Here is a 57,671-nt window from a genome sequence, read left to right on the forward strand (position 1 = left end):
TCCGGCCGGATCAACGGCTCGAACCCGTGCTCCGAGTACATGCACCTGGACAACACCTCGTGCAACCTCGCCTCGCTGAACCTGATGAAGTTCCTCAAGGACGACGGCAAGGGCAACCAGTCCTTCGAGTCCGAGCGCTTCGCCAAGGTCGTCGAGCTGGTCATCACCGCGATGGACATCTCCATCTGCTTCGCGGACTTCCCGACCCAGAAGATCGGCGAGAACACCCGCGCCTTCCGCCAGCTCGGCATCGGCTACGCCAACCTCGGCGCCCTGCTGATGGCGACCGGCCACGCCTACGACAGCGACGGCGGCCGCGCCCTCGCCGGTGCCATCACCTCGCTGATGACCGGCACCTCGTACAAGCGCTCCGCCGAGCTCGCCGCGGTCGTCGGCGCGTACGACGGCTACGCCCGCAACGCCGAGCCGCACCAGCGCGTCATGAAGCAGCACGCCGACGCCAACGCAGCGGCCGTCCACATGGACGACCTGGACAACCCGATCTGGGCCGCCGCGACGGAGGCCTGGCAGGACGTGATCCGGCTCGGCGCGAAGAACGGTTTCCGCAACGCGCAGGCCTCGGTCATCGCGCCCACCGGCACCATCGGTCTCGCGATGTCCTGCGACACCACCGGCCTTGAGCCCGACCTCGCCCTGGTCAAGTTCAAGAAGCTGGTCGGCGGCGGCTCGATGCAGATCGTCAACGGCACCGTCCCGCAGGCCCTGCGCCGCCTGGGCTACCAGGAGGAGCAGATCGAGGCGATCGTCGCCCACATCGCCGAGCACGGCAATGTGATCGACGCCCCCGGTCTGAAGACCGAGCACTACGAGGTCTTCGACTGCGCCATGGGCGAGCGTTCCATCTCCGCGATGGGCCACGTGCGCATGATGGCCGCGATCCAGCCGTGGATCTCCGGCGCGCTCTCCAAGACGGTGAACCTGCCGGAGACGGCCACCGTCGAGGACGTCGAAGAGGTCTACTTCGAGGCGTGGAAGATGGGCGTCAAGGCGCTCGCCATCTACCGCGACAACTGCAAGGTCGGCCAGCCCCTCTCCGCGAAGACCAAGGAGAAGGAGAAGGCGGAGGTCACCGCCAAGGCCGAGGAGACCATCCGTACCGCGGTCGAGAAGGTCGTCGAGTACCGCCCGGTCCGCAAGCGTCTGCCCAAGGGCCGTCCCGGCATCACCACCTCCTTCACGGTGGGCGGCGCCGAGGGCTACATGACCGCCAACTCCTACCCGGACGACGGTCTCGGCGAGGTCTTCCTGAAGATGTCCAAGCAGGGCTCCACCCTCGCGGGCATGATGGACGCCTTCTCCATCGCCGTCTCGGTCGGCCTGCAGTACGGCGTCCCGCTGGAGACGTACGTCTCGAAGTTCACCAACATGCGCTTCGAGCCGGCCGGCATGACGGACGACCCGGACGTGCGGATGGCACAGTCGATCGTCGACTACATCTTCCGCCGCCTCGCGCTGGACTTCCTGCCCTTCGAGACCCGCTCGGCGCTCGGCATCCACTCGGCCGAGGAGCGTCAGCGCCACCTCGACACGGGTTCGTACGAGCCCTCCCTGGAGGACGAGGAACTGGACGTCGAGACCCTGGCCCAGTCCGCCCCGGTGCGGACGGAGCCGCTGAAGGCGGTGGCCGCGGTGCAGGAGGCGGAGAAGCCCGCGCCGAAGACCGCGCACACCTCGGCGGAGCTCGTCGAGATGCAGTTGGGCATCAGCGCGGACGCGCCGCTCTGCTTCTCCTGCGGTACGAAGATGCAGCGCGCCGGTTCCTGCTACATCTGCGAGGGCTGCGGCTCGACCAGCGGTTGCAGCTGACCGCCCGCGCGATCACGCCGGACGCACCGTTCCACCTGATGTGTCCGGGTGGCTGAGCCACGGCCCGAGGAGGGCGTCGACTTCCGGTCGGCGCCCTTCCGGCGTGCTGCGCGAGGGACCGCGCAGGGTGCCGTCCGGTCCGTGTGCGGCGGCTCCCGCGGTGTGGCACGATCTCGCAGATGACCAGCAGACCCGATGAGGCGCAGCGCCTGCGCGACCTTGCGCGGTTGCGTCGTGTCCGTGACCGGATGGACCGGGAGTTCGACCAGCCGCTGGACGTCGAGGCGCTCGCCCGTGGCGTGCACATGTCGGCGGGACACCTGAGCCGAGCGTTCCGGCAGGCGTACGGCGAGCCTCCGTACGGCTACCTGATGACGCGCCGCATCGAGCGGGCGATGGCGCTGCTGCGGCGCGGTGATCTCAGCGTCACCGAGGTCTGTTTCACGGTCGGCTGCTCGTCGCTGGGCACCTTCAGCACGCGCTTCACCGAGCTGGTCGGCATGGCTCCCAGCGCCTACCGCCGCGAGGCCGAGCGGGCCACCGCGGGCCTGCCGTCGTGCGTCGCGAAGCAGGTGACCAGACCGATCAGGAATCGAGAAGCGCGGCCACCGGGCCACGATTAGCGTGACGTTCATGGACCTCACGATTCACACGAGCTTCCTTCCGCACGACGACCCGGACGCCTCGCTGGCCTTCTACCGCGACATCCTGGGCTTCGAGATCCGCAACGACGTCGGATTCGGCGGGATGCGCTGGATCACGGTCGGCCCCACCGGCCGGCCCGACACGTCGATCGTCCTGCACCCACCGGCCGCCGACCCCGGTGTCACCGAGGACGAGCGGCGTACCATCACCGAGATGATGGCCAAGGGCACCTACGCCATCATCACCCTGGCCACCCCCGACCTCGACTCCACCTTCGACCGGCTGCAGGCCGGCGGCGCCGAGGTCGTCCAAGAGCCGACCGAGCAGCCGTACGGGATCCGCGACTGCGCCTTCCGTGATCCCGCGGGCAACCTCATCCGCATCAACGAGGTGCGCTGAACCCTCCGGCGATCGCAGCCGGAACCGCACACGAGCCGCTGCGCGACGGGGCGTCGGCCGGTCCGACGCCCCCTTCTCATGCCGCACCAGGCCGGTGGGATCCGGTTGCATCCGGTGACGAAACCACTGACGACTACCGGGCGACGCAGACGGAGACCGCGACCGCGGCTCCGCCCGACAGATGGAGACACGATGAGCATGGCCAAGAGGACGGACCCGCAGTCGCCTGCGCCGCACGCCGCCGACAGCCACGACCTGATCCGCGTGCACGGCGCGCGCGTGAACAACCTCAAGGACGTCAGCATCGAGATCCCGAAGCGCCGGCTGACGGTGTTCACCGGGGTCTCCGGTTCGGGCAAGAGCTCACTGGTGTTCGGCACCATCGCCGCGGAGTCGCAGCGGCTGATCAACGAGACGTACAGCGCCTTCGTGCAGGGCTTCATGCCGACCCTGGCCCGGCCCGAGGTCGATGTGCTCGACGGCCTGACCACCGTGATCACCGTCGACCAGCAGCGCCTCGGCGCCGACCCCCGCTCCACGGTCGGCACCGCCACCGACGCCAACGCGATGCTGCGCATCCTCTTCAGCCGACTGGGCAAGCCGCACATCGGCTCGCCCCAGGCGTTCTCCTTCAACGTCGCCTCGGTCCAGGCGAGCGGTGCGTTCAAGGTCGACCGCGGTGCCGACCGGACCAAGACCGTCAAGCGGACCTTCACCCGTACCGGCGGCATGTGCACCCGCTGCGAAGGCCGGGGCACGGTCTCGGACATCGACCTCACCCAGCTCTACGACGACTCCAAGTCGCTCTCCGAAGGCGCGTTCACCATCCCCGGCTGGAAGTCGGACAGCTTCTGGACCGTGCGGGTCTACGCCGAGTCCGGGCTTCTCGACCCGGACAAGCCGATCCGCAGGTTCACCAAGAAGGAGATGCAGGACTTCCTCTACCGGGAGCCGACCAAGGTGAAGGTCGAGGGCGTCAACCTCACCTACGAGGGGCTGATCCCCAAGATCCAGAAGTCGTTCCTCTCCAAGGACAAGGAGGCGTTGCAGCCGCACATCCGGGAGTTCGTGGAGCGGGCGGTCACCTTCACCACCTGCCCCGATTGCGACGGCAGCCGGCTCAGCGCCGAAGCCCGCTCTTCGAAGATCGCGAAGCTGAGCATCGCCGACGCCTGCGCGATGCAGATCAGCGACCTGGCCGAGTGGGTGCGCGGCCTCGACGACCCCTCCGTGGCACCGCTGCTCGCCGCGCTGCAGCGCACCCTCGACTCGTTCGTGGAGATCGGTCTCGGCTACCTCTCGCTCGACCGGCCGTCGGGCACGCTGTCGGGCGGCGAGGCGCAGCGCGTCAAGATGATCCGCCACCTCGGCTCCTCGCTGACCGATGTCACCTATGTCTTCGACGAGCCCACCATCGGCCTGCATCCCCATGACATCCAGCGGATGAACGACCTGCTGCTGCGGCTGCGGGACAAGGGCAACACGGTGCTGGTCGTGGAACACAAGCCGCAGACGATCGCGATCGCCGACCACGTCGTCGACCTCGGCCCCGGCGCGGGCACGGCGGGCGGCACCGTCTGCTTCGAGGGCACCGTGGAGGGGCTGCGCGCCGGCGACACCATCACCGGCCGCCACCTCGACGACCGGGCGGCCGTCAAGGAGACGGTGCGCAAGCCCACCGGGGCGCTGGAGGTCCGGGGCGCGAGCGCACACAACCTCCAGGGCGTCGACGTCGACATCCCGCTCGGGGTGCTGACCGTCATCACCGGGGTCGCGGGCTCCGGCAAGAGCTCACTGGTGCACGGGTCGATCCCCGCGGGCGCGGAGGTGGTCTCGGTCGACCAGGGCGCCATCCGTGGTTCGCGGCGGAGCAACCCGGCGACGTACACCGGGCTGCTCGACCCGATCCGAAAGGCGTTCGCGAAGGCCAACGGTGTGAAGCCTGCGCTGTTCAGCCCCAACTCCGAGGGCGCCTGCCCGACCTGCAACGGCGCCGGTGTCATCTACACCGATCTGGCGATGATGGCGGGTGTCGCCACCACCTGCGAGGAGTGCGAGGGGAAGCGGTTCCAGGCGTCGGTGCTCGACTACCGCTTCGGGGGCCGCGATATCAGCGAGGTGCTCGCGATGTCGGTGACCGAGGCCGAGGAGTTCTTCGGCGCCGGCGAGGCGCGCACACCGGCCGCGCACCGGATCCTGGAGCGGCTCGCCGATGTCGGCCTCGGCTACCTCAGCCTCGGCCAGCCGCTGACCACACTGTCCGGCGGTGAGCGCCAGCGGCTGAAGCTGGCGACCCACATGGCCGACAAGGGCGGTGTGTACGTCCTGGACGAGCCGACCACCGGCCTCCACCTCGCCGACGTCGAGCAACTGCTCGGTCTGCTCGACCGGCTCGTCGACTCCGGGAAGTCGGTCATCGTCGTCGAGCACCATCAGGCGGTCATGGCGCACGCCGACTGGATCATCGACCTGGGCCCCGGCGCCGGTCACGACGGCGGCCGGATCGTCTTCGAGGGCACTCCCGCCGACCTCGTGGCCACCCGCTCCACCCTCACCGGCGAGCACCTCGCGGCGTACGTCGGTTCCTGACCAGGGGCCTCGCGGCGGGGGCCTTGCGGCGGGGGCCTCGCGGCCCGCGCCGGTTCCTGCCGGGGCCTCGCGCGGACGTGTGGCACGACCGCGCGAGGCCCGAAGTGGTCGTGCTCCCGCAGCATTCGGACGGGACCGCGCGCTGTGACGTGTCACATGCTGCGAGGGCCGCGCCCTGCGACATGTCACGCACTGCGAGGGCCACGCACCGAGACACGCCATGCACTGCGACGTGTCACGTACTGCGAGGTGTCACATGCCGGGTGTTCGGCTTCCCATCGTCGCGGCGAACGAATCGGGGTCGCCGTCGAAGCCCTGGACGGTGCCGTGGAACTCCCAGGCCCCGGAGGTGCCCCGGACGAACTCGGCCACGGTCGCCGCGGTGGCTCCGCCGACCGCGGCGAAGTCGTCCTCGGACAGGTTCGTGTAGCCCTCCCGGACCTGGACCGCGGTGCTCTCTATCCCGGCGAAGGTCTTGTGGCCGTCGCGCTGCTGGATGGCGACCCCGACGACGACCCGTGTGTACGCGGTCGACAGCCGGTTCAGTTCCAGCGTCATCACCTCGTCGAAGCCGAAGCCCTGACCGGTCCTGCTGTCGCGGTTGAGCGTGATGGTGCCGTCCGGTGAACGGCTGTCGAAGTGCACAAGGTACGCAGGGCTGCCGTACGGCGCTTCGGCGAGGTAGGTCGCCGCGATTATGTCGAGGTCATGGGGCGGAGCACCATGAGGACTGGGATCCCATTTGAGTCTGACTTCGACCTTCTCGATGTCCTTGTTGGGCGTGCTCATCGGACTTGCCTCCCTGGCTTTCCGCTGGGCCGTCGGGCCGTTCGCATCACCCGATCATGTCCGTAACCGGGCGTGGATCCAACCGGCTTGGATTTCGGCGATGGATTCGGGCCATCGGGGCGCCGGGCTGATGGTCTGTCGGTCTGCCGGGCCGTTGTGCCGTCGGGCCGGTTCAGTGCGGGATGCGGCGCGGTGGCCGCTGCCGGACCTCGTCCCGGAAGTTCTCGATGGCGCTGCTGACCTGACGGATCAGATGGGTGTCCTCGATCCGGTCGAGATAGCGGCAGTTGCGGGCCACTCCGTCCAGCTCGAACGCGAAGCAGAGGGTCATCAGAGGGTTGATGAAGAGCTCGCTGCCCCGGGTGCGCGACGTGAAGTGGGCGTCTCCGAAAGCCCCTTGGACGGCGGCGGCTATCGAGCCGTTCACGATGCTGGGGTGGTCGGCCGTGTGGTGCTGGGCGTGTGCCACGGCATCGACGAAGAGCGCGCCTTCACGTGTCGTACGGGACACGGAGAAGGCGCCGAGGAAGGAACCGTCGCGTTCGAGTGCGGCGATGTTCTCCAGTACCAGACCGTGGCTCACCCCGTGATAGGCGTCGACGCCGAAGCCGATGGACACGACGAGGCGTTCCGGTATGTCGAGCGCGGCGAGCGCGGCGACGCTGGTCAGATCCTCCTCCGGGGTGCCGAGTCCGGATTCGTCCCCGCGCATCAGGATGTCCGTGCCGCCGTCGACCAGGACGACCGCGTCGATGTCGTACTTCTCGATCAACGCCCGGTAGGCCGCGCGCAGCGGCTGTACGCCGACCCGGGAGAAGGCGTGGACCGTGTTCGGGTAGCCATGCAGGCCGAGCCACTGGGCGAGCGTCCGCTCCGGGAAGTACGCCTGGTGGAGGGCTGTTTCGGGGGTGATGACGGCGACGTCCGGAGCGAGCCAGGATTCGAGCGGCAGCCCTTCGAGGGCGCTGAACGACAGATTGGCCAGCTGTACGTGCTTGCCCTGGTGGAACAGGGAGAGCGCGATGGGGAGTCCGGCGTAGATGTCGAAGCCGCCGCCGGCCCCCGTGACGAGGACGCGTTCCGCGGATTCGAGCCGGGCGAACAGGGGATTGGTGTGCAGCGAGACCATGGGGATCATTCTGCGATCAACGGCGTTCGCTCCGGGCGCACTTCACCGGGCTCCGCCGGAGCGGAGCCCGCGCCGTGCCCGGCACCGTACGATGGCGCGGTGCTGGTCAAGTGGATTCGTTGCACCGTGGTGGACCGTCGAGGCTTTGAACGGGGGCAGCGGAAGTGGGCGGAGCTGCCGGGTGAGCCCGGGTTCAAGGGGCAGGGCGGCGGGTGGAGCCGCGAGCATCCGGACGTGGCGCACATCTTCGCCTTCTGGGAGAACCGGGTCTTCTACGACTCGTTCATGGCCCGTTCCCACGACGGCCTGGCTGCCGCGCAGTCCGGTACGTACAGCGGAATCCAGGTCAAGCTGTTCGAGTACCGCTTCGACGTGAAGACGGGCTTCGAACCGCGCTTCACCGATGCGGATGTCGTCCGGGTGGCGCACAGCAAGGTGCGCGAGGACCGGGTGGAACACTTCGCGCTGATGCAGGAGCGGGTGTGGAATCCGGCGATGGCCGGATCGCCCGGCATGCTGCGCGGGGTGTTCGGGGAATCGCCTGGCCATGAGTTCCTGGTGTTGTCCATGTGGCAGTCGAGCGCCGAGCGTGGCAAGTACCGGGCGGGGAGCATCGAGCGGTTGTCGCAACGCACGCAGATCGAGGACGACGTGGCGGAACTGGCCGGGGACATCGTGCAGTTGGAGCCGTCGTGGACGGTGTGACCGGTCCGGCCGGACGGGCGGGCGCAGCCGGAAGGCTGAGCCGGGAGCCCTGAGCCGGAAGCCCCGCGCCGGGAGCCCGGAGCCCTGAGCCGGAAGCCCCGCGCCGGGAGCCGGGAGCCCTGAGCCGGAAGCCCCGCGCCGGGAGCCGGGAGCCCTGAGCCGGAAGCCCCGCGCCGGGAGCCGGGAGCCGGGAGCCGGGAGCCCTGAGCCGGGAGCCGGAAGCCCCGCGCCGGGCGTGCTCGGGGCGGTCGATCAGGCGGGCTCCGCCGGGGTGTTGAAGACTCCGGCGCGCGCGGCGGCCAGTGCCGCGTCGGCGGCTCGGTCGGCCACCGTCTCCTCCATGGGCTCGCGGGTGATGAACAGTCTGAAGAACAGGGGCGAGACCACGGCCCTGATGAGCGCTCCGGCGTCCGCACGTCGGTCCAGCTCGTGCCGGGAGACGGCGCGCGCGACCATGACCTCGCAGCGGGCGAACCGCTCTGCGTAGAAGGCGTTCAGCGCCTGGGCGGCGCGTTCGGAATGGAAGGCCGCGGCTATGAACGCGGTCGGTGCGGCCGCCGCGGCGGGATCCTCGAAGGACGCGGCCGTCGTATGCGCCAGAGCCCGCAGATCTCCTTGCAGGCTTCCGGTGTCGGGCGGTGTCCAGCTGTCCTCCCCGGCCAGGTCCAGGGCGTCCGCGAGGAGCCCTTCGAGGTTGCCCCAGCGGCGGTAGAGGGTGGTCTTGTGGACGCCGGAGTGCTCCGCGACGTAGTCGATGGTGAGGCCCGGGTAACCGTGCTCCATCAGGCCGGTGAGGACGGCGTCACGGACCGCCGCCCGGGTGCGCGCGGTCCTGCCGCCCGGACGGCGCGTGCCGGGGGCGAGCGCGGGCGCCGGCGGGTCGGCCTCCGGTGCGACTCTCTGTCCAGTCAATTGCTACTCCTGTTGCATTAGTGAGCTTCAGTGTGCCACACTCGCCTTAATGCGACAACGGGTGCGTTAAGTCGCTTTCGATTGACCTGATTCGGAGACGCCCTTGCCCACACAGATCTCCCTGCGCGGCGTGACCATGTCCCGCGGTGACCGGTTGCTGCTCGACGATGTCTCGCTGACCGTGCGTCCGGGCGAGCGGATCGGCATCGTGGGGGAGAACGGCGCGGGGAAGACAACCCTGCTCCGACTCCTCGCGGGACTCGAACAGCCCGACTCCGGCAGCGCGTTCACGGCTGCCGACCGCGGCACCGGCCTGCTGTCCCAGACCCCACGGCTGCCGCCCGAAAGCACGGTCCAGGACACGATCGACGACGCGCTGGCGGACCTGCGCGCGATGGAAAGGAAGTTGCGGGAGGCCGAGGCGGACCTCGGCGCGGCCGACGAAGCCGCGCTCGCCGCCTACGGAGACCTGCTCACCGAGTTCGAGCTGCGCGGCGGCTACGAAGCGGACGCCCACGTCGACAAGGCGATGCACGTTCTCGGCCTCGCCCGTACAGGACCGGCCAGGAAGCTCGGCAGCCTCTCCGGCGGCGAGCAGGCGAGACTGGGCCTCGCCTGCCTGATCGCGGCGTCCCCCGAGGTGATGCTGCTCGACGAACCCACCAACCACCTGGACGGAGCCGCGCTCGACTGGCTGGAGAGCGCCCTCCGGTCCCACCCCGGCACCGTGATCGCCGTGTCCCACGACCGGATCTTCCTGGAACATGTCGCCACCGCGGTGCTGGAGGTCGACACCGACCGGCGCACGGTCGTGCGCTACGGGGGTGGCTACGCGGGATTCCGGGCCGAGCAGAGCGCCGCACGGCAGCGCTGGGAGCAGTCCTACGCCCAGTGGTGCGAGGAGACCGCGCAGCTGGAGGAGTACACGGCGACCACCGCTCATGGCGTCGCCGCCGGCCGCGCCATCAAGGACAACAACAAAATGGCGTACGACCGGGCTGCGGGCCGGGTCCAGGCCTCCGTCTCCGGCCGGGTCCGCAACGCTCGCAAGCGACTGGAGCGGCTGCGGGCGGAGCCCGTCCCCAGGCCGCCGGACCCGCTGCGTTTCGCCGCCCTGCCCAGGGCCGGCACTGCCGGGGGAGAGCTGGTGTCCCTGAATGGCATACGGGTCGGTGACCGCCTCTCGATCGACCGGCTCTCCGTCGCCGCAGCCGACAGACTGCTGATCCACGGCGGCAACGGGGCGGGGAAGTCCACCCTGCTCCGGGTCATGGCGGGCGTGCTCGAACCGGACGAGGGGCGCGTCGTCCGGCGCGGCGGGATCGGCTACCTCGCCCAGGAGGTGCCGGTGCACCGCCCGGCGGAGAACGTGCTCACGGCATTCGGCCGAGGACTGCCGCTCGCCGAGGACGAGCAGGAGGAACTGCTGGTCTCGTACGGGCTGTTCCGCTCCCGGGACCTCCGGGTGCCGGTCGGATCCCTTTCGGCGGGACAGCGCAGACGGCTCGCCCTCGCCCGGCTCCTCGCCCGGCCCGCGGATCTGCTGCTGCTCGACGAACCGGCGAATCACCTGGCACTCGGACTCGTCCAGGAACTGGAGGAAGCGCTGGCCCACTGGCAGGGCGCCCTGGTCGTGGTCTCGCACGACCGGCTGCTGCGCAGCCGCTTCACCGGCGACATCCGTCGGCTGGAGGCAGGACGACTGCTCGAATGAGCCGCAGCCGATCTAGGGTCTGTACATGGCACGACCGCAACGCATTGTCCTCGTCCGGCACGGCGAATCCGAGGGCAACGCCGACGACACGGTGTACGAGCGTGAGCCGGACCATGCGCTGAGGCTCACCGCGACAGGGCTGAGGCAGGCCAGGGAGACGGGCGTGCGGCTGCGAGAGCTGTTCGACGGCGAGCGGGTCAGCGTGTACGTCTCGCCCTACCGCCGCACCCACGAGACATTCAGGTCCCTCGGCCTGGACACTGGAGAAGGTACGGGTGCGCGAGGAACCGCGGCTGCGCGAGCAGGACTGGGGAAACTGGCAGGACCGCGACGACGTGCGCCTGCAGAAGGCGTACCGGGACGCGTACGGACACTTCTTCTACCGCTTCGCACAGGGGGAGTCCGGAGCCGACGTGTACGACAGGGTCGGGGCGTTTCTGGAGAGCTTGTACCGGAGTTTCGAGGATCCCGACCACCCGCAGAACGTCCTGCTGGTCACGCACGGACTGACCATGCGTTTGTTCTGCATGCGCTGGTTCCACTGGTCGGTCGCCGAGTTCGAGTCACTGTCCAATCCGGGCAACGGGGAGACCCGCACGCTCATACTCGGAGCGAACGGCCGCTACACCCTGGACCGGCCGTTCGAGCGCTGGCGTACCCCTGAGCCGTACGGCATCACCGGATAGAGTGGAAGGGCGATGACAACCGCTGACTCTGCTTCCGGCCAACGGGCCCTGCGCGCCCTGGCCAGCCTGCGCGGGCTCTCCGTGGGAGACGCACTGGGCTCCCAGTTCTTTGTGCCTGTCAACTATCCGCTGCTGAAGCGGCGTGAACTTCCACCCGGCTCCTGGCAGTGGACGGACGACACCGAGATGGCGTGTTCGGTGCTGGCCGTGCTGGTGGAGCACGAGCGGATCGATCAGGACGCGCTCGCCCACTCCTTCGCCGGCCACCACGATTTCGACCGTGGCTACGGCCCCGCAGTGAACCGGCTGCTCAGACTGGTCCGGGAGGGCGGCGACTGGCGGGAGCTGGCGTCCGCGCTGTTCCAGGGCCAGGGGTCCTGGGGCAACGGCTCGGCGATGCGCATCGCGCCGCTCGGCGCCTGGTACGCGGACGATCCGGAGCAGGCGACCCACCAGGCCGAGATCTCCTCGTACACCACGCACCAGCACCGCGAGGCGGTCGTGGGTGCGATGGCCGTCGCGGCGGCGGCCTCACTGGCGGCGGCGACGACCGGGCCGCCCACCCCGGCGGAACTGCTCGACGGCGTCATCGCACTCGTACCCCGCAGCGCCGTCGGTGCCGGGCTGCGCCGGGCCCGCGACATGCTCGACTACGGAGACGCCGGGACGGTCGCGGCGGTCCTCGGCAACGGCCGGCGTACCAGCGCGCACGACACCGTTCCGTTCGCCCTCTGGTCGGCGGCGCGGAGCCTCGGCGACTTCGAGCAGGCATTCTGGGTGACCGCCCAGGCGGGCGGAGACGTCGACACGACGTGTGCGATCGTCGGCGGGGTCGTCGCGGCGGGCAAGGCCGGCGCGCCACCCGCCGAGTGGACGGCGCGGACGGAGGAGCTGCCGGACTGGCTCCCGCAGCGAGACGGCGGCAGCTGAGCCGTCGACGAGCGGAGCACGGGACCATACCGCCGCACTGTCACGGTACTGCCACAGCTTCTCCCCGCACGGCTCGGAACAGCCGGCGGAAGCTACCCTTTCGGCCACGCCGCCGTTGATGATCATCCAGACGGGCGTGCGCCGAAAATGAGACGCCGGGGTGCCTTGAGCCGCCGCCCTGCGGGTGGTGTGCGCGGGACCTCGGTGGGGGAGGGGTCCCATGTCCGATCACACGTCAGAAACGCCCCGGCCGGCAGACGAGCCCGAGCCGTCCGAGCCCTTTAACAAGCCCAAAACGTCCGAGCGGAACGCATTGCCGAAGGCCGCGCCGCCGGAACCCCGCGGCACCGCTGTCGAACCACCGGGAGTGCCCGGCTACGCGCAGCAGGGCGGGCAGTATCCGCCCGACCCCTGGCGGCAGGGCAGTTCCCAACAGGTCTCCGCACTGTCGACACTGCGCCCGGCGGCGCCCGCCGCCATCCGAGGCGCGACGCTCTGCTGCGTCATCGTCACGGCGATACTGAGCGCCCTGCTGCTGGGCGACGGCCTCGGCCTGAACGCGCTGATCGTCGCGGTCCCCGCAACGCTCGGGGCGTACTTCGCCGCACGGCCGGCCGGCCGCCGCCTCCGCCCGTGGACAGCGCTGTGGGCACTCGGCGGACTCGGACTCCTCGCAGTCCCGGCCCTCCGGGACGCCGGCTGGCCCGTCTTCCTGGCCGTCGTGTCGGCCATCGCGCTGGGCTCACTGGCCCTGCACGGCAACCGCAGCTGGCTCGGGGTGTTCCTGGGGTCGCTGGGCCTGCTCAGCGCCATCGCGGACGGTCTGGCCTGGGGCGGGCGGGGCGTGCGCGACCGGATGGCGGGCTCCCGCGGCCGACTGGGAGTCGTTCTCCGCAGCGTGGCGGTGGCGATCGTCCTGCTCATCGTGTTCGGAGCGCTGTTCGCGAGCGCCGACGCCGCCTTCGCCGACGTGCTCGGCGACCTGATGCCCGATGTATCGCTCACCGGCAGCCCGTGGCGGTTCCTCCTCTTCCTGGTCGGCCTGATCGGCGCGCTCGCCGCCGCGTACGCCGCAGCCGCCCCGATCCGCTGGGACGGCCTCACCGTCCGTCAGGGGAAGGCCCGCGGGCGGCTGGAGTGGGCTCTGCCGCTCATCGTGCTGAACCTCCTGTTCGCCGTCTTCATCGCCGTCCAGCTCACCGTGCTGCTCGGCGGGTACGACAAGGTGATGGCCGAGACCGATCTCAGCTACTCCGCATACGCCCGGCAGGGTTTCTGGCAGCTTCTCTGGGCCACGATCCTCACGCTGCTGGTGATCGCGCTCGCCCTGCGCTGGGCGCCCCGCGGACGGGACGGCGACCGCACTCTCGTCCGGAGCGTGCTCGGCGTGCTGTGCCTGCTCACCCTGATCGTCGTGGCCTCCGCGCTGAGGCGGATGGACCTCTACGTCGACGCGTACGGTCTGACACGGCTGCGGATATCCGTGGTCTCCGTGGAGCTCTGGCTGGGCGTGGTGCTCGTCCTGATCATGGCCGCCGGGGTGTTCGGCGCCCACCTGCTGCCGCGTGCCGTGGCCGCGAGCGCGGCCGTCGGCGTCCTCGCGTTCGGACTGATCTCGCCCGACGGGCTGATCGCGGAGCAGAACGTCCAGCGGTACCGCAACGATCACTCGATCGACATCGACTACCTCAAGGACCTCTCGGCCGACGCCGTACCGGCCCTGGACACACTGCCCGAACCACTGCGCTCCTGCGCCCTCATGGACATCGAGCGGTCACTGCGCTCCGACGGCACTCCCTGGTACGCCACCAGCTGGGGCGAGGCGCGGGCCCGCGACATCCTGAAGCGAGATCCGGCAGATCCGACGCTGTCCTGCACCGGATCGAGCCCGGGCATCGGAGGCAGCGACCGCGACGGTGACGAGAGCGATCCGTACGACCCGTACTGACCGGCCCGGGCCACATACGCACGGGCAACGCCGACCCCGAACACGCGCGTCGCACCACCACGCCCACCGGCCCCGGAGGCACCCCCTGCGGGGCGCCCCGCCATACGGAACGTCGGCCTCCACAGCCGCAGCGCGCCCCCTGCCGGGCCTTGTCGCGACTGCGTGGTGGCCGACGGGCGCCCCGGGGTGTTGCCGGCCGCGCCATCGGCGTACGCTGACAGGCGCCATGCCGTACGAACCACCCACGCACACCGTCGAGCGCTCACTGCGCGCCACCACCGGTGCCAAGACCGTCGCCGGTGTCGATGAGGTCGGACGCGGAGCGTGGGCGGGACCGGTCACAGTGTGCGCGGCCGTCACCGGCCTCCGCAGACCTCCCGCCGGACTCACCGACTCCAAGCTGATCAGCCCCAAACGCCGCGCGGAGCTCGCGCCGTTGCTGGAGCGCTGGGTCACCGCGTTCGGTCTCGGCGACGCCTCCCCGCAGGAGATCGACGAGCTCGGGATGACGGCCGCGCTGCGTCTCGCCGCCGTGCGCGCCCTCGAAGCCCTGCCGGTACGGCCGGACGCGGTGATACTCGATGGCAAGCACGACTACCTGGGACATCCCTGGCAGGTCCGCACAGTGATCAAGGGCGACCAGTCCTGTATCGCGGTCGCGGCCGCCTCGGTGATCGCGAAGGTCCACCGGGACACGATGATGGCCGAACTGGGCGCGGATTCCGGCGAGTACGCCGAATTCGCCTTCGAGGCCAACGCCGGATACCCCTCGCCCGTACACAGGGCCGCGCTGGAGGAGTGGGGACCGACACCCCACCACCGTCTGTCGTGGTCCTATCTCGACGCGCTGCCCAGGTGGCAGCACCTCAAGAAGGTCCGCATCTCCGCCGAGGCGGCTGCACTGGAAAGCGGGGGCCAGCTCGGCTTCGACTTCTGATCGCGCACATGTACCCACCCGCCGACGCCCCGAGCGCCGGCGTTTGATAGACAACCACCCATGCCTCTCATCCCCGAGGAGCCTCAGATTCACGAGAGCGCCCAGGGTCCCCGCGTCACTCCGGCCGCCGGCCGCACCGCGTCGACCCCCCGTCCCGTACCCGGCCCGCGTTCAGCGGCCACGCCGCGTCCCGGTCGTCCCGGGCCCGGCCCCGCGAGGCCCGCGCCCCCGGCGCAGCGCCCGCACCCCACTCCCGGCCACCCCCGGACGGACCGGCCGGAGAATCGTTCCGCACCGCAGATACAGCTGATCCCCGCCTCGGCGGCCGGCGCACTCGATGCCGCCGACGAAGCGGTGGACCTGCTGCTCGACTCCGGCCGCGCACCGGGCGACATCCTGGTGCTCACCACCGGCGAGCAGCACCCGTGGGCCGCCCACGAACTCTCCTTCGGCGAGGCCGCCTACTGGGCGCAGCACGAGGCCGGCGACGATGTCTTCTTCGCCGGTGCCGAAACGACGAACCGGGTGCGGACCCGTCCGGTGGTGATCGTCGCGGTCAACGGTGGTGACACCGTCGCCGACACGCTGACCGGGGCGCGGGAGCGCGCCGGAGCACTGCTGATCGTGTGCGGGGATCCGCAGCGGATCAACGCCGTGCTCGGTGCCGCGGTCTGATCCGTACGGCACACACGACCGTGGCCGTGGGCCCGGCTGTCCGACAGGGCGGCCGGGTCGTGGGTCAGCGGGCCGCGGTGCGCCGAAGCGTCTGCGAGGCGCCGCCGCCGGTGCGCAGCGGAGCCGGATCCTGGTCCAGTGACGCGTCGGCCAGAGCGGCCGGCCGTGACAAGGAGTTGGGACTGCGCCCACCACGGCCCTCGCCCAGCACCTGCCAACCACCGCGGGTCAGCGTGATGTACGCGCCGCACCGCAGCCCGTGCAGCGTGCAGGCGTCCCGCAGGCCCCACATCCACGCTCCGTCCTCCTCCGTCCAACGCTCCTCGCCCTCACGGCAGTAGAGAAGCACCGCCGTACGGACGGGGGTGCGGCGGCGGAGATCGTGCGGGATGACCCGGCGCAGATGCGCCAGCAGCGCGTTGCGGAACTCCCAGCCGTCCGCGGCGATGGAGCGACGGGCGAACGAAGCGCTGGCCGCGAGACGTTCCTCATGGTCGAGCACGGCGATCACCGCGGTCGCCGGGGTCGGCCGGTGCCGGGCGTGCAGGCCGCTGACGACCTCGCGGGGGCTGCGCAGCAGCGGTATCCCTGCTTCGGCCCACTCGGCGGGTTCGAGCATCCTGGCGAGACGGTTGGCCGAGTCGGCGGACGCCGACATCGAAGTGGCTGCGGACGGGGGGAATCCGAAGGTCACGATCCTCCCTTCGCATACGCGCCCACGGTGCGGGCAGGGACGAGTGAGGGCGCACCGCGGCACAGCCCTTCCGGGCCGCGAAAGGGACTGTGCGGGGAGCGAGTCCAATTCTTCCTGTCGTATCGGCAGGCGGCAACGAGCAATTGGCACAGGTGACGGGAATCAGCCGAAATGACACTGATATCCCTGCCCACACCGTGCCCGGACGACGCCTCCCATCACATCTGAACGGCGAGGACCAGCGGAAACACCCCTCATCGCCCTACGGCCACCCGCCGGAGCGCGGATGATCCCCGAGCGCTCCCCGTGCCCGGGAACACTTGGCCGACCGGTCCTCTGTGAGCTGTGTGTCACGTGGGGTGAAGTCGCCGATTGTCCGAGCCATCGGGTTGCATGGGGGCATGGACAACCTGGAGCTCCGCGCCGAAGCCGATGCCATCCTTGCCGAGCTCGTCGGTGACCCCGGAGGTTCGGCGCGGCTGCGGGAGGACCAGTGGCAGGCGGTGGCCGCTCTGGTGGAGGAGCGCCGACGCGCGCTGGTGGTGCAGCGCACGGGCTGGGGCAAGTCCGCGGTGTACTTCGTCGCCACCGCTCTGCTGCGCCGGCGTGGCGCCGGGCCCACAGTGATCGTCTCGCCGCTGCTGGCCCTGATGCGCAACCAGGTCGACTCGGCGGCGCGGGCCGGAATCCGGGCGCGCACCATCAACTCGGCCAATCCGGAGGAGTGGGACACCATCTACGAGGAGGTCGAGCGCGGCGACACCGACGTTCTCCTCGTGAGTCCGGAGCGCCTCAACTCGGTGGATTTCCGCGATCAGGTGCTGCCCAAGCTCGCGGCCACCACGGGTCTGCTGGTGGTGGACGAGGCGCACTGCATCTCCGACTGGGGCCATGACTTCCGCCCCGACTACCGCAGGCTGCGGGCGATGCTCGCCGAGCTCGCCCCCGGCGTGCCGGTGCTGGCCACCACAGCGACCGCGAACGCGCGGGTCACCGCTGACGTGGCCGATCAGCTGGGTACCGGAGCCGGCGAGGCCCTCGTGCTGCGCGGCCCGCTGGAGCGGGAGAGCCTTCGGCTGGGTGTGGTCCGGCTGCCGGACGCCGCGCACCGTCTGGCCTGGCTCGCCGAGCACCTGGACGAACTGCAGGGCTCGGGCATCATCTACACCCTCACGGTCGCGGCGGCCGAGGAGGCCACCGCCTTCCTGCGCCAGCGCGGCTTCCGCGTGGCCTCGTACACGGGGAAGACGGAGAACGCCGACCGGCTGCAGGCCGAGGTCGATCTGCAGGAGAACCGGGTCAAGGCGCTGGTCGCCACCTCGGCCCTGGGCATGGGCTTCGACAAGCCGGACCTGGGGTTCGTGGTGCATCTCGGCTCGCCGTCCTCGCCGATCGCCTACTACCAGCAGGTGGGGCGTGCCGGGCGTGGCGTCGCCCACGCCGATGTGCTGCTGCTTCCGGGCAAGGAGGACGAGGCGATCTGGCGCTACTTCGCCGATACCGCCTTCCCGCCCGAGGCCCAGGTCCGACAGACGCTCTCGGCCCTCGCCGGAGCGGGACGGCCACTGTCCGTGCCGGCCCTGGAAGCCGTGGTGGACCTTCGGCGCACCCGCTTGGAGTCGATGCTGAAGGTGCTGGACGTCGACGGCGCGGTCAAGCGTGTGAAGGGCGGCTGGACGGCCACGGGAGCCGAGTGGTTGTACGACGCCGAACGCTACGCGTGGGTGGCGCGGCAGCGGGCCGCCGAGCAGCAGGCCATGCGCGACTACGCGAGCACGAACCAGTGCCGGATGGAGTTCCTGCGCCAACAGCTGGACGACGAGGGGGCGGCACCGTGCGGCCGCTGTGACAACTGCGCGGGGCCCTGGGCCGATTCGGCCGTCTCGGCGGACAGCCTGATGGGCGCGACCAAGGAACTGGACCGGCCGGGCGTGGAGGTCGAGCCGCGCCGGATGTGGCCGACGGGGATGCCCGCACTGGGCATCGAGCTCAAGGGCCGTATCCCGGCCAAGGAACAGTGCTCCACCGGGCGTGCCCTGGGCCGGCTCTCGGACATCGGCTGGGGCAACCGGCTGCGCCCGCTACTGGCCGAGAACGCGCCCGACGGACCGGTCCCCGACGACGTCCTGCAGGCTGCGGTGGCGGTCCTCGCCGACTGGGCGCGCTCCTCGGGCGGCTGGGCGCCGAACGTCCCGGACGCCACTGCCCGGCCGGTGGGGGTCGTCGCCGTACCGTCCCTGACCCGCCCGCAACTGGTCGGCTCACTCGGCCAGGGCATCGCGACGATCGGCCGCCTGCCCTTCCTCGGTCCCCTGACGTACACCGGGCCGGGCGGCGCGCACACGGCACGCCGCAGCAACTCCGCCCAGCGCCTCCGGGCGCTCTCCGGCGCCTTCGCCGTCCCCGAGGAGCTGGCCGACGCCCTGGCACGCACCCCCGGTCCCGTCCTGCTCGTGGACGACTACACCGAATCCGGCTGGACCCTCGCGGTCGCTGCCCGGCTGCGGCGCCGGGGGGGCAGCGACCAAGTGCTTCCGCTGGTCCTCGCCGCGGCGGGCTGAGGTCCTCCCGAGGCCCGCCGACGAATCGGGCGCATGACGAATCGGGTACATACGAAGTCGGCGAGGCCCTGAGACCTGCGCGCGTTGCTCGGGTCATTCCCCCATGCAACCCGATGGGTCCGACAGACCGCCAACACCCCGTGCCCCCTGTGGACAAGTTATCCACAGGGGGTCGCGGAATCCGGCTGCTCGCGGGACGGTCATGCCATGAACCAGCACCACGAATCCACCGGTCCGGCCGACGAGCAGCAGATCACCCTGCGAGGGCCCGCCGAACTCGCCGATGCTCTTCCCTACCTCATGGGGTTTCACCCGAACGACAGCGTGATCATGGTCGCCCTGCACGGCGGCAGGGGCCGCTTCGGCGGCCGGCTCAGGCTCGGCATCCCACAATCGCCCCAGGAATGGGCGCCCGTCGCCGAGCAGCTCGCCGAGTGCCTGATCAAGGGGAGTGAGCGGCGTGGTGAACGCCCTGACGCGATCGTCATTTTCCTCTGCCAGGATCCCGCCGAGGGCGAGTCCGGCAGTCAGATCATGGAGCGGCTGCGGCCATTCGCCCAGCGCCTGCGTACGGCCTGCGGCGGGCTGGACGTACCGGTGCTCGAAGCGCTCTGTATCTCCGACGGCCGGTACTGGTCCTACTGCTGTCCGGACGGGCGCTGCTGCCCGACGGAGGGGAACCAACTGGCCATGCCCGGCACTTCGGTGATGGCGGCCGCCGCCGCGTACGCGGGCATTCAAGTACGGGGAACGCTGCGCGAGATGGAGGCGAGGCTCGCTCCTCTGACCACCTCGGCGGCTGCGGGCCAGCAACGCGCGCTCGACTCGGCGGGTGCCGAACTGGTGCCCAAACTCCTTGATGAAGCGGGACGCGAGGACGTGGCCCGAGAGACCCTGGGCCTGGCCCGGCAGCTCATGAAACGCCTCAGTGAGGCGCCGGCGGCGACGCCCTCGGCCTCGGACATCAGCGATGACGGCCTGATCAGTCATGACGAGGCAGCAGCAGTGATTCTCGGCCTGCAGGACCGGGAAACCCGCGACAGGGCGGCGGAATGGATGGAGGGCCCGGAGGCCGATTCGGCGCTGCGCCTCTGGCGCGCACTGTCCCGTCGCTGCGTGGCGCCGTACGAGGAGCATGCCGCGGCGCCACTGACACTCGCCGGATGGGTCTCGTGGTCGACGGGCGACGAGCCGGGCGCACGGGTCGCGCTGGGCCTCGCCCTACGGATGGATCCCACGTACACCTTTGCCCAATTGCTTCATGAGGCGTGCAACCAGGGCCTCGACCCGGAGACCCTGCGCCGATGCCTGCGCGGGGAGCGCAGTGTACGAACGGGGCGGCGCGGGCACCGGCCGGACCGGAGTGCGCGGCCGCGCACAGCCCGTCCGGCCACCACGCGCCGGAGGAAGACTCCGTCCGGCTCCGCCCGTCCCGAATCGGCGGCCACGAGGCGCCGCTCCGGGCAGGCCACACCCAGTCGGCGTGTATCCCGTGACGACGGATGACCCGCGTGTTCCGCCGTTCCGCGAGGCCTCGCAGCACTTCCGCGTACTGAGCTCCCCGACCGGGGCCTACGCACTGCCGGGTGACACCCGCGTCCTGGCGCCGTGCCAGGACGCGGTGTGGGCGTCCGCTGCCGGAAAAGCCGATGGATGAGGACCGCGAAGGGAGTGTTTATCGTCAGGAAGACGACTATGATCACCGCATGCCGCCCTACGACCCGTCGACCTTCCCGCCCTTCGCTGTCACCGTCGACCTGGTCGTGCTCACGGTGCGCCGCCACGCGCTCTGCGCGCTGGTGGTACGCCGTGGTGAGTCACCGTTCCAGGGACGATGGGCACTGCCCGGCGGGTTCGTCAAAGCCGATGAGGATCTCGGAGCCGCAGCAGCGCGCGAGCTGGTCGAGGAGACCGGCCTGTGCGCCCAGGATCCGGCAGCCCCGGCGGTCGGTAACGGCGCCCACCTCGAACAGCTCGCCACCTACGGTGACCCCGGTCGTGACCCGCGGATGCGAGTCGTCAGCGTCGCCCATCTCGCCCTGGCACCCGATCTCCCGGCCCCACGGGCCGGCGGCGATGCGAACAGTGCGCGATGGGCGTCCGTCGAAGATCTGCTCGGGACGGACGGGAGCTTCGGCCATGAGGGTGAGAACCAGGCCCCGCTGGCCTTCGACCACGCGCAGATCCTTGCCGACGGAGTCGAACGGGCCCGCTCCAAGATCGAATACTCCTCCCTGGCCACCGCTTTCTGCCCTCCGGAGTTCACGGTCGGCGAGCTCCGGAGGGTGTACGAGGCGGTGTGGGGAGTGGTTCTCGACCCGCGGAACTTCCATCGCAAGGTCACCGGAACCCCCGGCTTCCTGGTGCCCACCGGCGGTACGACCACCCGCCAGGGCGGTCGCCCGGCCCAGCTGTTCCGGGCCGGGGCGGCCACCGTGCTCAATCCCCCGATGCTGAGGCCGGAAGTCTGACCTCGCGGAACACCCGCCGGGCTGAGGCTGCACAAAAAGTCGGATATGTCGGGTTATCTTTCTGTGGTACCCGCACTGCCGTCGAGCGGTCTTACCTTCCGCGAGAGAAGCGATGCTCCAGGCCATCGGACTCACCAGCACCCCCCGCCGCGGCCTTCGGGCCGCCGTGGACGATCTCACCTTCGAAGCCCGGCCCGGACACGTCACCGCTCTTCTGGGCGCCTCCGGCTCGGGCAAGACCGCTGCCCTCCGCCTCATGCTGGAACTCGACTCGGGGCGGGGGATCACCTACTTCCGGGGCAGACCGATGCACCGGATCCCGCACCCCGCGCGTGAGGTGGGCGTGCTGCTCGGAGACGTACCTGGGCATCCTGTCCGGACCGCCCGTGGCCAGCTCCGGATGCTCTGCGCCGCCGCGGGCGTACCCGCGGCGCGGGCCGATGAGCTGCTTGAGATCGTGGGCCTCGCAGGGCTGGGTGACCAGCGCATCGGCACACTCTCGCTCGGCATGGACCGACGCCTCGCCCTCGCTTCGGCTCTGCTCGGTGATCCGCACACGCTCGTCCTCGACGATCCGACGGAGGGCCTCGCTCCGTGCGAGGGTTCTTGGCTGCACGGGCTCTTGCGGGCCCATGCGGCCCGGGGCGGGACCGTTCTGTACTCCACGGCGGACCCCAAGGAGGCCGCCCGGGCCGCCGACCGCGTGGTCACCATCGACGGCGGTCGCCTGGTCGCCGACCAGGATGGCGGCGACTTCTCCCGTACCCGCCTCCGCCCCAGGGTCGCGGTCCGGACCCCGCACGCGGCCCGCCTCGCGGCATTGGTCAGCCGCGAGGCCCGAGCGGCACGGCGCTCGGTCGAGGTGGTCACCGAAGCAGGCGGTCGTCTAGCCGTGTACGGCTCCACGTGCGCGGAGATCGGTGACGTGGCGTTCCGGCACGGGCTTCCGGTGCACCGGCTGGCCGACGAGGTCGGCGACACCGGCCCCACGCCGCCCGGAAGCTCATCCGGGTACTCAGCGGATTCAGTGGAATCCGGAAGCCACGAGCATCCCGCAGAGCCCGCAGACCCTGGATGTCTCACGGACCCCGACCCCGACCCCGCAGAACTCGTCGGACGAGACAGCGGCGGCGCGGGAGCAGGTGATCCGCGACCGGCTGCGCGGGCGTCGGCGCCGGAGTCGGCGCTTCCTATCCGGCGCCGCCCGGCCCGGGGGCCGCTTCAGCCGCTGCGGTACGAGTTGCGCCGCCTGTTCGGCGTCAGGACAACCACCTTGATCATGGCCGCTGTTCTGGTCGTCTCCGTCGGGCTCTCCGTGCTCCTCGCCCGCAACGCCCATGCGCCTCTGCCGAAGGTGCTGGCGGCCTGGCCGTCGCTGCTGCCGCTGCCGCCCGCGGCGGTCGGGGCAGGACTGCTCGGTGCCCTCTCGTTCGGTGACGAATTCCGCTACCCGGCGCTCGCCGTGAGCCGCGGTACCGTCCCCCGCCGTCTGGGGCTGCTTCTGGCCAAACTGGTGGTGTCCGCAGGTGTCGCCGTGGCCCTCGCCCTGGCTGTCGTACTGGTCTCGGCCGAAACCCTTCGCCTTGTGTACGGCCATGACTGGATCCATGTGCCGGCGAATTCCGTGTCGCTGGGCGCGAGTTGGGTGGCGCTGACCGTGGGCTGCGCCTGGGCGGGCCTCTTGGCCGCCGGAGTCTTCAGGGTGACGACGGCCGGTGTCGCCGCGGTACTTGCCGTTCCCGTCCTGGTTGTACCGCTGGTCCAGCTGGTGCTGACAGGGCCGGGAGTCCGTCCGGTCGCCGGGCTTCCGGCCAGGCTCCGTGGACTGATGTGGCCGGGTTGGCCGCACGAGACGGACCGCTGGATCGCCCTGGCCGTGGGCGTCGTGGCGCATCCGGTGGGGACCGCCCTGGCGCTCTCGCTGTCGGTTCTGGTCTGCGCCTATCTGTTCACCGGCCTTCACGGCAGGGCCCGTTGGCGGTCGCAGAGGGCCGCCGGATCGAGTCAAGCCTCGTAACCCTTCTGAAAATGCCCGGTTTATACCAGTAAAGCGTCAATTGGGGGGCTGGCGCCGATCACCCTTTCGTGTGCTTTTCACCAAAGACCTCAAGAGCCGAGCGAGCTGCGCCGACAAAGGATGCGTGAGTACCCTTGCGCACACCATGATGACCGCCGCCCGCTCCGCCGATTCCGGCCTCGCCGGCCCGGGTGAAATCGATCGCTACCCGTACGCGGAGGCGCCGGCCGGCGAGCGTGCCGCTCTTCGTGCCTGGGACGGCCCCGACGCCGACCTCGGTCGGGTGAGCCGGCGGGGCTCGGCCAGTCGGGGCCGCGGCCTCCACGGCCAACTCGTTCAGCAGCTGGGTCAGATGATCGTCTCCGGAGACCTTGGTGCCGACCGGCCCCTCGTGCCGGAGGAGATCGGCCAGCGTTTCGAGGTCTCCCGCACCGTCGTACGCGAATCGCTGCGTGTCCTGGAGGCCAAAGGCCTGGTCAGTGCCCGGCCCAACGTGGGTACCCGGGTCCGCCCCGTCAGTGACTGGAACCTGCTGGACCCCGACATCATCGAATGGCGCGCCTTCGGTCCTCAGCGCGAGGACCAGCGTCGCGAGCTCGGGGAGCTCCGGTGGACGATCGAGCCTCTCGCCGCTCGTCTCGCCGCGGGCCACGGCCGCGAGGACATCCAGCAGCGCCTCGGTGACATGGTCGAGATCATGGGGCACGCGGTCGGGCAGGGTGACGCGATCACCTGCTCCCGGGCCGACGCGGAGTTCCACTCCCTGCTCATTCAGGCGGCCGGCAACCGCATGCTGGAGCACCTCTCCGGCATCGTGTCCGCGGCGCTGCAGGTCTCGGGCGGCCCGGTCACGGGCTGTGACCGCCCCAGCGAGGCATCCCTCGGCCACCACGCCCGGATCGTCGACGCCCTCGCATCCGGCGACGCGGCGGGTGCCGAATCGGCCATGCGCCAACTGCTCGTCGTCCACCCCGAGGTGGAGCGTGTGGTGCCCGCGCCCCGCGAGCACTGAGCGCAACACGGCCGGGGTGTGTGAACCACGTGTCGCCGGGCCGCCACGGGTCCGGCGACTCAGTTGTGGGGAATTTGCACTCTTGGTCACGTTCATCGCAAATGAGGTGTGACTCGGGCCACGTGGATTGGGCGTAACACTCCTCGAAACAGTGCGATGACTTAAGAGGTGACCGCCGCGGAAGGAATACAGCAGCCATTCAGTGCGCTGTGCAGTTCTGAGGCCAAACCCGCGCCGCCGGTACATTCCCAGCCCGGCGGTCGTCGGCTCCAGTCCTCTCCAGGGCCGGGCCGGAAGCCGTTTCCATCGTTCCGAGAGGTTGTTCGTGTCGGCCAGCACATCCCGTACGCTCCCGCCGGAGATCGCCGAGTCCGAGTCTGTGATGGCGCTCATCGAGCGGGGAAAGGCTGATGGGCAGATCGCCGGCGATGACGTGCGTCGGGCCTTCGAGGCTGACCAGATTCCGCCAACCCAGTGGAAGAATGTTCTGCGCAGCCTCAACCAGATCCTCGAGGAAGAGGGTGTGACGCTGATGGTCAGTGCCGCGGAGCCGTCCAAACGTGCCCGCAAGAGCGTCGCAGCGAAGAGCCCGGTCAAGCGCACCGCCACCAAGACTGTCGCGGCCAAGACAACCGTGACCAGGACGGTCGCGGCCACTGCCGCCCCGTCGGCAGAGACCGTGGGCGTGGTGGCCGACGACGCTGCCACGGCCGGCCCTGCGAAGAAGGCAGCAGCCAAGAAGACGGCTGCCAAGAAGACCGCCGTGAAGAAGACGGCGGCCAAGAAGACGGCATCGAAGAAGTCCGGAAAGCAGGACGACGAGCTCCTCGACGGCGACGAGGCGGTCGAGGAAGTAAAGGCCGGTAAGGGCGAGGAAGAGGAGGGCGAGGGCGAGAACAAGGGCTTCGTCCTCTCCGACGACGACGAGGACGACGCACCTGCGCAGCAGGTCGCCGTCGCCGGCGCCACCGCCGACCCGGTCAAGGACTACCTGAAGCAGATCGGCAAGGTTCCCCTCCTCAACGCCGAGCAGGAGGTCGAGCTCGCCAAGCGCATCGAGGCCGGTCTGTTCGCCGAGGACAAGCTGGCGAACTCCGACAAGCTCGCTCCGAAGCTCAAGCGCGAGCTGGAGATCATCGCCGAGGACGGCCGCCGCGCCAAGAACCACCTGCTGGAGGCCAACCTCCGTCTCGTGGTGTCGCTGGCCAAGCGCTACACCGGCCGCGGCATGCTCTTCCTGGACCTCATCCAGGAAGGCAACCTGGGTCTGATCCGCGCGGTCGAGAAGTTCGACTACACCAAGGGCTACAAGTTCTCCACGTACGCCACCTGGTGGATCCGTCAGGCGATCACCCGCGCCATGGCCGACCAGGCCCGCACCATCCGTATCCCGGTGCACATGGTCGAGGTCATCAACAAGCTCGCCCGTGTGCAGCGTCAGATGCTCCAGGACCTGGGCCGTGAGCCCACGCCGGAGGAGCTGGCCAAGGAACTCGACATGACCCCCGAGAAGGTCATCGAGGTCCAGAAGTACGGTCGTGAGCCGATCTCCCTCCACACCCCGCTGGGTGAGGACGGAGACAGCGAGTTCGGTGACCTGATCGAGGACTCCGAGGCGGTCGTCCCGGCCGACGCGGTCAGTTTCACGCTCCTCCAGGAGCAGCTGCACTCGGTGCTCGACACGCTCTCCGAGCGTGAGGCCGGTGTGGTCTCGATGCGCTTCGGTCTCACCGACGGTCAGCCGAAGACCCTGGACGAGATCGGCAAGGTCTACGGCGTGACGCGTGAGCGCATCCGTCAGATCGAGTCGAAGACCATGTCGAAGCTGCGCCACCCGTCGCGTTCGCAGGTGCTGCGCGACTACCTCGACTAGGTCGCAGGAGTACACGGACCGAGGGCCCGGATCCCATTTGGGGAGCCGGGCCCTCGGCCTATCAACGCGTGCGGTCGGCGACCAGCGGGATGACTCTGGGTGGGAATGGTTCACCACAGAGTCAGGAGTCCGCATGTCCCGTCCCGTCTTCCGCACCCTGACCGGGGCGTTCGCCCTGGTCGCCGCCACGGCCCTGATACCGCTCGGATCTCCCGCCAGGGCGGCCGAGGACGGCATAGTCATCGGTGGTCAGCCGGCACACGTCAAGGACAACCCCTGGGTTGTGGCACTTTCCAGCCGTGACCGGTTCGGGGACGCGCGCGCCGGCCAGTTCTGCGGCGGTGTCGTGGTGGCGCCGAAGAAGGTGCTGACCGCTGCGCACTGCCTGAGCCACGAGGCGCTCGGCGTCGATGTCGGCAGCGTGCGCGATCTGCGGATCATCGCGGGCCGAGACGCCCTGCGCGGGACCGGGGGGCAGGAGATACCCGTGCGGGAGACCTGGACCAACCCGGGATTCAACCCCGCCACGAACGCGGGGGACCTGGCCGTGCTCACCCTCGCCGACGCGCTCCCCGAGAAGAGCGCGATCCCGATGGCCGAAACCGGCGATGAGGCGTACGCGCCGGGCACCGCGGCAGTCGTCTACGGATGGGGTGACACAACGGGCAACAGCGACTACGCGTCGTCGCTGCGATCCGCGAAAGTGAGCGTTCTGCCCGACACCGTGTGCGCGCAGGCCTACCCGGGCGGCAGGAACGGCACGTACGACGCCTCAGCGATGCTCTGTGCGGGCGAACTGCTCGGCGGGTACGACGCATGCCAGGGCGACAGCGGCGGGCCGCTGGTGGCCCGTGGGCGGCTCATCGGGTTGGTGTCCTGGGGGAACGGCTGCGCCAAGGCGGGCAGCCCCGGGGTGTACACGCGGATCTCCGCCGCGATCGGCTGGATGCCGGAAGGCAGCTGAACGACACCGCGCGCAGGTACGAGAACGGGCGGCCCCCCCATCGGGGGAGCCGCCCGTCGGCAGGTCCGGGACCTGGCCCTTGCTCGTCGTGGATGCGAGGTGTCAGTGTTGTTCCTCTTCGGCGGCTTGGGCCTGCACAGCCGTGAGCCGGTCCGTCTCATCCTGTATTTCCGCGGCGATCTTCTTGAGTTCCGGCTCGAACTTGCGACCGTGGTGGGCGCAGAAGAGCAGTTCACCGCCGCTGATCAGGACGACGCGCAGATATGCCTGGGCGCCGCAACGGTCACAGCGGTCTGCTGCGGTCAGCGGGCTCGCGGGGGTCAGAACAGTAGTCACGTCGCCTCTTCTCTAGCTCGACGAGCTGTCGTACCAGGGTCAACATCCAACCAGGCCGAAAACGTTCCCGCTCGTGGCTTTTCTTCGAAACTTCTTCTCGAGATGGCTGTCTGTTGCCGGTTGGCGGCGAATGTGCCGTATTGCGGAGCGCTACGGTTTCGCGTTGCTTGTCTTGGTGGGATCCTCCCGGCTGGCTTGCCGGTTTGTTCATGAGGACGTGCCCGGAGCCTAAATGGTTCATGCCTGGAAGGGAACGTGATGTTCGCGTCACTCCTACGAGGGATCGAACGTGTATGCGAGGCTGGACTAGTGTGAGGGTTGTCGAAGGGTGGCGTTACAACCGCTCTACCAGGCCTCGGTACCCTCTCAGCGGCGACCGAAGCCGAGCCCGTTACCCACTGGGCCCCAAATGAAATTCAGCGAGGAGCGAACCGCGTGACCGCCGATACGTCCGTGCCGTCCACTGCGCTGCTGACCGGAGCAGACCGAGACGGTTCCAACTACACCGCGCGGCATCTGCTCGTACTCGAGGGGCTCGAAGCGGTTCGCAAGCGCCCCGGGATGTACATCGGGTCCACCGACAGCCGCGGTCTCATGCACTGCCTCTGGGAGATCATCGACAACTCCGTCGACGAGGCCCTGGGCGGTTACTGCGACCACATCGAGGTCATTCTCCACGACGACAATTCCGTGGAGGTCCGGGACAACGGGCGGGGCATCCCCGTCGACGTCGAGCCCAAGACGGGCCTGTCCGGCGTCGAGGTCGTGATGACCAAGCTGCACGCCGGCGGAAAGTTCGGCGGCGGTTCGTACGCCGCGTCCGGCGGTCTGCACGGCGTCGGCGCCTCCGTCGTCAACGCACTTTCCGCCCGGCTGGACGTCGAGGTCGACCGCAGTAGCGCGACGCACTCGATCAGCTTCCGGCGCGGAGTCCCGGGGATCTTCACCGAGCAGGGGCCGGACAGCCCGTTCGACCCGGCCAACGGCCTGCTCAAGGGCAAGCGCGTACCGAAGACGCGCACCGGCACCAGGGTGCGCTACTGGGCGGACCGGCAGATCTTCCTCAAGGACGCCAAGCTCAACCTGGAGACGCTCCACCAGCGGGCACGGCAGACGGCCTTCCTCGTCCCCGGCCTCACGATCGTCGTCCGCGACGAACGCGGGCTCGACGGCGAGGGCAAGACCGAGGAGACCTTCCGCTTCGACGGCGGCATCAGCGAATTCTGCGAGTACCTCGCCCAGGACAAGGCGGTCTGCGACGTCCTGCGCCTGACCGGACAGGGCACCTTCAAGGAGACCGTGCCGGTCCTGGACGAGCGCGGTCACATGACGGCGACCGAAGTCACGCGTGAGCTCGCGGTCGACATCGCCCTGCGCTGGGGCACCGGGTACGACACCAACCTCAAGTCCTTCGTCAACATCATCGCCACCCCCAAGGGCGGCACCCATGTGACCGGATTCGAGCGCTCCGTGACCAAGACGGTCAACGAGGCGCTGCGCTCCGCCAAGCTGCTCCGCGTCGCCGAGGACGACATCGTCAAGGACGACGCGCTGGAGGGCCTCACCGCGGTGGTCACCGTGCGTCTGGCCGAGCCGCAGTTCGAGGGCCAGACCAAGGAGGTGCTCGGCACCTCGGCGGCCAACCGGATCGTCGCCAACGTCGTGGCCAAGGAGCTCAAGGCGTTCCTGACCTCGACGAAGCGCGATGCCAAGGCCCAGGCGAGGGCGGTCCTGGACAAGGCCGTCGCGGCTGCGCGGACCCGCATCGCGGCGCGCCAGCACAAGGACGCCCAGCGTCGCAAGACGGCACTGGAGTCCTCCTCGCTGCCGGCGAAGCTCGCCGACTGCCGCAGCGACGACGTGGACCGCAGTGAACTCTTCATCGTCGAGGGCGACTCCGCGCTCGGTACGGCGAAGCTCGCCCGCAACAGTGAGTTCCAGGCGCTGCTGCCGATCCGGGGCAAGATCCTCAACGTCCAGAAGGCCTCCGTCTCGGACATGCTGAAGAACGCCGAGTGCGGCGCGATCATCCAGGTCATAGGAGCCGGGTCCGGACGGACCTTCGACATCGATGCGGCCCGCTACGGAAAGATCGTCCTGCTGGTCGACGCCGATGTCGACGGCGCGCACATCCGCGTTCTGCTGCTGACGCTCTTCCAGCGGTACATGCGGCCGATGGTCGAGGCCGGACGGGTCTTCGCCGCGGTGCCGCCGCTGCACCGGATCGAGCTGGTCCAGCCGAAGAAGGGCCAGGACAAGTACATCTACACGTACTCGGACAACGAGCTGCGCCAGCGGCTGCTGGAGCTCCAGCGGAAGAACATCCGGTACAAGGACTCGATCCAGCGATACAAGGGTCTGGGCGAGATGGACGCCGACCAGTTGGCGGAGACCACGATGGATCCGCGCCACCGCACCCTGCGGAGGATCAACATCGGCGACCTGGAAGCGTCCGAGCAGGTCTTCGATCTGCTGATGGGCAATGAGGTGGCGCCGCGCAAGGAGTTCATCACCAGCTCCGCCGCCACGCTGGACCGCTCGCGCATCGACGTCTGAGCGACGCCGTCTCCACCCACGGGTGGAGACGGCACCTCCACCCGTGATCAACCCCTGAGCCGATGCTCCGGGCAGGCCGCTTCCGTAGCGTCGAAGGCGTTCACCTTCCCGCACATCGGAGGCAGCCATGTCAGGGCTCGTCAACGTTCTCGTGATCGGCGCAGTGATCGCTGTCGTCGTCTTCCGCCAGTGCTCGGCACGGCAGATCACGGACGACCGGCGCTGGTGGGTCCTGCCGGGCATACTCCTCGTCCTGTCGCTGCGCGAGCCCGGGCTGCTGGATCCACGTCACGCGGCGCTGTCCACGGCGGTCCTGGGCGCCGAGCTGGTGGTGGGGCTGGTGACGGGCGCCGGCTGGGCCTGGACCACCCGGTTGTGGCGCGAGGCGGACGGCTCGCTGTGGAGCAAGGGCACCAAGGCCACCGTCTTCGTCTGGACAGGGGGACTGGCGCTGCGGGCGGCCCTCTACGGGGCTGCCGCACTGATGGGCATACACCAGGGCACCGCGGCCCTGCTGGCGGCCCTCGCCGTGATGCTGGCGGCGCGCGGCGGTGCGCTGATGTGGCGGGCCGGTCAGATGCGTCCGGCGCACGGCATTTCCACCCACGGCATATCTACGCACGGCGAGTCCGCGTACGGCGGCTCCGGGCATGGCGAGTCCGCGTACGGCGGCTCCGGGCATGGCGAATCCGCGTACGGTGGCTCCGGCGCCAGGGCGATGTCGCGGCCGGCGTGGAAGGACCGCGTGTGATGACGCGTACGACCTGGACCAGTTGGCCGTCCTGGGAAGCCTTGTCGGGCACGAGCCGTACACGTCCGCGACAGCTGATCACCTGGTCCATCCGCGTGGGGCTGCTCACCGCCATGCTCTGGGGCACGTTCAGCGGCGGACAGTTCGGGCCCTGGGAGATCGTGCTCGGCCTGGTCGGCGTACTGGGCTGTGCGTTCGCTGTCTGGGCGTTCTTCCGGACCAGCCTGGAACACCGGCTGTGGCCCTCGCTCGGGCTGCTGGCGCTGTTGATGCTGGTGGCGTTCGGGGCGCAGCAGGCCGGTGCCGATGTGCCGGCGGTGATCCTCTGGTGCGGCTGCGCGGTCGCCGCGCTGGAGCGGTTGCCGCTCACCGCGGGCCTTCCGGCCACGGCCGTCGCACTCGGCGCGTACGCCGTGGTCAACACCGATGGCTGGCTCTCCACCGCCATGTCCACAGCGGGTCTCTCGCTCGCGGGTTACGTGCTCCGGCTGGATGCCGAGGCCCGGGGACATGCCCAGCGGCTCCTGGTGCAGGAGCGTGCGGCACGCAAGGCCGAGGCCGAGACGGCCGCGCTGGACGAGCGGGCCAGGATCGCCCGGGAGATCCATGACGTGCTCGCGCACAGCCTCTCCGCCCAGTTGGTGCATCTGGAGGCGGCACGGCTGCTGATCGAGCGGGAGCCCGCGGGGGAGTTCCGGGACCAGGTGCTGGAACGGGTCGTGGCGGCACGTTCCATGGCACGTGAGGGGCTCGCGGAGACCCGGCAGGCCCTCTCTGCGCTCCGGGGGGAGGTGTCTCCGGTGGAGGAGTTCCTGCAGCAGTTGGTGGCGACGGATCCGGCGCAGGTCAGTGTCGAGGGGGAGCAGCGGACGCTGACCGCCGAGGCGTCGCAGACGGTCCGGAGGGTGGCGCAGGAGGCCCTGACCAATGTGCGCAAGCACGCACCGGGGGCCAGGGTTTTCCTGCGGCTGGAGTATCTGCCGGACGAAGTCGCCCTGGAGGTCAGTGATTCGGGTGGACGAAGACCCGAGGGCGAGCTGTCCGGCAGTGGCTCCGGATACGGTCTGCTCGGGATGAGGGAACGGGCCGAGCTGATGGGCGGGACGCTGGAGGCCGGCCCCGGTGAGGAGGGTTTTGTGGTGAGTCTGCGGGTGCCGGCGTGAACGCACGGGTTGTGGTCGCCGACGACCAGTCGGTGGTGCGTGAGGGGATTGTGATGCTGTTGGGGCTGCTGCCCGGAATCGAGGTGGTCGGGTCGGCGAAGGACGGGGAGGAGGCCGTGGAGCTCGTGGCCGAACTGGCCCCTGATGTCGTTCTGATGGATCTGCGGATGCCCCGGTGCGACGGGGCAGAGGCGACACGGCGGATCCGCAGGGACCATCCGGGAACCCAGGTGGTGGTGCTCACGACCTTCGCGGACGACGACTCGCTCTTCCCCGCGCTGCAGGCCGGGGCCCGCGGCTATCTCACCAAGGACGCCGGGGGCGAGGAGATCGTGCGGGCCATCCAGGCCGTGCTGTCCGGTGAGGCGGGCCTCTCGCCGAGCGTGCAGCGTCGTCTGCTGGAGCGTGTGACCACGGGCCCGCCGCCGCTCGCGACAGCATCGGAGCCGCAGTTGCCCGACGGTCTGACGCCACGTGAGCTGGAAGTTCTGGTGCTGATTGCGGAGGGGCTGTCCAACGTGGAGATCGCCCGCAGCCTGCACATCTCGCAGGCCACGGTGAAGAGCCACATCAACAATCTCTTCGCCAAGGCCGGAGTGCGTGACCGGGCACAGGCCGTTCGCTATGCGTATGTTCGGGGCCTAGCACAGCCGCCCGGATGAGCCTTCACCTGAAGAGGTGAAGAGCGGCGAATGAAGTGCCTGGGATCTTCCCGATCTGCCCATTCTTGGGTACACGGCCGAAGTGGTCCGTGGACAAGGGGAGTTGTTCCGTGGAGAAGGAAGCAGGGCGTGAGGCCGCAGCGATGCGACTCGACGACCCGTGGTACGACGCGCTGGCCTCCGGATGGGGCGAGCTGGACGGTACGGGGAGCTTCGCTCCCGCCGGACCACCCGGGCCCGCGGACCCGCGGCGCGGCCACAGCGCGGCCGACATCTATCTGGAGGTGCAGCGCAGCGAGGCATTCCAGGAAGTGCGCCGGCGGTACCGGCGGTTCGTCGTCCCCGCCAGCCTCGCCTTCCTCGCCTGGTACCTCGTCTATGTGGTCGCCGCGATCACCGCGCCCGGACTGATGGCCCATCCGGTGGCGGGGGCGGTCAACGTGGCGATGGTTGCGGGGCTCGGGCAGTTCCTCACGACCTTCCTCCTCACCGGTGCGTACGCGCGTCACGCGCGGCTGCGCCGCGACCGGGCGGCGCTCGAACTGCGCTGGGAGACACAGGAGATGACGAGGGGAGCCGGACGTTGAACGGGAACCATCAGACGCTGGCACTCCTGCTGTTCAGCGCCTTCATCGCGGTGACGCTCGCCATCACCACCTGGGTGAGCCGTAACCGCCATGGCTCGGCGGAGGAGTTCTATGCGGGGGGCCGCCTGTTCTCCCCCATGGAGAACGGTTTCGCCATTGCGGGCGACTACATGTCGGCCGCCTCCTTCCTCGGTATCTCCGGCCTGATCGCCCTCTTCGGCTATGACGGCATGCTCTATTCGGTCGGCTTCCTCGTCGCCTGGCTCGTCGTCCTGCTGCTTGTCGCCGAACTGGTGCGCAACTGCGGCCGGTTCACGCTCGCCGACGTGGTGGCGGCGCGGATGGCGGAGCGCCCGGTCCGGATCGCGGCGGGCGCTTCGTCCGTCACCGTCTCCGTGCTCTATCTGGTGGCGCAGATGGTGGGTGCGGGAAGTCTGGTCGCGCTGCTTCTCGGCGGCACGAGCGGCGCCGCCCGCTCCTGGACCGTGATCGGCGTCGGGGCACTCATGGTCATCTATGTGTCGCTCGGCGGGATGCGGGCCACCACCTGGATCCAGATCGTCAAGGCCGTTCTGCTGATGGCGGGAGCGGTCGTGCTCACCGTTCTCGTCCTGCTCCGTTTCCATGGCGACTTCAACGCCCTGCTCAACTCCGCCGCCGAACGGAGCGGACACGGAAGCCGGTTTCTCGCCCCGGGTCTCCGGTACGGCGGATCGTGGACCGCGCGCATCGACTTCATCAGCCTGGGGCTGGCTCTGGTGCTCGGCACCGCCGGGCTGCCGCACATCCTGTCGCGGTTCTACACCGTGCCGACCGCCCGTGCGGCCCGCCGCTCGGTCGTCTGGTCGATCGGGCTCATCGGCAGCTTCTACCTGATGACGATCGCGCTCGGGTTCGGGGCGGCCGCCCTGGTCGGTTCCGCCGATGTGCGGGCGTCCAACGCCGCGGGCAACACCGCGATCCCGTTGCTGGCCATGGAGCTCGGCGGCGGCGAGGGGTCCACCGGAGGCGCGATCCTGTTCGCCGTGGTCGCCGCGGTCGCCTTCGCGACCATCCTCGCGGTCGTCGCGGGGATCACCCTCGCCTCGTCCGCCTCCGTGGCCCACGACCTCTACGCCTCGATCAGGCGCCCGGACTCCAAGCAGTACAGCGAGGTCGCCGTGGCCAGGGTGGCCGCGGCCGCGATCGGGGTGGCCGCCATCGGACTAGGGCTGATCGCCCAGAACCTGAACGTGGCGTTCCTGGTGGGACTCGCTTTCGCCGTCGCCGCCTCGGCCAACCTTCCGGTGCTCCTGTACTCCCTGTTCTGGCGGAACTTCACCACCCGGGGCGCGGTCTGGTCCGTCTACGGCGGGCTCATCCCGGCCGCGCTGCTCGTGCTGCTCTCCCCGGTCGTTTCCGGCAGTCCCGCCTCACTCTTCCCGGGCATCGACTTCCAGCTCTTCCCGCTTGAGAACCCCGGACTGGTCTCCATCCCCCTGGGCTTCCTGGCCGGCTGGGTCGGAACGGTCACCTCCACCGATCCGCCCGACGAGGCCAAGCACGCGGAAACCGAGGTCCGCGCGCTGACCGGCGCGGGCGCGGTGTAGCCCCGAGTCACCGAGGCGCCCGGCGCCGCGCGGCTCCGCCCCGCACCGCGCGGGCGGGGCAGGAAAGGACCGGCCGGGTCAGGTCTGTGTGCCGGTGGACCAGGTGTAGCGGTGTTCCGGGCGGCCCGTCTCGCCGTACCGCAGTGTCAGCCGCACCCTGCCTGTCCGTTCCAGCAGCTTCAGATAGCGCTGGGCGGTCTGCCTGCTCATTCCGGCGCTCTCCGCGATCTCCTGCGCGGAGAGCGGTCCCTCAGCGCTGCGGAGGGCCTGCCTGACCAGTTCCGCCGTGGTCGGCGAGTGCCCCTTGGGCAGATCGGGTTCGCCCGCTGCCCACAGGGCCCCGAAGAGCCGGTCCACCTCGCCCTGTTCGGCCTCACCGCCGCGTTCCAGTGTGCTGCGCAGCGCCGCGTACGCCTCCAGCTTGGTGCGCAGCCCCGAGTACGTGAAGGGCTTCACCAGGTACTGCAGCGCGCCGTGTCGCATGGCCTCCTGGACGGTGGCGACATCGCGCGCCGCCGTCACCATGATCACGTCGGTGTGGTGGCCGAGCCTGCGCAGCTCCCGCACCATGGCCAGGCCGTTGCGGTCGGGCATGTAGTGGTCCAGCAGCACCAGGTCCACGGGCCGGCTCTCGATCGTGGCGAGGGCTTCGGCGGCGGAGTGCGCCTGGGCGGTCACCCTGAATCCCGGCACCCTGGCGACATAGGCCGCGTTGACCTTCGCGACCCGGATGTCGTCGTCCACGACCAGGACCTCGATCACTGAGCTTCTCCTGTGATGCCGGTATTCGATTCGGTCGTTTCCACCGTGTCGGTGAGGGCCTCCGGCAGCACGACGGTGAACTCGGCGCCGCCGTCCACGGCCTCGTCGACGCTGACGCTGCCACCCTGCCGTTCCGCCAGCCGCCGCACCAGGGCGAGGCCCAGGCCGCGCTTGCCGTGCGCCGGGACCTCCTTCGTCGACCAGCCCTCCGTGAAGATGGATTCACGCTGACCGGGCGGCACCCCGGGGCCGCTGTCGCCGACCCGCAGCACCACCGTACGGCCCTCGGCACGCAGCCCCACCTCGACCAGCGCACCGTCCGCCCCGGCCGCCGCGTCCAGCGCGTTGTCCACCAGGTTGCCGACGACCGTGACCAGTCCGCGAGGATCGACCAGGCGGTCCGGGAGCAGCGTCCCCGGGGCCAGGCGCAGTGCGGCGCCGCGCTCCGCCGCCACGGTCGCCTTGCCGACCAGGAGCGCGGCCAGCAGCGGATCGTGCACTTTCTCGGTGACCTGCTCGGCGGTCGCCCGGTGGACGCCCACGATCTCGGTGACGTACTCCATGGCGTCCTCGTGCATGTCCAGTTCCAGCAGCCCCAGGAGGGTGTGCATCCGGTTGGCGTGCTCGTGGTCCTGGGCCCGCAGTGCGTCGATCAGGCCGCGCGTCGAGTCGAGTTCGCGGCCCAGGTGTTCGAGTTCGGTGCGGTCGCGGAGGGTGGCGACGGCGCCACCGTCGTCGGTCGGCATCCGGTTGGCGAGCAGCACCCGGGCACCCTGCACTGTCAGCAGATCGTCGCCGAGCACCCGGCCCGCCAGCACATCGCCCGTCCGGCCAGCGCCGAGCACGTCGTCCAGCGGGCGGCCCGCCGCGTCGGGGCCGAGCCCGAGCAGCCGCTGCGCCTCGTCGTTGAGCAGCCGTATCCGGCCCGTCCGGTCGAGTGCGACGACCCCTTCCCTGATGCCGTGCAGCATCGCCTCGCGCTCCGTCAGCAGTGCGGAGATGTCGGAGAACGCGAGGTCATGGGTCTGCCGCTGGAGACGCCGGGAGATCAGATAGGCGGCCAGTGCCCCGACGGCCAGCGCACCGCCCGCGTAGGCGAACAGCCCGGGGATCGCGGCGAGGAGCCGGGCGCGGACGCTGTCGTACGCGATCCCGACGGAGACGGCGCCCACGACGCGTTGCGACTCGTCGCGCAGTGGCACCTTCCCGCGGGCGGAGCGGCCGAGCGTCCCACTGTCGATCTCCATGACGTCGCGGCCCGCCAGTGCGTCGCTCGGGTCGGTGGAGACGACCTTGCCGATCTCGTCGGTGTCGGTGTGCGACCAGCGCACCCCGCGCCGGTCCATGACGACGACGTACTCGGCGCCGGTGGCGCGCCTGACCCGCTCGGCCGCGGACTGCACGGGGCCGGTGGGGGACGGATCCGTGGCGAGCAGCGCCCCGGTGAGCTGCGGCTCGGCCGCCGTGCTCTGCGCGATGGCCAGGGCACGGCGCATCGCCTGGTCGTCGAGCTGAGCGCTGAGCGGTGCCAGGAAGAGGCCGGTGGCGAGCACGGTGACGCCGGTGGCGATGGCCAGTTGCATCAGCAGGACCTGGGAGAAGACCCGCCGTGGCCAGACGGACCGGCGCGCTCTCCTGGCGGTGGGCGGTGGGGCGCTCATCGTATGAACGGTAAGGGGCATTCCGGCGCTTTCCGAGATTTCCCTCGCGCGAATTCCCTCACACGAATTTCCCTCTCGCTCCTCCCGCGGACCGACTACCGCAGAGGTTCCCCCATGGCGGCGGGCAGCGGCTGAGGCGGTCTGGGCCCCGCGTACTGGCCGCTGGGGCGCATCCGCAGGGGCCGTTCGCCGTACTCCTCCAGGGCATGGGCGATCCAGCCGGCCGTGCGGGACACCGCGAACACGGTTTCGCCGGCCTCCGCGGACATCCCGCAGGAGACCGAGAGCACGGCGAGCGCCAGGTCGACGTTGGCGTGCAGGGAAGCGTGCCGGGCCGTCGTGGCGACCACGTCGCGTGCCGCGGCGAGCGCCGCTGCCGCCTGCGGCACCTGTGCGAGCAGGGCGAACAGCGCCCGTGCCCGCGGGTCCTCGGCGGTGTAGAGCCGGTGGCCGAGTCCGGGCACCCGGCGTCCGGTACGCAGATGGTCCGCGACCACCGGTACGGCGCTGCCCCGCTCCAGGACCTCGGTCAGCATCCGGTGCGCCAGCCCGCTCGCCGCCCCGTGCAGCTGGCCCTCCAGGACTCCGAGGCCGGCGGAGACCACCGCGTACGGATGGGCGCGGGCGGACGCGGCGACCCTGGCGGCCAGCGTCGAGGCCGCGAGATCGTGGTCGATCAGCAGGGCGAGGGCGGTGTCCAGTGCGGTGATCGACGGTTTGTCGGCCGGTCGGGGTGTGAGTTTCGGCCACAGCCGCCGGGCCAGTCCGGCATCATCCGCCCCCGCCCGCTCCTCGGCTCTCCCGGCCGCCGACGGCGCGCCAGTGGCCGGCGGGAGCGCGCCGACCAGAGTCGGGACGAGGCTCCGCGCGGCGGCGAGCACCGCCTCGCGCGAGAGGTCGAAACGGAGCGGATCGGCTGTCGCCGAGGCGACCACCGCCACCCGCAACCGGTCCGTCGAGCCGCTGTGCACGGGCAGCGCGCCGACCGCCCGCCGTGCCGCGGCCAGCGTCTCGTCCGGTGCCGTGAACCGGACGCCGGGCCGCAGCTCACCGGTCCAGAGCCACTCGGCGACCTCCTCGTAGGCGTACCGGCGGGCCAGCTCGACCGCGTCGACACCGCGGAAGTAGTAGGCGTCGTCCTCGATCAGCGTGATGCCGGTACGGAAGGCCAGGTCACCGGCAGCGGTGGGGGAAGGGGCCCTGCGGCCCGTGCGGCGGGCCAGCGCATCGACCTCGGTGGCGTCGAAGGTGCTGCCGCGTCCGCCCGGGGCGCGGCTGCTGCTCAGCTGGCCCCGGCTGACGTACGCGTACACCGTCTCGGGCTTCACCCCGAGTCGTTCGGCCGTCTCCCGGGTGCTGAGCCGCTGCGGAGCCGTCGCCCCCGGACCGTCGCCGGGCGCTGCTTGATCCTTCATGTCACAACCGTATCCATATTGATTCAATCAACATTGACAGGATTACAGTCAAGCATGGAAAGTCTGAATCAATGTCAATGAATCCACCGGAACGTTCACGGAGGAAGAGATGCCGACCATGACCAGCGGAACCCCGCTCGACGTACCCCGAGGTCTCGCAGGTGTCGTCGTCACCGACACGGCCCTCGGCGACGTCCGGGGGCGCGAGGGCTTCTACCACTATTGGCAGTACTCGGCGATCGAACTGGCCCGGACCCGCAGCTTCGAGGACGTCTGGTACCTGATGTTCGAGGGCACGCTGCCCGACGCCGCGGCCCGTACCGAATTCGCCGCCCGCACCGCCGCGCTGCGCCGGCTGCCCGCCGAGGTCCGCGACGTGCTGCCCGCCATCGCACGCGCCGGCTCCGGCCCCTTGGCCGGTCTGCGCACCGCCCTCTCGCTCCTCGGCGCCTCGGCAGGCTTCAAGCCGGTGTACGACATCGACGCAGGCGACCGCCGCGCCGACGCACTGGCCGCCTGCGCCGCCGTCCCCACCGTGCTCACCGCACTGCACCGCCTCGGCCGGGGCCTCGAACCGGTCGAACCGCGCGAGGACCTGCCCCACGCCGCCAACTACCTCTACATGCTCACCGGCTCCGTACCGGACCCCGCCCGCGCCAGGGCCGTGGAGCAGTACCTGATCTCCACCGTCGACCACGGCTTCAACGCCTCGACGTTCACCGCCCGCGTCGTCGCCTCCACCGGCGCCGACATGGCGGCCTGCCTGGTGGCGGCCATCGGCGCGCTCTCCGGGCCGCTGCACGGCGGGGCGCCGAGCCGGGCGCTCGACACCCTGGACGCCATCGGCACCCCCGACCGCATCGACGGCTGGATCCGCGAACGGGTGCTCGCCGGCGAGCGGATCATGGGCTTCGGCCATCCCGTCTACCGCACCGAGGACCCCCGCTCACGGATGCTGCGGGGCATCGCCCAGGGGTTCGGCGGCCCGCTCGTCGACTTCGCCGTCGAGGTCGAGCGCCAGGTCGAGGCGATACTCGCCGAGCTCAAGCCTGGCCGGGAGCTGCACACCAACGTGGAGTTCTACGCCGGAGTCGTCATGGAGCTGTGCGGGCTGCCGCGCGAGATGTTCACGCCGACGTTCTGCGCGGCGCGGGCGGTCGGCTGGAGCGCCAATATCCTGGAGCAGGCGGAGGACTCGAAGATCATCCGCCCGGCGGCCCGCTACGTCGGTACGCCCCCGCCCCAGCCGGTCCCCATGCCCTGAGGTCCCCGAGAGAGGTCTCCGTTGAACGCGTCGTCCCCGCCCCGCAAGCAGCAGATCCCGGTCATCGTCCTCACGGGGTTCCTGGGGTCGGGCAAGACGACGCTGCTCAACCACCTCCTGCGCAACCGCGCGGGAAACCGGATCGGCGTGATCGTCAACGACTTCGGCGCCATCGAGATCGACGCCATGACGGTCTCCGGGCAGGTCGGCTCCACGGTCTCACTGGGCAACGGCTGCCTGTGCTGCGCGGTCGACGCGAGCGAACTCGACACCTTCCTGGAGACGCTGACCGGGCCCGCCGCCCGTCTCGACGTGATCGTGATCGAGGCCAGCGGACTGGCCGAGCCGCAGGAACTCGTACGCATGATCCTCGCCAGCGAGAATCCGCACATCGTGTACGGGGGACTGGTCGAGGTCGTCGACGCCGCCGAGTTCGACGCCACCCGGGACCGCCATCCCGAGATCGACCGCCACCTCGCCGTCGCCGACCTCGTCGTCCTGAACAAGACCGACCGGGTCGCGAGCGAGGAACAGACCCGCATCCAGGACGTCATCGCCGCGGCAGGCGCCCCCGGCCGCGCCGGGGCAGCCGTCATCCGTGCCACGTACGGACGCATCGACCCGGAGCTGCTCTTCGACCCGGCACTGCGGCCGGACGGCGAGGAGAAGGCCCGTCAGCTCACCTTCGAGGATCTGCTCCGGGCTCGGAGCGAGGAGGAGGCGGGCGGGGCCGGGCACGCGCACCACCTGCACGCCGCGTACGACAGCGTGTCCTTCACCGCGGACGTGCCCATGAACCCCCGCCGTCTGATGGAGTTCCTCGACTCCCGGCCGCAGGGCCTCTACCGGATCAAGGGGTTCGTCGACTTCGGCGTGGGCGACCGGGCCAACAAGTACGCCCTGCACTCGGTCGGCAGGTTCCTGCGGTTCGACCCGCAGCCCTGGAAGCGCGACGAACCACGCCAAACCCAGCTGGTGCTGATCGGCTCGGGCATCGCCCCGGAAGCCCTGCACAAGGAGCTGGCCGACTGCCGCGAGAGCACCGCACCGGCCCCCGACGCGACACAGGACGCCGCACACGAGCGAAGCATGTGGGGCGTCCTGCGCTACGTACAACGGCCCGACGACGCGTAGCACTCCGCCACGCGTCGCCCGGCCGGCCGGCTACACCGGGCCGGCGATCACCGCGACCGGCTTGGCCAGCGGCGTTCCCGAACCGTCGCGCCGCGGGTCCGGCTCCGGCAGCTCGCTCGGCGTGCCGTTCTGCTGCGCGGCGCGGGCGGGTGTCTCACCTGCCCAGCCGAACACCAGCACGTCCTCGCCCTTGAGGAACCGCTGGCAGCGCACACCACCGGTGGCCCGGCCCTTGCGCGGGTACTGGTCGAACGGGGTGAGCTTGCACGTCAGCACCGAGTCGTCCAGCGTGCCGTGCGAGCCCGCGACGGTGAACACCACCGCGTCCGCGGCAGGATCCACCGCCGTGAACGAGATCACCTCGGCGCCCGCCGCGAGCTTGACCCCCGCCATGCCACCGGCGGGACGGCCCTGCGGCCGCACCTGCGCCGCCGGGTAGCGCAGCAGCTGCGCGTCGGACGTGATGAAGACCAGATCCTCCTCGCCGGTCCGCAGCTCGGCGGCGCCGACGATCCGGTCACCGTCCTTGAGGGAGATGACCTCCAACTCGTCCTTGTTGGCCGGATAGTCCGGCACCACCCGCTTCACGATGCCCTGGAGGGTGCCGATCGCGAGCCCGGGGGAGGCCTCGTCGAGCGTGGTGAGACAGACGACGGACTCGTCGCTCTCCAGTGTGAGGAACTCCGCGACCATCGCCCCGCCCGACAGATTGGGCGCCGCATGGGTGTCCGGCAGCTGGGGCAGATCGATCACCGCGAGCCGCAGCAGCCGGCCCGCCGACGTCACCACGCCCACATCGCCGCGGGCCGTCGCCAGCACCGCCGAGACGATCACATCGTGCTTGGCACGCTTGGCGTCCTCGGCGAGCACGATCGGCTCGTCATTGGCGGTACGGGCCAGCAGGCCGGTCGAGGACAGCAGCACCCGGCACGGGTCGTCAGCGACCTCCAGCGGCACCGAGGCGACCTGCGCACCGGCCGACTCCAGCAGTACCGTACGCCGGTCGGTGCCGAACTTCTTGGCGACCGCGGCCAGTTCCGAAGAGACCAGCTTGCGCAGCTCGGTGTCCGATTCGAGGATGGCGGTCAGCGCCTCGATCTCGCCGTTGAGCCGGTCCCGCTCGCTCTCCAGCTCGATCCGGTCGAACCGGGTCAGCCGGCGCAGCGGGGTGTCCAGGATGTACTGCGTCTGGATCTCGCTCAGCGAGAAGCGCTCGATGAGCCGCTCCTTCGCCTGCGCGGAATTGTCACTGGACCGGATGATCCGGATGACCTCGTCGATGTCGATCAGCGCGACGAGCAGGCCCTCGACCAGATGCAGCCGGTCGCGGCGCTTGCCCCGGCGGAACTCGCTGCGCCGGCGCACCACGTCGAAGCGGTGGTCGAGATAGACCTCCAGGAGCTCCTTGAGCCCCAGCGTGAGCGGCTGACCGTCGACCAGCGCCACATTGTTGATGCCGAAGGACTCCTCCATCGGCGTCAGCTTGTAGAGCTGCTCCAGGACGGCCTCCGGCACGAAGCCGTTCTTCACCTCGATGACCAGGCGCAGGCCGTGCTCGCGGTCGGTCAGGTCCTTCACGTCCGCGATGCCCTGGAGCTTCTTCGCCGAGACAAGGTCCTTGATCTTGGCGATCACCTTCTCCGGGCCGACGGTGAAGGGCAGTTCGGTGACGACCAGGCCCTTGCGGCGGGCCGTCACGTTCTCCACCGAGACGGTCGCGCGGATCTTGAACGTGCCGCGGCCGCGGGCGTACGCGTCCTTGATGCCGCCCAGGCCCACGATCCGGCCGCCGGTGGGCAGATCGGGACCGGGCACGAACCGCATCAGGGTCTCCAGGTCCGCGCCCGGATGCTTGATCAGGTGCCGGGCGGCGGCGATGACCTCGCCCAGATTGTGCGGCGGCATATTGGTCGCCATGCCGACCGCGATCCCGGACGACCCGTTGACCAGGAGGTTCGGGTACGCGGCGGGGAGAACGGTCGGTTCCGTCTCCTGGCCGTCGTAATTCGACTGGAAAGCGACGGTGTCCTCGTCGATCGACTCCGTCATCAGTGACGTCGCGTCGGCCATCCGGCACTCGGTGTACCGCATGGCGGCAGGCGGGTCGTCGTTGCCGAGCGAGCCGAAGTTGCCGTGGCCGTCGACCAGGGGGAGCCGCATGGAGAACGGCTGCGCCAGACGGACCAGCGCGTCGTAGATCGACGCGTCACCGTGCGGGTGCAACTTACCCATGACCTCGCCGACGACGCGGGCGCACTTCACGAAGCCGCGATCGGGGCGCAGGCCCATCTCGTTCATCTGGTACACGATGCGGCGGTGCACCGGCTTCATGCCGTCACGGGCGTCGGGCAGGGCCCGTGAGTAGATCACCGAGTACGCGTACTCGAGGAAGGAGCCCTGCATTTCGTCGACGACGTCGATGTCGAGGATCTTCTCCTCGAAGTCGTCCGGCGGCGGGGTCTTCGTGCTGCGGCGGGCCATCGCTGCTGCGACTCCTTCACGGATTCTGTTCGGGCAACCTCAGGTTCTGACGCGGACCATTGTGGACCGCCGCACTGACATCGCCGACCTCGACCCGTCCCAAGAGGCGTTCCGGGCCCCGGTCGAGACGCCTTCGCGCCCCGCCGCGCGGGGGATGCGCCCCTCTTTCACGCGAACTTCCGGGTTACGGGAACTTCGCCAGGTGTCCGTGCGCTTGCCTAAAGTGGCAGGTCTCGCAGGAAATCCAGTATCGCGATCGAAGGGACGTACATGCCCATGGGTCACACGGCCACCGCTCAGGCCGGCTCCGGCGGCTTGACAGCGACCGAGCACCGCCTGGCCAACGGCCTGCGCGTGGTGCTCTCCGAGGACCATCTGACCCCGGTCGCCGCGGTCTGCCTCTGGTACGACGTCGGCTCGCGCCACGAGGTCAAGGGACGCACCGGGCTGGCTCACCTGTTCGAGCACCTGATGTTCCAGGGCTCCGGCCAGGTCAAGGGGAACGGCCACTTCGAGCTGGTGCAGGGGGCCGGCGGCTCGCTCAACGGGACCACCAGCTTCGAGCGCACCAACTATTTCGAGACCATGCCCACGCACCAGCTGGAGCTGGCCCTGTGGCTCGAAGCCGACCGGATGGGCTCGCTGCTCGCCGCGCTCGACGAGGAGTCCATGGAGAACCAGCGCGACGTCGTCAAGAACGAACGCCGCCAGCGCTACGACAACGTCCCCTACGGCACGGCGTTCGAGAAGCTGACGGCACTGGCCTACCCCGAGGGCCACCCGTACCACCACACCCCGATCGGCTCGATGGCCGACCTGGACGCCGCGACCCTTGAGGACGCGCGCACCTTCTTCCGTACGTACTACGCGCCCAACAACGCGGTGCTCTCGGTCGTCGGCGACATCGACCCCGAGCAGACCCTCGCCTGGATCGAGAAGTACTTCGGCTCCATCCCGTCCCACGACGGCAAGCAGCCGCCGCGCGACGGCACGCTCCCGGAGATCATCGGCGAGCAGCTGCGCGAGGAAGTGCGTGAGGAGGTCCCGGCGCGGGCGCTGATGGCCGCCTACCGGCTGCCGCACGACGGCACCCGCGAGTGCGACGCGGCGGACCTCGCGCTGACCGTGCTCGGCGGCGGCGAGTCGTCGCGGCTGCACAACCGCCTGGTCCGCCGTGACCGTACGGCCGTGGCGGCCGGGTTCGGGCTGCTGCGGCTGGCCGGCGCGCCCTCGCTGGGCTGGCTGGACGTCAAGATGTCCGGCGGCGTCGAGGTGCCGCAGGTCGAGGCCGCGGTCGACGAGGAGCTCGCCCGGTTCGCCGCCGACGGCCCCACGCCCGAGGAAATGGAGCGCGCGCAGGCCCAGTTGGAGCGCGAGTGGCTGGACCGCCTGGGTACGGTCGCCGGCCGTGCCGACGAACTGTGCCGGTTCGCCGTGCTGTTCGGCGACCCGCAGCTCGCCCTGACCGCCGTTCAGCGGGTGCTCGACGTCACCGCGGAGGAGGTGCAGGCGGCCGCCAAGGCCCAGCTGCGTCCCGACAACCGCGCGGTGCTGGTCTACGAGCCGGTCGAACCGGCCGAGCCCGCGGACGCGGCGGACACCGACGAGACCGACACCGACGCGCACGAAGGGGCGGACCAGTGACCGACGCTGCCGCGACTGGAGTTTCGATGCAGTACCACCCGCAGCCGGCCCCCGGCGTCGCCCGCCCCTGGGCCTTCCCCGCGCCCGAGCGCGGCGCCCTGCCCAACGGCCTCACGGTGCTGCGCTGCCACCGCCCCGGCCAGCAGGTCGTGGCCGTCGAGATCTTCCTCGACGCCCCGCTGGACGCCGAGCCCGAGGGTCTCGACGGCGTGGCCACGATCATGTCGCGGGCGCTGAACGAAGGCACCGACAAGCACACCGCCGAGGAGTTCGCCGCCGAGCTGGAGCGCTGCGGCGCCACCCTCGACGCGCACGCCGACCACCCCGGTGTCCGGGTCTCCCTGGAGGTCCCCGCCTCCCGGCTGGCCAAGGCCCTCGCGCTGGTGGCCGAGGCGCTGCGGGCGCCCGCCTTCGCCGAGAGCGAGATCGAGCGGCTGGTACGCAACCGGCTCGACGAGATCCCGCACGAGCAGGCCAACCCGGCCCGGCGTGCCGCCAAGCAGCTCTCCAAGGAGCTGTTCCCGGCCACGGCGCGGATGTCCCGCCCGCGCCAGGGCACCGAGGAGACGGTGGCGCGGATCGACTCGGCGGCCGTGCGCGCGTTCTTCGACGCCCACGTCCGGCCGTCCACGGCGACCGCCGTGGTAGTCGGGGACCTCACCGGCATCGACCTGGACGCCCTGCTCGCCGACACCCTCGGCGACTGGTCCGGAGACGCCGCCGCACCCCGCCCCGCCCCGCCGATCACCGCCGACGACACCGGCCGCGTGGTCATCGTCGACCGTCCGGGCGCGGTGCAGACCCAGCTGCTGATCGGCCGGATCGGCGCCGACCGGCACGACAGCGTGTGGCCGGCCCAGGTGCTCGGCACGTACTGCCTGGGCGGCACCCTCACCTCGCGGCTCGACCGGGTGCTGCGCGAGGAGAAGGGCTACACGTACGGCGTGCGGGCCTTCGCCCAGGTGCTGCGGTCGTCGGCCCCGGACTCCGCCTCGGGGGCGACCGGCGCCGCGATGCTCGCCATCAGCGGCTCGGTGGACACCGAGTCCACCGAGCCGGCGCTGAAGGACCTGTGGACGGTCCTGCGGACCCTGGCGGCCGAGGGCCTGACCGACGAGGAGCGCGAGACGGCCGTGCAGAACCTCGTGGGTGTGGCGCCCCTGAAGTTCGAGACGGCGGCCTCCGTCGCGGGCACCCTCGCCGACCAGGTCGAGCAGCACCTGCCGGACGACTACCAGGCGCAGCTGTACGCCCGGCTCGCGGAGACCGGCACGGTCGAGGCGACCGCGGCGGTCGTCAACGCCTTCCCGGGTGACCGGCTGGTCACGATCCTCGTCGGCGACGCCGCACGGATCGAGGAGCCCGTCCGGGCCCTGGGCATCGGAGAGGTGTCGGTGGTCACCGGCTGACGTCCGGCCCGTCACAACAGGTCCCAACTCGACATTTCGCCGCATATCAGGACAGAAGGAAGGCCCTTGCGAGTGTCATCTCGCCAGGGTCTTCCTTTTTGTCCGTTCTGGGGGAAGGTTGCCTGTCTGCCCTGTGGGATGCGCTACAAAATGGCCTGTCCGTTTGGTGAATGAAAGTGACCCCGCTTAGCGTCGGCTCGACTGCCCGTCACTCGTATGCCGCATCCGCGACGTACCGGACAGTCATCGCCGAGTCCCCGTCAGGCGCGAGCCTGGGGAGCCGGGGACCCACGCAGTCCCTGGGGTGAATCGGACGCCTGAGCCCGGATGGGCCGGGGTGTCCGTAGGAGACCTTCCTGCTCCGAACCCGTCAGCTAACCCGGTAGGCGAGAAGGAAGGAAAGGACCAGCCACTCCATGGCGTTCACCCGTGCCACCGGGAAGCACCGTGCCCCGAGCCGACTGACGCGCGGCAGCGCGAAGGCCGTCGGCGTCGCGGCTCTGGCCACCACCGGCGTCATCGGCGGCCTGGCCGCTCCCGCCTTCGCGGCGGACTCCGACGCACCCTCCGTGAGCGAGACCGGTCTCAACCAGGTCATCGCCATCGACAAGACCCTCGCCGACCGGATCGACGCCCAGGCCGACGCCCAGCAGCATCAGGCCGACGTCGCGGCGAAGGCGAAGGCCGAGGCCCACCGGAAGGCCGAGGCCAAGAAGAAGGCCGAGGCAAAGGCCAAGGCGGCGGCCGAGGCCAAGGCCGAGGCGAAGCGCGCCGCCGAGGCCCGCGCCGAGAAGGCCCGCGCCGCCCGGTCCGCCGAGCGCACCCGCCTGGGCTCCTTCCAGCTCCCGGTCGCGGGTTCGTACGTAAGCACCGGCTACAAGTCCAGCGGCTCGCTCTGGTCCTCCGGCAGCCACTCCGGCATCGACTTCCACGCCGCCTCCGGCAGCTCCGTCGTCGCCGTCGGCGCCGGCACGGTCGTCGAGGCCGGCTGGGGCGGCGCGTACGGCAACAACATCGTGCTCCGGATGACGGACGGCACGTACACGCAGTACGGCCACCTCTCCTCGATCGGCGTCTTTGTCGGCCAGAGCGTCGGCGCGGGCCAGCAGATCGGCCTCTCCGGCTCGACCGGCAACTCCACCGGGCCGCACCTCCACTTCGAGGCCCGGACGACCCCGTCGTACGGGTCCGACATGGACCCGGTCGCGTACCTGCGCGCCCACGGCGTCCACGTCTGACCGACGCCCACCGCACCACCTCGTCGAAGGCCCCGGCAGCGCGCCGGGGCCTTCGCCATGCCCGCCTCCTCGACCGCGGGAGACGACCGGCCGCCGAACCGTCCCGTGGCCAAAAGATATTCATGAATTTCCGCCCGGCATCGGAAATGCAGCCGCATTGCAATAGAGTCGCGGAACAGGCGTCGGCCGGCCGCGTTTCGCGGGGATTGAGGCGGAGGTTCGGACATGCGCATTCCGGCGCATTCGGTATGCACGGCAATCCGTGACGACATCGTCTCCGGTGTCTTCGAACGCGGCAGCCGTCTCACGGAGGAGTTGCTGGCCCGCCGTTACGGGGTTTCCCGCGTCCCGGTACGGGAGGCGCTGCGCACCCTGGAATCCGAGGGCTTCGTCGTCACCCGGCGGCACGCGGGCGCCTGCGTCGCCGAGCCCACCGAACTGGAGGCGGCCGACCTCCTGGAGGTCCGCACGCTGCTGGAGCCCCTGGGCGCCGCCCGCGCCGCGCAGCGCCGCACCGAGGCGCACCTCAAGGTGCTCCGCGGCCTCGTGCGGCTCGGCCAGGACCGGGCCCGGCGCGGCGAGGGCGAGGATCTGCGCTCACTGGGCGGCTGGTTCCACGAGACGCTGGCGCAGGCCTCCGGCAGCCCCGGCCTGATCGCGCTGCTCACCCAGCTGCGGCACAAGATCGACTGGATGTACGCGGTCGAGCAGCCCGCCCGGCCGGTGGATTCCTGGGCCGAGCACGGGGCGATCGTGGACGCGGTGGCGCGCGGCGACGCGGAACGGGCCAGGACGCTGGCCGCCCACCACGCGGAACGGGCTGCGGCCGCGCACCGGCTGCGACGGCGGCCCGGCACGCCCCGGGCCGACCGGGTGAGGACCTCGCAACATTCCGTAAACACCGCGGGTGTCCGCCATTAACAATCGCGCCGTATACAAAGAGAAGTCATTGTGCGGGGCGCATTCCGAGTGGTCCGGATTTTGCCTTCCTGGATTCTGCCCTGCCCGGATTCCGCTCCACCCGGATTTCGTGGGCCTGGATCCTGGGTGCCGGAATTCATCCTGCAAGCACCGGAAAAACAAAAGAGCCGCAGACCCGGTTCAGGGTGCCACGGCTCTCTCGCGGAAGATGTTTCAGACGGTCTCCGGGAGTTCCTCAAGTCCGTCGGCGACCAGCTTGGCCAGACGGTCCAGGGCGGCTTCGGAGTTGTCGGCCTCGGAGGCGAGCACGATCTCCTCGCCACCCTGCGCGCCGAGACCGAGGACCGCGAGCATGGAAGCGGCGTTCACCGGGTTGCCGTCGGCCTTGGCGATCGTCACGGGGACGCCGGAAGCCGTGGCGGCACGGACGAAGATGGAAGCGGGGCGGGCGTGCAGGCCCTCGGCCCAACCGACGTTGACGCGGCGCTCAGCCATGGTTCTGCCCTTCACGAATCAACAGTTGTCTAGACCAGTCTCTCACGCGGTGCGCGGTGCTCCGGCCGACCCCGGGAACAGCCCGTAACGCCTGCGGACCCGCCGATCGGCCCTCTCAGCCTGCCCCGGCCCCGAGGCCTACGCGACCGCTGACGGAGCCGTACTCTTTGCCCATGCAGCCCGCGCCGGAGCAGAGTCCGCATCACGCTTATCCCGACCACTGGGAAGCGGACGTGGTGCTCCGCGACGGAGGCACCGCGCGCATCAGGCCCATCACCACGGACGACGCCGAACGGCTGGTCAGCTTCTACGAGCAGGTTTCCGACGAGTCGAAGTACTACCGGTTCTTCGCCCCGTACCCTCGGCTGTCCGACCGGGACGTGCACCGCTTCACCCATCACGACTACGTCGACCGGGTGGGGCTCGCCGTCACGGTCGGCGGCGAGTTCATCGCGACCGTCCGCTACGACCGGATCGACGAGCGGGGCAGGCCCGCCTCCGCCCCCGCCGACCAGGCCGAGGTCGCCTTCCTCGTCCAGGACGCGCACCAGGGCCGGGGTGTGGCCTCGGCCCTCCTCGAACACATCGCGGCCGTCGCCCGCGAGCGCGGCATCCGCCGCTTCGCCGCCGAGGTGCTGCCGGCCAACAACAAGATGATCAAGGTGTTCCGGGACGCCGGGTACACCCAGCAGCGCAGTTTCGAGGACGGCTCCGTCCACCTCACCCTGGACCTCGAACCGACCGCCGAATCCCTCGCCGTCCAGCGCGGCCGTGAACAGCGGGCGGAGGCACGGTCCGTGCAGCGCCTGCTGGCCCCCGGCTCCGTCGCCGTCATCGGCGTCGGCCGGACCCCCGGCGGTGTCGGCCGCACCGTTCTGCGCAACCTCCTCGGAGCCGGCTTCACCGGCCGCACGTACGCCGTGAACCGCGCCTTCGCCGCAGACCGGGCCACCGTCGACGGCGTCCCCGCCCACCGCTCCATCGGCGAGATCGAGGAGCCGGTCGACCTCGCGGTCGTCGCCGTCCCCGCCGACCGGGTTCCGGAAGCCGTCGCGGACTGCGGCGAGCACGGCGTCCAGGGCCTGGTGGTGCTCTCCGCCGGATACGCCGAATGGGGCGCCGAGGGCCGGGAACGGCAGCGCGAACTGGTCCGGCAGGCCCGCTCGTACGGGATGCGGATCATCGGCCCGAACGCCTTCGGAGTCATCAACAACGCCGAAACGGTCCGGCTGAACGCCTCGCTCGCCCCCGAGCCGCCCGCCCCCGGACGCATCGGCCTGTTCACCCAGTCCGGAGCGATCGGCATCGCGCTGCTCTCCGGGCTCTACCGGCGCGGCGCGGGCCTGTCCACCTTCATCTCCGCGGGCAACCGTGCCGACATCTCGGGCAACGACTTCCTCCAGTACTGGTACGAGGACCCCGACACCGACGTCGCCCTGCTGTACCTCGAATCGCTCGGCAACCCCCGCAAGTTCACCCGCCTCGCGCGGCGCACCGCGGCGATGAAGCCGGTGGTCGTGGTGAAGGGCGCCCGGCACAGCGGTTCCACGCCGCCCGGCCACGCGGTGCCGATCAGCCGGATCCCGGACGCGACGGTCTCGGCGCTGATGCGGCAGGCGGGCGTGATCCGGGTCGACACGGTGACCGAGATGGTCGACGCGGGCCTCCTCCTCGCCGACCAGCCGCTCCCGGCCGGCCCCCGGGTCGCGATCCTCGGCAACTCCGAATCGCTCGGCCTCCTCACGTACGACGCCTGCCTCGCCGAGGGGCTGCGCCCGCGCCCGCCCCTCGACCTGACCACCGCCGCCACCCCGCAGGACTTCAGGAACGCCCTCGCCGAGGCCCTGGCCGACGACGGCTGCGACTCGGTGGTGGTGACGGCGATCCCGTGGGTCGGCGAGGACGGCGAGGCGGAATCGGGCGACGGAGAGGTGCTCGCGGCCGCCCTGCACACGGCCGCCGCCGCGGGCCCGGCCAAGCCGGTGGCCGTCGTGCACGTCGAGATCGGCGGGCTGGCCGAGGCCCTCGCCGCGGCCACCAGCACGGTCGCCCAGCCGCGCCCCCCGGCACAGCCCGCCCCGGCCGTGAGCCCCACGCGCACCTCAGCCACCACCCCGCCCGACCCCGGCCCGGCGCCCACGACCCCCGTCACCGGCGCCCCCGGCCCCCGCAACGGCCGGATCCCCGCCTACCCCGCAGCCGAACGGGCGGTGCGCGCCCTGGCCGAGGCGGTGCGGTACGCGCAGTGGCGACGGCAGGCCGCCGCGCCCGGCAAGGTGCCCGAGTTCCTCGACGACACCATCGACGAGCCCGGCACCGCCGGACTCATCGACACCCTCCTCGGCCCCGACCCCGACCCGAGGGGCCTCCAGCTCGCACCCGACCAGGCCCGCGAGCTCCTGGGCCGCTACGGCATCACCGTGCGGCCGACGCTCCCGGCACCCGACCCGGAAGCGGCCGTCGTGGCGGCGGCCCGGCTCGGCTACCCCGTGGCGCTCAAGACCACCGCACCGCACCTGCGCCACCGCGCCGATCTCGGCGGTGTCCGGCTCGACCTCGCCAACGAGACCGCGCTGCGCCGGGCGTACGGCGAGCTGACCGACCTGCTCGGCAAGCCCGCCGAACTCCAGCCGGTGGTCCAGGCCATGGCGCCGCGCGGCGTCGACACCGTCGTACGGGCCACGATCGACCCGGCGGCCGGCGCCGTGCTCTCCTTCGGGCTCGCGGGCGCGCCCTCCGAACTCCTCGGTGACACCGCCCACCGCCTCGTCCCGGCCACCGACCGCGACGCCGCCGAGCTGATCCGGTCCATCCGGGCGGCCCCGGTGCTGTTCGGCTGGCGCGGTGCGGCGCCGGTGGACACCGCCTCGCTCGAAGAGCTGCTGCTGCGGGTGTCCCGGCTGGTCGACGACCACCCCGAGGTGGTCTCCATCGCGCTGGAACCGGTCGTGGTCGCCACCCAGGGGCTCACGGTCCTCGGTGCGAGCGTCCGCCTCTCGCCGCCCCCGGCCCGTACCGACCTCGGCCCCCGCCGCCTCCCCAACTACTGACGCCGGCCGGGGCGGGCACCGTCCCGCCCCGAGGTCCCGGTCCGCCCTGCCGCGCAACGTCCCCGGCAGTCATCCGCCCCCCGTAGGATGGTGCTCATGGCTAAGACCGGTACGACGACCCAGGGGCTGCGCGCGGCGATCGAGCGCAGTGGCTACTACCCGGCCCTCGTGGCCGAGGCGGTGGAGGCCGCCGTGGGCGGTGAGCCGGTCGCTTCGTACCTGGTGCACCAGGAGACAACCTTCGACTCGAACGAGGTGCGCCGCCACGTCACGGTCCTGGTCCTGACGGACAACCGTTTCATCGTCAGCCACACCGACGAGCAGAACGCCGACACCAGCTCCCCGACCCCGTACGCCACCACCTCCACGGAGTCGGTGAAGCTCGACCGGATCTCGTCGGTCGTGGTCAGCCGGGTCGTCGCCAATCCCGAGAAGTACGTGCCGGGCACGCTGCCCCGCGAGGTCGTCCTCACCATCGGCTGGGGCGCGGTCTCCCGGATCGACCTGGAGCCGGCCGCCTGCGGCGACCCCAACTGCGAGGCCGACCACGGCTACACGGGCAACTCCACCGCCGACGACCTGAGCCTGCGGGTCAGCGAGGCAGGTGACGGCCCGGACACCGTGCGCCAGACCCTCGCCTTCGCCCAGTCGCTCTCCGAGGCCACGGCCGCGACCGCGGCGACCGGCCGCTGATGGCTCAGCCGGCCTGGCAGGACCCCGTTCCGCTCTCCGTCGAGAGCGCCCCGGTGCCGGAGTACGGCAGTGGATCGCTCGCCGATCTGCTGCCCACGCTCGTCGCCGGACAGGGCGTTCCCGGCTTCACCGCGGCGATCCCCGAACTCACCCCCGCCGACCGGAACTGCGTGTTCCTGATCGACGGCCTCGGCTGGGAGCAGATCAAGGCCCACCCCGACGAGGCACCGTTTCTGCACTCCCTGCTCCCCACCTCGCGCGGCGGCACCGGCCGTCCGATAACGGCGGGCTTCCCGGCCACCACGGCGACCTCGCTCGCCTCGGTGGGCACCGGACTGCCGCCCGGGGAGCACGGCCTGCCCGGCTACAGCGCACGCAATCCGGAGACCGGCGAGCTGATGAACCAGCTCCGCTGGAAGCCCTGGACCTCCCCGAAGGTCTGGCAGCCGTACCCCACCGTCTTCCAGCTCGCCGACGCCGCGGGCGTGCGCACCGCCCAGGTCTCCGCCCCCGCCTTCGAGCAGACCCCGCTCACCAAGGTCGCGCTCAGCGGCGGCTCGTTCCTGGGCCGGCTCACCGGCGAGGAGCGGATGGACATCGCCGCCGAACGGCTCGCCATGGGCGACCGGTCGCTCGTCTACACGTACTACAGCGAGGTCGACGGCAAGGGCCACCGCTTCGGCGTCGACTCCGACGCCTGGCGTGGACAGCTGATGTACGTGGACGGACTGGCGCGGCGCCTGGCCGAACAGCTCCCGCCCCGCTCGGCGCTGTACATCACCGCCGACCACGGCATGATCGACATCCCGTTCGACGAGCAGTCCCGGATCGACTTCGACGAGGACTGGGAGCTGCGCGCGGGCGTCGCCCTGCTCGGCGGCGAGGGCCGGGCCCGTCATGTGTACGCCGTCCCCGGAGCCGAGAGTGACGTGCTGACCGTCTGGCGGGAAGTGCTCGGCGAGCAGTTCTGGGTGGCGAGCCGGGACGAGGCGATCGCGGCCGGCTGGTTCGGCCCCGAGGTCGACGAACGGGTCCACGGAAGGATCGGCGACGTCGTCGCGGCGGCCCACGACGACGTGGTGATCACCGCCTCCGTCAATGAGCCGCACGAGTCCGCGATGGTCGCGATGCACGGCTCGATGACCCCCGTCGAGCAGCTCGTCCCGCTCCTCGAAGTACGCTCGTAACCGCGTTTTTCCCGCCGCCGTCCCCACTCCGATCAGCTCCGCCCGAAAGGTGCTCAACCCCTCATGCCCGAGCTTGTGTTCTTCTCCGGAACGATGGACTGCGGAAAGAGCACGCTGGCGCTCCAGATCGGCCACAACCGTTCGGCACGCGGCCTGCAGGGCGTGATCTTCACCCGCGACGACCGGGCGGGGGAGGGCAAGCTCTCCTCGCGCCTGGGCCTGGTCACCGAGGCCGTCGAGGCCGACGAGGGCATGGACCTGTACACCCACCTCGTCGACCGGATAAGCCGGGGCGGCCGGGCGGACTACGTGATCGTGGACGAGGCGCAGTTCCTGGCCCCCGTCCAGATCGACCAGCTCGCACGCATCGTCGACGACCTCGACCTGGACGTCTTCGCGTTCGGCATCACCACCGACTTCCGGACCAAGCTGTTCCCCGGCTCCCAGCGGCTGATCGAGCTGGCCGACCGGGTGGAGACGCTCCAGGTCGAAGCGCTCTGCTGGTGCGGAGCACGGGCCACGCACAACGCCCGGACCGTCGGCGGCGAGATGGTCGTCGAAGGGGCCCAGGTGGTCGTGGGCGACGTCAACCAGCAGGCGGGCGAGGTCGGCTACGAGGTGCTGTGCCGGCGCCACCACCAGCGCAGGACCACCAGCGCCACCGCCCGCGCGGGCGCGCTGTCGCCGGACGTGCTGCCCGTCACCTCCGCCTGAACCGCCCGTCGGCCACCCGCGTGCCGCTGCTTAGGATGAGGCCGTGAACACGGTGAGCGCGGAAGAGGACGACTCCGGACCGGGCCCGCTGGGCAAGGTGCAGCCCAGACAGCTGATCGTGACCGTCTACGGGCTGTACGCGCGCGACACCGACGGCTGGATGTCGGTGGCCTCGCTGATCCAGCTGCTCGCCCACCTCGGAGTCGAGGCACCGACCGTCCGCTCCTGCGTCTCCCGGCTGAAGCGGTCCGGACTGCTCGAAGCCCGGACGGTGTCCGGAGCGGCCGGCTACCGGATCTCACCCGAGACCGAGCGGATGCTGCGCGACGGCGATCCGCGCATCTTCGCGGCCCGACGAGCCACCGTGGACGAGGGCTGGGTACTGGTCGTCTTCTCGGTGCCCGAGTCCGAACGCGCCAGGCGGCACACCCTGCGCACCCAGCTCACCCGGCTCGGCTTCGGTTCGGTGTCCGCCGGCGTGTGGATCGCACCGGGGCATGTGCACGACGAGGCGGAGTCCATGCTGGCCAGGCACGGCCTGCGCTCGTACGCCGACCTCTTCCGGGCCGACTACCTGTCGGCCGGCGGGGGCGACGTCGACGAACTCGCCGCGAAGGTCCGCTCGTGGTGGGACACCGCCCGGCTGCAACGGCTGTACGTCGAATTCCTCACCGCGCACCGCCCGGTGGCCGAGCGGATCGCGAACGGCCCCGCGGTGACGGACCGGGAGGCGTTCACGACGTACATCAGGGTCCTCACCGACTGGCGTCGGCTCGTCTATCTCGACCCCGGTGTCGCGCGTGAACTGCTGCCCGGCGAATGGAGCGGAACCCACGCCTCCGAGCTCTTCGACGAGATGCACGCCCGGCTGGCCGGCCCCGCCCACCGGCATGTCGAACGGGTCCGGACCGGCTGAGACCCTGCCGCCGGCCGGCTCAGCCGGCGGCCGACCGGACGATCGTGAACGCCGCGCCCTCCGGGTCCGCCACGGTCGCCACCCGGCCGCTCGCCCCTTCCCGGGGCGGCTGCAGGATGTACCCACCCAGCTCCACCACCCGCCGGGCGGCCTCGTCGGTGTCGGAGACCTCGAAGTACGTCATCCAGTGCGGCCCCCGGTCGCGCGGCAGGGCATGGCCGACACCGTGAAGCGAGGCCACCGGCCGGCCCTCCAGACACAGGGTCTGGTAGTCGAAGTCGGCCGAGACGACCGCCTCCGCCTCGTAGCCGAAGACCGTCTGGTAGAACTTGCAGACCGTCGCGGTCTCCCGGGTCACCAGCTCGTTCCAGACCGGGGTGCCGGGGGCACCGGCGAGTGCGGTACCGAGATGAGCGGCGGCCTGCCAGACGCCGAAGACCGCACCGCCGGGGTCGGAGGCGATGGCGAGCCGGCCCGCCTCGCCCGCGTCGAGCGGCCCAACGGCGACCGTGCCCCCGCAGGACCTGATCGCCTCCGCCGTGAGATCCGCGTCGCCGGTGGCCAGATAGGTCGTCCAGGCGACCGGCAGGTGCCGGTCCGGCGGCAACTGTCCGATGCCCGCCACCACTTTTCCGTCGATCAGTGCCCGGACGTACGGACCCAGCTGGTCCGGACCCGGCTCGAATTCCCAGCCGAACAGATCGGCGTAGAAGTCCTGGGTCGTGCTCATGCCATGCACGATCAGACTCACCCAGCAAGGTGTTCCGGGCGTACGCGGGGCGGCAGCCTCGGTCATCGTCACTCTCTCCTCGGACCATCGGGGTGGCCGTACGGGGGAAATCGGGGCCGGCTCGCCGTCGTGCGGTACGGGATGTGTACGCCCCGTGCAGATGTTGGCACCACCCGGCGCACGAAGTGCTCCGGCCGCGCCGCACTTTCCGGATCTCGACGGAGGGAGACCGGATTACTGCGGTGCGCCCGTTTCGAGGGTGTGACGGGTGGGGTGCCTCCTGCGCGAGGATGGCACCCATGAAGCCCATCATCACCGCATCGGAATACGCGAGCGAGTCGGCGGGGCCACGTCCGCCGGTGCTCCTGGACGTACGTTGGCAGCTGGGCGGCCCGAACGGGCGGCCCGAGTACGAGGCCGGGCACATTCCCGGCGCGGTCTACGTCGACCTGGACGCGGAACTCGCCGGACCCGCGGGCCGCGGCGGTCGCCATCCGCTGCCCGATCCGGACGAGTTCGGGGCGGTGATGCGCCGGGCCGGAGTCTCCCGGGACACCCCGGTGGTCGTGTACGACGGCGGTCAGGGCTGGGCCGCGGCCCGCGCCTGGTGGCTGCTGCGCTGGACGGGGCACCCGGACGTGAGGGTCCTGGACGGCGGTCTCGCCGCCTGGGCGGGCGACCTCGACACCGGGATCCCGGCGCCGGCCGAGGGCGACTTCCGGCCCGCTCCCGGCGCGCTGGCGCTGCTGGACGCGGACGGGGCGGCGGCGCTGGCCCGCTCGGGGCTGCTGCTCGACGCGCGGGCCGCCGAGCGCTACCGCGGCGACGTGGAGCCG

At 70.6% G+C, this 57,671-nt stretch carries 46 protein-coding genes, 1 pseudogene and 1 riboswitch (2 of these 48 running past the window's edge); of the genes and pseudogenes, 36 read left to right on the forward strand and 11 right to left on the reverse strand.

The window, feature by feature from the left end; translation table 11 throughout:
• From ACFVH0_RS19350 to ACFVH0_RS19365, 4 genes are all read left to right on the forward strand, one after another.
• Window positions 1–1,827, forward strand: the 3' portion of a protein-coding gene (locus ACFVH0_RS19350; protein WP_385821665.1) for a vitamin B12-dependent ribonucleotide reductase. It extends 1,068 nt beyond the left edge of the window; the window shows 1,827 of its 2,895 coding nt (coding positions 1,069–2,895); the start codon falls outside the window, past its left edge; it ends in the stop codon at window positions 1,825–1,827.
• Between the two features lie 179 nt (window positions 1,828–2,006).
• Complete coding sequence (locus ACFVH0_RS19355; RefSeq protein WP_385821667.1) at window positions 2,007–2,450, forward strand: helix-turn-helix transcriptional regulator; 444 nt, start codon at window positions 2,007–2,009, stop codon at window positions 2,448–2,450.
• A gap of 10 nt (window positions 2,451–2,460) precedes the next feature.
• On the forward strand, window positions 2,461–2,871 hold the full coding sequence (locus tag ACFVH0_RS19360) for a VOC family protein (RefSeq protein ID WP_385821669.1): 411 nt from the start codon (window positions 2,461–2,463) through the stop codon (window positions 2,869–2,871).
• Window positions 2,872–3,063: 192 nt separating this feature from the next.
• Complete coding sequence (locus tag ACFVH0_RS19365; protein WP_385821671.1) at window positions 3,064–5,460, forward strand: ATP-binding cassette domain-containing protein; 2,397 nt, start codon at window positions 3,064–3,066, stop codon at window positions 5,458–5,460.
• 252 nt (window positions 5,461–5,712) lie between these two features.
• On the opposite strand, the gene ACFVH0_RS19370 is transcribed toward ACFVH0_RS19365, so the two are convergent.
• Together ACFVH0_RS19370 and ACFVH0_RS19375 are read right to left on the reverse strand one after the other, a co-directional pair.
• Window positions 5,713–6,249, reverse strand: a complete 537-nt coding sequence (locus ACFVH0_RS19370) for a TerD family protein (RefSeq protein WP_385821673.1) — start codon at window positions 6,247–6,249, stop codon at window positions 5,713–5,715.
• Between the two features lie 172 nt (window positions 6,250–6,421).
• Entirely contained in the window at window positions 6,422–7,378 is a 957-nt protein-coding gene (locus ACFVH0_RS19375) for a DUF1152 domain-containing protein (RefSeq protein WP_385821675.1), read from the reverse strand.
• A 99-nt stretch (window positions 7,379–7,477) separates the two neighbouring features.
• Here ACFVH0_RS19375 and ACFVH0_RS19380 point away from each other — a divergent pair, with 99 nt between their 5' ends.
• The gene (locus ACFVH0_RS19380; RefSeq protein WP_385821677.1) at window positions 7,478–8,083 is read left to right on the forward strand and encodes a YdbC family protein; all 606 of its coding nucleotides are present in this window, start codon (window positions 7,478–7,480) and stop codon (window positions 8,081–8,083) included.
• Between the two features lie 252 nt (window positions 8,084–8,335).
• On the opposite strand, the gene ACFVH0_RS19385 is transcribed toward ACFVH0_RS19380, so the two are convergent.
• Window positions 8,336–8,995, reverse strand: a complete 660-nt coding sequence (locus ACFVH0_RS19385; protein ID WP_385821679.1) for a TetR/AcrR family transcriptional regulator C-terminal ligand-binding domain-containing protein — start codon at window positions 8,993–8,995, stop codon at window positions 8,336–8,338.
• Between the two features lie 103 nt (window positions 8,996–9,098).
• Between ACFVH0_RS19385 and ACFVH0_RS19390 the strand changes: the two genes are divergently transcribed.
• From ACFVH0_RS19390 to ACFVH0_RS19415, 6 genes and pseudogenes are all read left to right on the forward strand, one after another.
• A complete protein-coding gene (locus ACFVH0_RS19390) occupies window positions 9,099–10,709 on the forward strand; it encodes an ABC-F family ATP-binding cassette domain-containing protein (protein WP_385821681.1) in 1,611 nt (536 codons plus the stop codon).
• Between the two features lie 25 nt (window positions 10,710–10,734).
• Window positions 10,735–11,395: pseudogene (locus ACFVH0_RS19395) on the forward strand (histidine phosphatase family protein).
• A gap of 12 nt (window positions 11,396–11,407) precedes the next feature.
• Complete coding sequence (locus ACFVH0_RS19400; RefSeq protein WP_385821683.1) at window positions 11,408–12,325, forward strand: ADP-ribosylglycohydrolase family protein; 918 nt, start codon at window positions 11,408–11,410, stop codon at window positions 12,323–12,325.
• 220 nt (window positions 12,326–12,545) lie between these two features.
• On the forward strand, window positions 12,546–14,273 hold the full coding sequence (locus ACFVH0_RS19405; RefSeq protein ID WP_385821685.1) for a DUF4153 domain-containing protein: 1,728 nt from the start codon (window positions 12,546–12,548) through the stop codon (window positions 14,271–14,273).
• A gap of 226 nt (window positions 14,274–14,499) precedes the next feature.
• Complete coding sequence (locus ACFVH0_RS19410; protein ID WP_385821687.1) at window positions 14,500–15,210, forward strand: ribonuclease HII; 711 nt, start codon at window positions 14,500–14,502, stop codon at window positions 15,208–15,210.
• Between the two features lie 60 nt (window positions 15,211–15,270).
• Complete coding sequence (locus ACFVH0_RS19415) at window positions 15,271–15,885, forward strand: hypothetical protein (protein ID WP_385821689.1); 615 nt, start codon at window positions 15,271–15,273, stop codon at window positions 15,883–15,885.
• A 64-nt stretch (window positions 15,886–15,949) separates the two neighbouring features.
• Here the strand turns inward: ACFVH0_RS19415 and ACFVH0_RS19420 are convergent, their stop codons facing one another.
• Window positions 15,950–16,579 carry a hypothetical protein gene (locus tag ACFVH0_RS19420; protein ID WP_385821691.1) on the reverse strand — a complete coding sequence of 210 codons (630 nt, stop codon included), beginning with the start codon at window positions 16,577–16,579 and terminating at the stop codon, window positions 15,950–15,952.
• 401 nt (window positions 16,580–16,980) lie between these two features.
• Here ACFVH0_RS19420 and ACFVH0_RS19425 point away from each other — a divergent pair, with 401 nt between their 5' ends.
• From ACFVH0_RS19425 to ACFVH0_RS19455, 7 genes are all read left to right on the forward strand, one after another.
• Complete coding sequence (locus ACFVH0_RS19425; protein WP_385821693.1) at window positions 16,981–19,140, forward strand: RecQ family ATP-dependent DNA helicase; 2,160 nt, start codon at window positions 16,981–16,983, stop codon at window positions 19,138–19,140.
• A gap of 207 nt (window positions 19,141–19,347) precedes the next feature.
• Window positions 19,348–20,646: a DUF4192 domain-containing protein gene (locus ACFVH0_RS19430; protein ID WP_385821694.1), complete on the forward strand. Its 1,299-nt coding sequence runs from the start codon at window positions 19,348–19,350 to the stop codon at window positions 20,644–20,646.
• A 200-nt stretch (window positions 20,647–20,846) separates the two neighbouring features.
• Entirely contained in the window at window positions 20,847–21,611 is a 765-nt protein-coding gene (locus tag ACFVH0_RS19435) for an NUDIX domain-containing protein (protein WP_385821696.1), read from the forward strand.
• Between the two features lie 112 nt (window positions 21,612–21,723).
• A complete protein-coding gene (locus ACFVH0_RS19440) occupies window positions 21,724–23,628 on the forward strand; it encodes an ATP-binding cassette domain-containing protein (RefSeq protein WP_385821698.1) in 1,905 nt (634 codons plus the stop codon).
• Window positions 23,629–23,773: 145 nt separating this feature from the next.
• The gene (locus tag ACFVH0_RS19445) at window positions 23,774–24,640 is read left to right on the forward strand and encodes a FadR/GntR family transcriptional regulator (protein WP_385821781.1); all 867 of its coding nucleotides are present in this window, start codon (window positions 23,774–23,776) and stop codon (window positions 24,638–24,640) included.
• A 325-nt stretch (window positions 24,641–24,965) separates the two neighbouring features.
• Window positions 24,966–26,513 (forward strand): RNA polymerase sigma factor, encoded by a 1,548-nt coding sequence (locus ACFVH0_RS19450; RefSeq protein ID WP_385821699.1) that lies wholly within the window; start codon window positions 24,966–24,968, stop codon window positions 26,511–26,513.
• A 133-nt stretch (window positions 26,514–26,646) separates the two neighbouring features.
• A complete protein-coding gene (locus ACFVH0_RS19455) occupies window positions 26,647–27,477 on the forward strand; it encodes a S1 family peptidase (RefSeq protein ID WP_385821701.1) in 831 nt (276 codons plus the stop codon).
• A gap of 102 nt (window positions 27,478–27,579) precedes the next feature.
• On the opposite strand, the gene ACFVH0_RS19460 is transcribed toward ACFVH0_RS19455, so the two are convergent.
• Entirely contained in the window at window positions 27,580–27,813 is a 234-nt protein-coding gene (locus ACFVH0_RS19460) for a hypothetical protein (RefSeq protein WP_024489001.1), read from the reverse strand.
• 435 nt (window positions 27,814–28,248) lie between these two features.
• Here ACFVH0_RS19460 and ACFVH0_RS19465 point away from each other — a divergent pair, with 435 nt between their 5' ends.
• The 6 genes from ACFVH0_RS19465 to ACFVH0_RS19490 all read left to right on the forward strand — a co-directional run bounded on the left by ACFVH0_RS19465 (window position 28,249) and on the right by ACFVH0_RS19490 (window position 35,121).
• Window positions 28,249–30,369, forward strand: a complete 2,121-nt coding sequence (locus ACFVH0_RS19465) for a type IIA DNA topoisomerase subunit B (protein ID WP_385821703.1) — start codon at window positions 28,249–28,251, stop codon at window positions 30,367–30,369.
• A 127-nt stretch (window positions 30,370–30,496) separates the two neighbouring features.
• Complete coding sequence (locus ACFVH0_RS19470) at window positions 30,497–31,120, forward strand: DUF1453 domain-containing protein (protein WP_385821705.1); 624 nt, start codon at window positions 30,497–30,499, stop codon at window positions 31,118–31,120.
• The gene (locus tag ACFVH0_RS19475) at window positions 31,120–32,283 is read left to right on the forward strand and encodes a sensor histidine kinase (RefSeq protein WP_385821706.1); all 1,164 of its coding nucleotides are present in this window, start codon (window positions 31,120–31,122) and stop codon (window positions 32,281–32,283) included. Before ACFVH0_RS19470 ends, ACFVH0_RS19475 begins: the two co-directional genes overlap by 1 nt.
• Window positions 32,280–32,945 carry a response regulator gene (locus ACFVH0_RS19480; RefSeq protein WP_385821708.1) on the forward strand — a complete coding sequence of 222 codons (666 nt, stop codon included), beginning with the start codon at window positions 32,280–32,282 and terminating at the stop codon, window positions 32,943–32,945. The genes ACFVH0_RS19475 and ACFVH0_RS19480 overlap by 4 nt, the downstream gene beginning before the upstream one ends.
• A gap of 143 nt (window positions 32,946–33,088) precedes the next feature.
• Window positions 33,089–33,532 carry a DUF485 domain-containing protein gene (locus ACFVH0_RS19485; protein ID WP_385821783.1) on the forward strand — a complete coding sequence of 148 codons (444 nt, stop codon included), beginning with the start codon at window positions 33,089–33,091 and terminating at the stop codon, window positions 33,530–33,532.
• Window positions 33,529–35,121, forward strand: a complete 1,593-nt coding sequence (locus ACFVH0_RS19490; RefSeq protein WP_385821710.1) for a cation acetate symporter — start codon at window positions 33,529–33,531, stop codon at window positions 35,119–35,121. The genes ACFVH0_RS19485 and ACFVH0_RS19490 overlap by 4 nt, the downstream gene beginning before the upstream one ends.
• Window positions 35,122–35,199: 78 nt before the next feature.
• Here ACFVH0_RS19490 and ACFVH0_RS19495 read toward each other — a convergent pair whose 3' ends face one another.
• From ACFVH0_RS19495 to ACFVH0_RS19505, 3 genes are all read right to left on the reverse strand, one after another.
• On the reverse strand, window positions 35,200–35,883 hold the full coding sequence (locus ACFVH0_RS19495) for a response regulator (protein WP_385821712.1): 684 nt from the start codon (window positions 35,881–35,883) through the stop codon (window positions 35,200–35,202).
• Window positions 35,880–37,544 (reverse strand): ATP-binding protein, encoded by a 1,665-nt coding sequence (locus ACFVH0_RS19500; RefSeq protein ID WP_385821714.1) that lies wholly within the window; start codon window positions 37,542–37,544, stop codon window positions 35,880–35,882. Before ACFVH0_RS19500 ends, ACFVH0_RS19495 begins: the two co-directional genes overlap by 4 nt.
• A gap of 95 nt (window positions 37,545–37,639) precedes the next feature.
• Window positions 37,640–38,959, reverse strand: coding sequence for a citrate/2-methylcitrate synthase (locus tag ACFVH0_RS19505; protein ID WP_385821716.1), 1,320 nt, complete (start codon window positions 38,957–38,959; stop codon window positions 37,640–37,642).
• 109 nt (window positions 38,960–39,068) lie between these two features.
• On the opposite strand from ACFVH0_RS19505, the gene ACFVH0_RS19510 reads away from it, so the two are divergent.
• Both ACFVH0_RS19510 and ACFVH0_RS19515 read left to right on the forward strand, forming a co-directional pair.
• Entirely contained in the window at window positions 39,069–40,223 is a 1,155-nt protein-coding gene (locus tag ACFVH0_RS19510) for a citrate synthase/methylcitrate synthase (RefSeq protein WP_385821718.1), read from the forward strand.
• Between the two features lie 21 nt (window positions 40,224–40,244).
• Window positions 40,245–41,357: a CobW family GTP-binding protein gene (locus tag ACFVH0_RS19515; RefSeq protein WP_385821720.1), complete on the forward strand. Its 1,113-nt coding sequence runs from the start codon at window positions 40,245–40,247 to the stop codon at window positions 41,355–41,357.
• Window positions 41,358–41,387: 30 nt separating this feature from the next.
• Here the strand turns inward: ACFVH0_RS19515 and ACFVH0_RS19520 are convergent, their stop codons facing one another.
• Window positions 41,388–43,838, reverse strand: coding sequence for a DNA topoisomerase (ATP-hydrolyzing) subunit A (locus tag ACFVH0_RS19520; protein WP_385821722.1), 2,451 nt, complete (start codon window positions 43,836–43,838; stop codon window positions 41,388–41,390).
• Between the two features lie 270 nt (window positions 43,839–44,108).
• On the opposite strand from ACFVH0_RS19520, the gene ACFVH0_RS19525 reads away from it, so the two are divergent.
• From ACFVH0_RS19525 to ACFVH0_RS19540, 4 genes are all read left to right on the forward strand, one after another.
• The gene (locus ACFVH0_RS19525) at window positions 44,109–45,482 is read left to right on the forward strand and encodes a M16 family metallopeptidase (RefSeq protein ID WP_385821724.1); all 1,374 of its coding nucleotides are present in this window, start codon (window positions 44,109–44,111) and stop codon (window positions 45,480–45,482) included.
• 26 nt (window positions 45,483–45,508) lie between these two features.
• The gene (locus ACFVH0_RS19530) at window positions 45,509–46,891 is read left to right on the forward strand and encodes a M16 family metallopeptidase (protein WP_385821726.1); all 1,383 of its coding nucleotides are present in this window, start codon (window positions 45,509–45,511) and stop codon (window positions 46,889–46,891) included.
• A 237-nt stretch (window positions 46,892–47,128) separates the two neighbouring features.
• Window positions 47,129–47,294, forward strand: a riboswitch (cyclic di-AMP (ydaO/yuaA leader).
• Between the two features lie 13 nt (window positions 47,295–47,307).
• Window positions 47,308–48,129: a M23 family metallopeptidase gene (locus ACFVH0_RS19535; RefSeq protein WP_385821728.1), complete on the forward strand. Its 822-nt coding sequence runs from the start codon at window positions 47,308–47,310 to the stop codon at window positions 48,127–48,129.
• 225 nt (window positions 48,130–48,354) lie between these two features.
• Window positions 48,355–49,050 (forward strand): GntR family transcriptional regulator, encoded by a 696-nt coding sequence (locus ACFVH0_RS19540; protein ID WP_385821730.1) that lies wholly within the window; start codon window positions 48,355–48,357, stop codon window positions 49,048–49,050.
• 213 nt (window positions 49,051–49,263) lie between these two features.
• On the opposite strand, the gene ACFVH0_RS19545 is transcribed toward ACFVH0_RS19540, so the two are convergent.
• Window positions 49,264–49,545, reverse strand: coding sequence for an HPr family phosphocarrier protein (locus tag ACFVH0_RS19545; protein WP_385821733.1), 282 nt, complete (start codon window positions 49,543–49,545; stop codon window positions 49,264–49,266).
• Window positions 49,546–49,718: 173 nt separating this feature from the next.
• On the opposite strand from ACFVH0_RS19545, the gene ACFVH0_RS19550 reads away from it, so the two are divergent.
• The 5 genes from ACFVH0_RS19550 (at window position 49,719) to ACFVH0_RS19570 (ending at window position 56,105) form a co-directional block, all read left to right on the forward strand.
• On the forward strand, window positions 49,719–52,595 hold the full coding sequence (locus ACFVH0_RS19550; protein WP_385821735.1) for a GNAT family N-acetyltransferase: 2,877 nt from the start codon (window positions 49,719–49,721) through the stop codon (window positions 52,593–52,595).
• Between the two features lie 96 nt (window positions 52,596–52,691).
• Complete coding sequence (locus ACFVH0_RS19555; RefSeq protein WP_093539487.1) at window positions 52,692–53,288, forward strand: DUF5998 family protein; 597 nt, start codon at window positions 52,692–52,694, stop codon at window positions 53,286–53,288.
• Complete coding sequence (locus ACFVH0_RS19560; protein WP_385821737.1) at window positions 53,288–54,475, forward strand: alkaline phosphatase family protein; 1,188 nt, start codon at window positions 53,288–53,290, stop codon at window positions 54,473–54,475. The genes ACFVH0_RS19555 and ACFVH0_RS19560 overlap by 1 nt, the downstream gene beginning before the upstream one ends.
• A gap of 63 nt (window positions 54,476–54,538) precedes the next feature.
• On the forward strand, window positions 54,539–55,189 hold the full coding sequence (locus ACFVH0_RS19565) for a thymidine kinase (protein WP_385821739.1): 651 nt from the start codon (window positions 54,539–54,541) through the stop codon (window positions 55,187–55,189).
• 43 nt (window positions 55,190–55,232) lie between these two features.
• A complete protein-coding gene (locus tag ACFVH0_RS19570; protein ID WP_385821741.1) occupies window positions 55,233–56,105 on the forward strand; it encodes a PaaX family transcriptional regulator C-terminal domain-containing protein in 873 nt (290 codons plus the stop codon).
• 19 nt (window positions 56,106–56,124) lie between these two features.
• Here ACFVH0_RS19570 and ACFVH0_RS19575 read toward each other — a convergent pair whose 3' ends face one another.
• The gene (locus tag ACFVH0_RS19575) at window positions 56,125–56,901 is read right to left on the reverse strand and encodes a VOC family protein (protein ID WP_385821743.1); all 777 of its coding nucleotides are present in this window, start codon (window positions 56,899–56,901) and stop codon (window positions 56,125–56,127) included.
• Window positions 56,902–57,134: 233 nt separating this feature from the next.
• Between ACFVH0_RS19575 and ACFVH0_RS19580 the strand changes: the two genes are divergently transcribed.
• On the forward strand, window positions 57,135–57,671 hold the 5' portion of the coding sequence (locus ACFVH0_RS19580; protein ID WP_385821745.1) for a sulfurtransferase. 291 nt of this gene lie beyond the right edge of the window; 537 of the gene's 828 nt are visible here — the first part of the coding sequence; its start codon is at window positions 57,135–57,137; the stop codon falls past the right edge of the window.

This window comes from Streptomyces sp. NPDC127117 (genome assembly GCF_042677325.1).
GTDB lineage: Bacteria > Actinomycetota > Actinomycetes > Streptomycetales > Streptomycetaceae > Streptomyces.

Coding starts and splice junctions, on each gene's coding strand:
- ACFVH0_RS19525 (WP_385821724.1), top strand. CDS start 44,109: ATGCCCATGGGTCACACGGCCACCGCTCAGGCCGGCTCCGGCGGCTTG.
- ACFVH0_RS19560 (WP_385821737.1), top strand. CDS start 53,288: ATGGCTCAGCCGGCCTGGCAGGACCCCGTTCCGCTCTCCGTCGAGAGC.
- ACFVH0_RS19455 (WP_385821701.1), top strand. CDS start 26,647: ATGTCCCGTCCCGTCTTCCGCACCCTGACCGGGGCGTTCGCCCTGGTC.
- ACFVH0_RS19400 (WP_385821683.1), top strand. CDS start 11,408: ATGACAACCGCTGACTCTGCTTCCGGCCAACGGGCCCTGCGCGCCCTG.
- ACFVH0_RS19505 (WP_385821716.1), bottom strand. CDS start 38,959: ATGAAGGATCAAGCAGCGCCCGGCGACGGTCCGGGGGCGACGGCTCCG.
- ACFVH0_RS19445 (WP_385821781.1), top strand. CDS start 23,774: ATGATGACCGCCGCCCGCTCCGCCGATTCCGGCCTCGCCGGCCCGGGT.
- ACFVH0_RS19545 (WP_385821733.1), bottom strand. CDS start 49,545: ATGGCTGAGCGCCGCGTCAACGTCGGTTGGGCCGAGGGCCTGCACGCC.
- ACFVH0_RS19520 (WP_385821722.1), bottom strand. CDS start 43,838: ATGGCCCGCCGCAGCACGAAGACCCCGCCGCCGGACGACTTCGAGGAG.
- ACFVH0_RS19575 (WP_385821743.1), bottom strand. CDS start 56,901: ATGACCGAGGCTGCCGCCCCGCGTACGCCCGGAACACCTTGCTGGGTG.
- ACFVH0_RS19415 (WP_385821689.1), top strand. CDS start 15,271: ATGCCTCTCATCCCCGAGGAGCCTCAGATTCACGAGAGCGCCCAGGGT.
- ACFVH0_RS19425 (WP_385821693.1), top strand. CDS start 16,981: ATGGACAACCTGGAGCTCCGCGCCGAAGCCGATGCCATCCTTGCCGAG.
- ACFVH0_RS19370 (WP_385821673.1), bottom strand. CDS start 6,249: ATGAGCACGCCCAACAAGGACATCGAGAAGGTCGAAGTCAGACTCAAA.
- ACFVH0_RS19565 (WP_385821739.1), top strand. CDS start 54,539: ATGCCCGAGCTTGTGTTCTTCTCCGGAACGATGGACTGCGGAAAGAGC.
- ACFVH0_RS19435 (WP_385821696.1), top strand. CDS start 20,847: ATGCCGCCCTACGACCCGTCGACCTTCCCGCCCTTCGCTGTCACCGTC.
- ACFVH0_RS19375 (WP_385821675.1), bottom strand. CDS start 7,378: ATGGTCTCGCTGCACACCAATCCCCTGTTCGCCCGGCTCGAATCCGCG.
- ACFVH0_RS19510 (WP_385821718.1), top strand. CDS start 39,069: ATGCCGACCATGACCAGCGGAACCCCGCTCGACGTACCCCGAGGTCTC.
- ACFVH0_RS19470 (WP_385821705.1), top strand. CDS start 30,497: ATGTCAGGGCTCGTCAACGTTCTCGTGATCGGCGCAGTGATCGCTGTC.
- ACFVH0_RS19440 (WP_385821698.1), top strand. CDS start 21,724: ATGCTCCAGGCCATCGGACTCACCAGCACCCCCCGCCGCGGCCTTCGG.
- ACFVH0_RS19365 (WP_385821671.1), top strand. CDS start 3,064: ATGAGCATGGCCAAGAGGACGGACCCGCAGTCGCCTGCGCCGCACGCC.
- ACFVH0_RS19355 (WP_385821667.1), top strand. CDS start 2,007: ATGACCAGCAGACCCGATGAGGCGCAGCGCCTGCGCGACCTTGCGCGG.
- ACFVH0_RS19475 (WP_385821706.1), top strand. CDS start 31,120: ATGACGCGTACGACCTGGACCAGTTGGCCGTCCTGGGAAGCCTTGTCG.
- ACFVH0_RS19540 (WP_385821730.1), top strand. CDS start 48,355: ATGCGCATTCCGGCGCATTCGGTATGCACGGCAATCCGTGACGACATC.
- ACFVH0_RS19550 (WP_385821735.1), top strand. CDS start 49,719: ATGCAGCCCGCGCCGGAGCAGAGTCCGCATCACGCTTATCCCGACCAC.
- ACFVH0_RS19410 (WP_385821687.1), top strand. CDS start 14,500: ATGCCGTACGAACCACCCACGCACACCGTCGAGCGCTCACTGCGCGCC.
- ACFVH0_RS19535 (WP_385821728.1), top strand. CDS start 47,308: ATGGCGTTCACCCGTGCCACCGGGAAGCACCGTGCCCCGAGCCGACTG.
- ACFVH0_RS19360 (WP_385821669.1), top strand. CDS start 2,461: ATGGACCTCACGATTCACACGAGCTTCCTTCCGCACGACGACCCGGAC.
- ACFVH0_RS19555 (WP_093539487.1), top strand. CDS start 52,692: ATGGCTAAGACCGGTACGACGACCCAGGGGCTGCGCGCGGCGATCGAG.
- ACFVH0_RS19500 (WP_385821714.1), bottom strand. CDS start 37,544: ATGAGCGCCCCACCGCCCACCGCCAGGAGAGCGCGCCGGTCCGTCTGG.
- ACFVH0_RS19485 (WP_385821783.1), top strand. CDS start 33,089: ATGCGACTCGACGACCCGTGGTACGACGCGCTGGCCTCCGGATGGGGC.
- ACFVH0_RS19430 (WP_385821694.1), top strand. CDS start 19,348: ATGAACCAGCACCACGAATCCACCGGTCCGGCCGACGAGCAGCAGATC.
- ACFVH0_RS19530 (WP_385821726.1), top strand. CDS start 45,509: ATGCAGTACCACCCGCAGCCGGCCCCCGGCGTCGCCCGCCCCTGGGCC.
- ACFVH0_RS19405 (WP_385821685.1), top strand. CDS start 12,546: ATGTCCGATCACACGTCAGAAACGCCCCGGCCGGCAGACGAGCCCGAG.